Genomic DNA, 57,671 nt, shown 5'->3' with positions numbered 1-57,671 from the left:
TTACATCCGGTGGCTCGAGGCGCGGCTCGCTGGGGTGCGGCCATCGGAAGTTATTCGTGCATCTTGATCCCGGCGCGGCGGCGGTCGAATGTCAGCTTTGTGTGGCGGTCTCAATCAGGCAGCTCAAAGTCATGCGAATAGAGACGTGACCAAGATGAACCAAGTTAAGACGGCACACATCTTGAGCGCGAACATTGGCCATGCATCATCTGTTGCGCGCTTGCCGTTCATGTATCGGAAGTAATAGCCCTACATCGTCCAGTGCCTTTACCAAGGGTTGGCTGATCCTCGGCGAAGTTGCTGATTCAAACATCCAAACCCACCTTTCTCTCTGAGGTCGGATCATTTTCAGTCAGCGCCGAACAAATCCCGACTGAAGATTTTATCGGCCACGTCGCGCAGGTCGTCGGTCATGCGGTTGGCAATGATCACGTCCGCCTCTGCCTTGAAGGCTTCTAGGTCGGGGATCACGCGTGAATTGAAGAACAACTCTTCTTTCATGGCGGGTTCATAGACGATGACCTCGACGCCCTTTGCCTTGATCCGTTTCATGATGCCCTGCACCGAAGACTGCCGGAAGTTGTCAGAACCTGATTTCATCACCAGACGGTAGACACCGACCACCTTCGGTTTGCGGGCGATGATCTGTTCGGACAGAAAATCCTTGCGCGTGCGGTTGGCATCCACGATCGCGCGGATCAGGTTTTGCGGCACTTCGGAATAGTTGGCCAGCAGCTGTTTGGTGTCTTTGGGCAGGCAGTAGCCGCCATAGCCAAACGAGGGATTATTGTAGTGATCGCCAATGCGTGGATCGAGGCTGATGCCTTCGATAATCTGGCGGCTGTTCACACCGCGCGACATGGCATAGCTGTCGAGCTCGTTGAAAAAGGCCACCCGCATGGCAAGGTAGGTATTGGCAAAAAGCTTGATCGCTTCGGCCTCGGAGGGGCCGGTGAATTGCACCGCGATATCCGTGGCGCGGGCGCCCTGTACCAGCAGATCGGCAAAGGTATGCGCGGCATCCGTGGTGCCGCCCACAATGATACGGCTGGGGTGAAGGTTATCATAAAGGGCCCGCCCCTCGCGCAGGAACTCGGGGCTGAACAGAATGCGGTCGCTGTCGAAATCGTTCTGCAAACGCTCGGTAAACCCGACAGGGACCGTGGATTTGATCACGATATTGGCGGTTTTATTGATATCAAGCGCATTGGACACCACCGTTTCAACACTGGAGGTGTCGAAATAGTTTGTGTCGGTGTCATAGTTGGTCGGCGTGGCCACAATGATATAATCGGCATCGGCAAAGGCAGCAGCGCTGTCCGTTGTGGCGCTCAGATCCAGATCATGATTGGTAAGGAAGTCTGAAATATCAGTATCTACGATGGGGCTTTTTCGGCCATTGACCATGTCCACGCGGGTCTGGTCAATGTCTACGGCCATCACTGTATTATGCTGTGCCAGCAGCACAGCATTCGACAACCCGACATAGCCCAGACCGGCAACCGCGATTTTCATGATAGGCCTACCTTAGAATGTCTGGTCATAATCGCCCACACCTGGTTCGGTGCGGATCACATCATCGACGGCTTTGAAGATCGCGCGCAGCTCTTCTTCACTCTCCGAGCTTTCGCAGACCACCACCAGATTGGGGGTATTCGAGGATGCGCGCACCAGCCCCCAAGAGCCGTTATCAAGGATCACGCGGGCGCCGTTCACGGTGACCACTTGCGCCACCTTGCGACCTGCCAATTCGGTCATTTTCTCCAGTTTAGAGACGATACGCGCGAGGATGTCGTACTTTTCTTCGTCCGCCGCATAGGGCGACAGGGTCGGCATGGAGTAGGTCAGCGGCAGCGCGCGGCGCAGGTCTGACATGGACATGTCTGGATTGCGGTCCATCAGCTTGCAGATTTCCACCGCGACACGCATGCCGCAGTCATAGCCACGCCCGATCGGTTCTGCCAAAAAGTAGTGACCAGATTTCTCGAAACCCGCCAGCGCGCCCAATTCCTTGACGCGGCGCTTCATGTGGGAGTGGCCGGTCTTCCAGTAATCCGCTGTGACGCCATTGGCGATCAGCTCAGGATCAGAGGCATATAGGCCGGTGGATTTCACATCCGCCACAAACGTGCTGTTCGGGTAAATCTTGGACAGATCGCGCGCCATGATAACGCCGACCTTATCGGCGAAGATCTCTTCGCCCTCGTCATCCACCACACCGCAACGGTCGCCATCGCCATCAAAGCCAAGGGCAAAATCAGCACCCGAGGCTTTCACGGATGCGCTCATGTCGTGCAGCATTTCCATCGCTTCGGGGTTCGGGTTGTAGTGCGGGAAAGTGTAATCCAGCTCATTGTGGCTGTTGACCACTTCAACACCCAGACGCTTGAAAAGTTCGGGTGCAAAAGCAGAGGCCGTGCCGTTGCCGGTGGCGCAAACGACCTTGAGCTTGCGGGTCATTTTAAAGTCGCCGACCAGATCATCAAGGTAGGCTTCGCGCACGCCTTCGACGAATTCGTATTTGCCGCCCGCGCGCGCAACACCTTTGCCGTTCAGCACGATATCGCGCAACTCATCCATTTCGTCAGGGCCGTGGGTCAACGGGCGCTCAAAGCCCATTTTAACGCCGGTCCAGCCGTTGGGGTTGTGGGAGGCCGTGACCATCGCCACCGCAGGCGCATCCAGATGGAATTGTGCAAAATAGGCCATCGGCGACAGGGCCGGGCCGATGTCTTTGACGTGGATGCCCGCCTGCATCAGCCCCAGCATCAGTGCATTTTTGATCGACAACGAATAGTCGCGGTAATCATTGCCCACGGCGATGACTGGCTCAATCCCGCGCAGGTGCATCTGCGTGCCAAGGCCCAGACCCAGTGCCGTGATGCCGGGCAGGTTGATCGCCTCAGGGTACTGCCAGCGCGCGTCATATTCGCGAAAGCCTGTCGGTGCGATCATCGCGTCGCGCAGAAATTCCCATGTGTTGGGCGTGACGGTCGAAAGGGGCTTGGTCATAACGCTGCTATTTTCCGGTTGTTAATGTCTGCTTCCTAATAGTCGCAATACGCCTTAGCCACAATCGCGATACACGGTTTTGCCGTCTGGCGCGAAAATCCGGTCACAGCCTGCCCAAAAACACCGCGAGCCAGAGGGCCATCGTGCTGCTGCGACTTTGGCGGTAAAGTCCAAGCCGTTTCAACCCTTTCAATCGCCCGACCAACCCCTTGCCGCGCAGCGCGTCAAACGCCTCAAGCAGTTGCCGGTTCTGCGGCGTCAGCCGGTGCGCCGAGCGGCCGAGCACCGCGATGTTCACATCGTTCCAGTCCCTGAACGTGCCGCTCAACAGCATTGCCATGCGCAAAATTTTGGCACGGATGGTGTCGTTGGCCCCGATCTGGTTAACCTCGTGCTGGCGGTACAGCAGCGACGGCGTGTCGCCATGCACCAGCACACCGCCCGCCCCCGAGACCAGCTGATAGACCCACCAGTCATGCACCACAGGACAGGTTGCTTCGCTTGCCGCGTCCTGCACAAGACGGGCCGCCGCCGCGTTGAGCAGGATCGTGTTGCCGGACGCCACATTCTGCACCAGCGCATTGCGAAACCCCAAAGGCTTCGGGCGCGGGACGGACAACCGCCGCTCACCAAGGGTTTCATTCGTGATCCATGTGCGGCTGCAATAAAGTGCGGGCTGGTCTGGAGCCGTCTTTTGCAGGGCGGCGATGCCACGCTGCAACCGGTCGGGCAGCCAGACATCGTCCTGATCGCTGAACGCAAGCCAGCTGCCATCGGGCGCATGGGCGGGCATCGCGCGGATCAGCGACATAAAGTTTTCCGTCCCCCCCAGCGCGGGTCCATCCAAGCAAACGGTATGCCCCGCAGTGCCGGCAAACCGCTCGATCACTACACGGCTGCCATCACGTGAGGCATCATCGCTGGCAAGCAATTGCCAGTCGGTGTGTGTTTGTGCAGCAAAGCTCTCAAGCTGTTCGTCCAGATGGTCGGCACCGTTATAAACCGCCATCAAAATCACGATGTGCGGGGGTCCTGCAGTCGGTTCAGTAGGCATCGAAACCGGTCTGCTGTAGCAATCGGGTCAGGTAATCGCCGTAATCGTTCTTGCGGAACATCTCGGCCCGCGCCTTTAACTCATCACGGCTGATCCAGCCCTGACCAAAGGCGATTTCCTCAAGACATCCCGTTTGCTGGCCCTGCCGTTGTTCCAATGTGCGGACGAAATTGCCGGCATCCAGCAGGCTGCCATGGGTGCCGGTATCCAGCCACGCATAGCCGCGCCCCATGCGCTGCACATCCAGCAACCCGTCGTGCAAATACATCTCTAGCAAAGAAGTTATTTCAAGCTCGCCGCGCGCGGAGGGCGTCACTTTGCGCGCACGCTCGGGGGCGGAACTGTCGAGAAAATAAAGCCCGGTCACCGCATAGTTTGACGGGGGCACGGGCGGCTTTTCCACAATCGATATGGCTTTGCCATCCTTGTCGAAGTCAACCACGCCGTAGCGTTCCGGGTCCGCAACGCGGTAGCCGAAGACGGTGCCGCCAACGGTCTTTTCCTTTGCGCCAGCCAGCAATTCAGGCAAGCCATGCCCGTAGAAAATATTATCCCCGAGCACCAAAGCAGACGGCGCGCCTGCAAGGAAGTCCTCGGCCAGAATGAACGCCTGTGCCAGTCCGTCGGGGCTGGGTTGTACAATATAGCTGAGCGTGACGCCCCACTGGCTGCCGTCCCCAAGTGTGCGGCGGAACTGCTCTTGATCCTGCGGAGTGGTGATGATTGCGATCTCGCGGATGCCCGCCAGCATCAGCACACTAAGCGGATAGTAGATCATCGGTTTGTCATAGATCGGCAGCAGTTGTTTGCTGATGCCGAGAGTGACGGGATAAAGCCGCGTGCCAGACCCGCCTGCCAGAATAATGCCCTTACGCACCGTCATGTCCCAACTCCTTTAATACTGCCGCCAGTCCTGCCTGCCAGTTGGGCGGCTTAATCCCGAAATCTGCCGCCAATGAGGCACAATCGAGACGCGAGTTCAGCGGCCGTGCGGCAGGTGTGGGGTAGTCACTGGTGGGAATGTCGCTGACCGTCACCACCTTGCCTGCCAGTGCAAATGTTTCGCGTGCGAAATCCGCCCAGCTGGCGGCGGGGGTGCCTGCATAGTGATAGGTGCCACCGCCCTGCCCGTCTTGCATCCCTGCCGCCATGGTCAGAAGGGTCGCGGCAATATCGGCCGCTGGTGTCGGTCCGCCAATCTGGTCACCCACAACGCTCAGCGCGTCACGGGTTTCAGACAGGCGCAGCATGGTTTTCACAAAGTTCGCGCCATGGGCAGAGAACACCCAAGACGTCCGCAAAACGGCATGCATGCCACCCGCCGCACGCACCGCCTGCTCGCCTGCCAGTTTGGTGCGGCCATAGGCGTTTTGCGGGGCGGTTTGGTCCTGCGGAGTCCAGGCCTCCGTGCCAGTGCCATCAAATACATAATCGGTAGAGACATGCAGGAACGGAATGTCCAGTTTGGCGCAGGTCTGCGCCATAGCGCCGGGTGCCGCGGCGTTGACCAGATGCGCCAAAGCCTCTTCTTCTTCGGCGCGGTCCACGGCGGTGTAGGCGGCTGCATTGATCACTACTGCCGGCGCATGGGCGCGGATCGCAGCGGCACAGGCGGCAGGATCTGACAGGTCCGCCTGATCGCGGCCCAATGCTGTCACCTGCGCCTGACGTTGCAATTCAGTGGCGACCTGACCGGTCTTGCCAAAAACCAGAATGCTCATGCGGTCACGCCCAGCCGTTTGCCGACCCCGTCGCGATTTTGCAGAGCACGCCACCACGCCTCGTTCGCCAGATACCAATCAACCGTGCGCGCCAGCCCTTCATCCACGGTGACCGAGGGACGCCAGCCCAGCTCGGTGCGGATGCGCGAAGGGTCAATGGCATAGCGCGCATCATGGCCGGGGCGGTCGGTGACAAAGGTAATCAGATCGGCATAAGATCCCTGATCGCGGGGCCGCTTTTCATCGAGAATGGCGCAAAGCTTGCGCACCAGAGCAAGATTGCTCAGCTCGTTCTCGCCGCCGATGTTATAGCTGCGCCCCACCGCTCCACGTGTCAGCACCGTGAGCAGCGCATCGGCATGGTCCTCTACATAGAGCCAATCCCGCACGTTAGAGCCATCGCCGTAAATTGGCAGCGGCTTGCCCGCCAGCGCGTTGAGGATGATCACTGGCACCAGTTTTTCGGGGAAATGGTAGGGGCCATAATTGTTTGAGCAGTTGCTCAGCACCACGAGCAGGCCGTAGGTCTCGTGCCATGCACGCACCAGATGGTCACTTGCCGCCTTGGACGCCGAATAGGGGCTGCGCGGATCATATGCGGTCGTTTCAGTGAACTGCACCGCAGGGTCATCGGGCAGCGAGCCGAACACCTCGTCCGTGGAGATATGGTGGAACCGGAAAGCATCAGGCCGGCCCTGACCTTCCCAGAAGGCACGCGCGGCTTGCAGCATGTTGTAGGTGCCGGTGATGTTCGTCTCCATGAAGGCCCCCGGCCCGTCGATGGAGCGATCAACATGGGATTCAGCGGCCAGATGCATCACTGCATCGGGGCAATGAGTGGCAAAAACCGTCTCTAATGCGGCGAGATCACGGATATCGGCTTGTACAAAGCTGTAGTCGGGATGATCCGCAACAGATGCTACATTATCCAGACAAGCCGCATAGGTCAGTGCGTCGAGGTTGACCACCGCATGACCCTGCCCGATTGCCTGCCGGACCACGGCAGATCCGATAAACCCTGCTCCGCCCGTCACCAAAAGCTTCATGGTCTTATCCTTTCCACTCGAAGGGGCTGTCGAAACCGGCAAGCGGTGGCGCGGCGGCATCCTTGTCACTCAGCACTGGCTCCCCTGTCAGCTCCCAGTCGATGCCACAGCTGTCCCACTTTACCGCGCCATCGCACTCGGGGGCGTAGACGTCGGTGCATTTGTAGATGATCTCGGTATCGGGTTCGCGGGTGACAAAGCCGTGCAGGAAGCCTGCGGGGATCATCAGCTGCAATCCGTTCTCGAAGGTAAGCTCGATTCCGAACCAGCGGCCATAGGTCGGGCTGCCACGGCGGACGTCCACGGCCACATCATAAAGCCGCCCGCGCCCGCAGCGCACCAGCTTGGCCTGCGCGTGGGGCGGCGACTGGTAATGTAGCCCCCGCAAGGTTCCGGTGCTGCGTGACAGCGAATGATTGTCCTGCACAAAATCATAATTCAGTCCCTGTTCTGCCATACGCGCCTTGTTCCAGCTTTCGCTAAAAAAGCCGCGCGCGTCGCCGTGACGTTTAGGGGTCAGGACCAGAAGATCAGGAATATCGGTTGTGGTAATATCGAGCATATATGTGTCCGGATTTGTTTCCTGTTTGTGTCAAAATTTTCACCCAGTAGCCACCCCAAGGGCGCTCAAGGGGCGCATATAGCTCACATCTCCTGTTTGCCTGACACCTCCGCCAGTTCACGCTTTAGCGCAGCGCCAAGCCGGGCGTATTCACGCACCATGGCTGCAGGGGTGCCAAACAGTGTGCCCAGACGCATTTGGGCGGCGCGGTAGTTTTCGATAAAAGCGGCGTCAGGTTCGAATGCGTCAATGCGGGCGGCGGCTTCGTCCGGTGCAAGCCCGTAGAGATTAATAAACGATCCCGCCGGAACAAGATCATGCACGCGGTGGCCCGGCCCGGCGATATAAAGCGGCACGGCCCCCACCGCAAAGGCATCAAAAAACTTCTCTGACACATAATTGGCATGATGGGTGTTTTCGATCGCCGACAGAATCCGGCACTGGCCGTCCAGATCAAGAAACTTGTCTAGATGCCAGTCAGGTAGATCCTGTCGACGCGGTAGCGTGTTCCACCCTGCCCCGCTGCGCAAGACATCCGGCCCCTTACAGGCCAGCGCAATCTGCGTGCGTAATGTACCCATGCCGAAAATATCATGGCCGTCATACCGGACATCAAAGCGGGCTTCGTTGCGGTATTCGGCCAGAAACGCCACGCGGTGTCGGGTCCCCGCAAAATGCGTGCGCCACTGGTCAGCATCGCGCGCGGCATTGCGCCGGAACCAGCTGGCATAGCGGGTGAAAAAGCGCGTATCAGTCAACAGGAAGTAGGGGATTTCGGTAAAGTTGTATATGTCGCTTGTGAAGTGGTTGAGGCAGGCAAACGGTATGGGGCCGGTAGTACCGGAATGTTTCTGAAACCGGCGCAAGGGATCGCGGCCCCAAACACTGTCCCAGAACGGCTCCTCGGACAGCAGCACCAGCCGTCCGCCCGCCTTGATGTGCGGGGCACAGGCGTCCAGATCTTTGCTATGAGACACGATTATCGCATCAGCCCCCGATGGGTCGGACGTTAGGTGCAACCAGTCTGAGCAAGCGCTCTGTACCGGGGTATAGGCCAGCGGCTGGCGGTGAGCATAGTGACCCAGAGGGCATAATTTAATCATTCAATCAGATCGCACACAGTAGACATTCCTTGGTAAAGTTCGTTATGCCCCTATGTGCTGCGGAATTTTCTTTTGGCCGGTAGGGGTAAGCCTTTCCAGATGCTTATTTTGGCCTAAAGCGCAGACTAATAAAGGTAGGTTGTCATGTCATCCCAACATAATTCGGTTTCCAATGCACGTTTGGATGTTCCTGGGCAAGACAGGCTCATCGTTTGTCTTGCGGATGCTTTGCGCAAAACGGGAATTGCCGCCGCGCTGGAGCAAGAACAGGCCGTAGCCGAGATTGTGCCAACGCAGCGCCTTGTTGCGGCTTTGCAGGCGCAAGCCGCAAACCGCGCCCTGATCGTTTATGACCGCCCGGCCGCCTATCTGTGCCAGCGTATGATCGACGGAACCTCACCCGCTGATGCACTGACCGAGTGGAAAGCCACCGCGGCCACACTGGCAGATATATTGCAGACTTACCGTGACAGGGTCTGGCTGATCGACCTTGATATGCTGGCCCAGTATCCCTCCTTGCTGGGAGACCGTCTGGGGTTAAGTGCGGCAACATCTACCATGCTGAAAAACACGCCGCCACCTGCGCAGGATCCGGTGTTGCGCATGCTTGCCGGCGCCGTTGTCCGCCGCGAGATGTCTGCACAAATTCTGGCGGGAGAACTGGAGGCCAGCGCGCTCAACCTATCAAACCGCGATCGGTCGGATGCCGTGGACGGCATGCAGGCGTTCGAGCATTACGCGCAACAGCGCAAAGATTTCGAAGTCGCCAAGGCCGAGAGCGTGGCCCAGACCCTTTACGCAGAGGAAATGTTCACCCAGCTTGAAATAGCACAGGCCGAAACCGCAGCGCGGTTGGTCGAACTCGAAGCCGCACGGACAGAAACTGCCGCGCGGAAAGCAGAGCTGGAAACGGGCCGTCTTGCTCTTGAAAAAATGCAACAGCGTCAGGTCGAAATGGATAGCGAACTGGCGCGGATGGCGCGCGATGGTACTGCCCTCAAATCCGCGCAGACTGCTTTGATGCAGCAACTTGATCAGGCCCAGCGTGATCTGGAAGCCCGCTATGGTCAAATTCGCGCGAAAAGCGCCGAGCTGGAAACAGAACGTCACCGCTACAAGGTGCTAGCTCAGGAAAAGGCTGATGTTGATAACTGGATACACGGCATTCAGGCTTCAATCACCTACCGGATGATGAACCCGCTGCGGCGACTCCGGCTTTTGCTGAAGCGAAAAGGAGCTGACGGGTGAGCGGCATTTGGACCTCGTGGATCAACCAGATTGATCGCACTCAAGACCTTGATACAATCGTCTATCTCGGGGCGGGGTACGGGCGCGATCTGCCGGACTTGCTTGGAACTCGTGCCCGCCGGATTGTACTGGTTGAACCCAATCCGCTCCTGCGCAGCGCGCTGGAAGCCGTGGCCGCGAAAGAGAACAGGGTCACTGTCTTACCTGTGGCCATCGCCGCACAGGCAGGCAATGCATCGTTCAATATCTTCAACGCGGCGTCTTACGGTAGCCTGCGGGCGCCCGGCGGCTTGCTTGATGTGCTTCCCGGTCTCAAAGTGGAAGAGATGATAACCGTCAAATCCATCACCCCGCAGGAACTGTTTCAATCGCTGGAGCTGGCACCGGACGCTGTTCATGCGCTTATTCTGGACGTCCCCGGAGAAGACGCAACGGTGGTTGACGCCTTGGCGGGCATGGATGTGATCCCGTTTGACCATGTGATGATGTGCTGTACTGCCAAACCTTTGTATGAAGGCCTGCCTGCCTCGGTTGATCTGCCCCACACGCTGGATGCACGACACTACAAGGTGGTCGATCAGTATCTGGATGATCCGGTTCTTTTGAAGTTCTGGCTCCGTCATGATGACACGCAGCAGGCTCTGGCCCATGTGCAACAATCCTCCGCCGCGCAGGTCGAAGGCCTTCAGGCCGAGATCGCCACGCTCACCCAGCAGCTTGACGCGGCGCAGGAAAATGTAGGCCAACGCATCAAGAGCCTTGAGCAGGAGCGTGGGGGTTTGCAGGCCGAGATCGCCGCACTTACCGGACAGCTCAACGCGGCGCATGAAAATGCAGGTCAGCGCATTGAGAACCTTGAGCAGGAGCGCGGCAGCTTGCAGGCCGAGATTGCCACGCTCACCCAGCAGCTTGGCGCGGCGCAGGAAACTGCAGCTCAGCGCATTGAGAACCTTGAGCAGGAGCGCGGCAGCTTGCAGGCCGAGATTGCCACGCTCACCCAGCAGCTTGGCGCAGCGAAGGAGGCTGCAGGCCAGCACGCCCAAGAAAGGGACCAAACGCGCAACGAAATGCAGGCTGAAATCACCAGGCTTACCCAGCAGCTTGGCGCGGCGCAGGAAACTGCAGCTCAGCGCATTGAGAACCTTGAGCAGGAGCGCGGCAGCTTGCAGGCCGAGATTGCCACGCTCACCCAGCAGCTTGGCGCAGCGAAGGAGGCTGCAGGCCAGCACGCCCAAGAAAGGGACCAAACGCGCAACGAAATGCAGGCTGAAATCACCAGGCTTACCCAGCAGCTTGGCGCGGCGCAGGAAACTGCAGCTCAGCGCATCGAGCACCTTGAGCAGGAACGCAGCAGACAGCAAACGGAACTGGCCACGCTCACCCAGCAACTGGGCGCGGCACATGAAAAGGCAGCGCAGCGCAGCGATGCACTGGAGCACGAGCGCAGCAAACTCCACCACGAGCTTGCCACACTCACGCGGCAGATGCGCGATCTGCGCGATGCAGACATGGATGACCTGCGCCGACGCTATGCCGTCCTGAGCGAGCAGAAAAACGCTCTGGAAGCTCTGTTGCAGGACGTTACCGCGGGTTTGATCGCCACCTGTGAACCCCTTGAGGGCACCCCGCAACTATGAGCGCGCATGCCCCCTCTCCGCCTCCCACGCTGGGGGATATTCTGACGCGCTTGCGTGCACATTCGCACGCGGCCTCAGGTGAGCGCGTGTCCGAACCGCCATCGCTGCCGACCCTTCTGGCGCAGTGCCGCGCGGCGCAACAAACATTGGTGGCGCCTGCGCCCTCGATCAGGGCGATATACCACTTTGCCTGTACCGGCGGGACAATGATCAGCAAATGCATCGGCGCCCTGCCCAACAGCATCCTGCTCAATGAAATGGACCCGCTGAGTGTCGACCACCTCCAAAGCGATCCGATACGGTTTTTGCCGACAGACCTGATCGCCGGACTTAGCACCGGTGTGCGCAATATACCGCAGGAAACTATGATCCGCATCTTCCAGAGTGGGCTAGAGACCCTTCTGAAAGACCTCACCACACAGGGGCGGGATCTGGTCATCCGCTGCCACACACACACGCAGTTCTGCACGGCACCTTCCCCCGAAAGCCGGACCGGCATGCCCGAAATACTTGGCGCGGTTGCACCCGTGCGCGGGATCGTGACTGTCCGGCACCCGCTGGATTCCTTTCTCTCGCTGAAGTCGAATGACTGGACAAGCTTCGCCCCCTTCACGTTGGACGAATACGCCCGCCGCTACATGCTGTTTCTGGACGAGTATGAAGCTGTGCCACTCTACCGCTACGAGGACTTTCTCGAACAGCCTCACAAGTTGATGCAGCAGATGTGTGATGTGCTGGACCTGCCCTATTGGTCCGGTTTTGAAGCCGCACGGGCGTTGATCCAGCTGTCTGGTGACAGCGGACGGTCGGGCCAGTCCATCGCCCCGCGCCCGCGCCGGGAAGTCCCTGATGATATAGACAACAGCCGTGGCCACGCGCCGCAGTACGCCGCATTGTGCGCCCGTCTCGACTATCCTGTTTAAAAATTTGGTTCCATAAGGGTAAATATGACAATAGCAGACCCTCACAATCGGCGTTTGGGCTCCGTCTCCATTCCTTGTCTGGCTCGTGACCTGCCGGCAATCAAAGACGTCTTCACTCTTTGGAGTGACAGCCGGTTCTTTCCGCTGACATCTTCGGACTGCCCCAAGCCCAAGCTGGTTATTGTCTACAACAAGGCCGACAGCGCGCTGATCGCACAGACCCACGCGCTTTATGCCGAGTTCGCCGATCTGCACGCCTGTTTTGACGGGCTCGAAATTTTCAGCGCCGATCTGGAAGGGGATAGGGACCTTTATGCGCGCTACACTGAAGAAGCAAAAGGCGCGTTCGGGAACAAAGCCGGCCCCAACTTCCTGTTTCAGGAAACCATGCACATTACCTCGGAATTTGGTCTTTATACGCTGCAAATCGAGCTGGACTGCATCCCGCTGACCTCCAACTGGGTGGCTGACGTCAACAACATGCTGTTGTCTTCAGAAGCGTGGGTGATCGGGGCACCCTATCTGGGCGAGACGCCGCTGGATCCTTCGATCCAGTTTCACATCAACGGCAATGCGCTCTACCGTAGCGGATCGCGCGAGTTTTTGACGTTCCTCGACGAAGTCTGGATTCGCAACATTCTGATGCTGAGCAAGGTCCACCCGAACCTCGCCTATGACTGCTGGTGGGCGCTACAGATGGCGCGCAGCGATGCAGGGGTCGAGAACGCAGCTTGGCATCTGTGGCAGGAATACTGTTTTTTCTTCCAGTACAGTGCCTTTGTGGTCAATTTGAACGTCGCGGCCCATCAGGCAAGCCAATACACAGATGTCTCGGAAAACCTTGCCCGAAAAGGTCTGCGGTCCCTATTTTTCCACGGCGCGATTATGCCAAAGATCATTGCCCTGCTGAGCGGCGATCAAACCATGACGGTCCATCAGGCGCTCGCCACGCTTGAGGAAGGCAGTTGGAAAAGCCGCACGGACTCTCCAGAAAATGCGTCTGAAAGTTATCTCTTTCTGGCTGACCTGCTTCAGAAGCACCACAAGGTTCGCTCCCCACGGCTTTTGCTGGGCGAGGGGTTCAACCGCTTGGAGGGGCCGTCGGATATCTATTTCCCGACCCGATATGTCTGGAGCAACGCCTCGCGTTTGCAGATCACACTGACCGATGTCCGCGAAGATTTGACCTTGTTCTTCCGCGAGGGGCGCGGGCGTGATTTGCGCAGCATCGAGGATCTGGAATTCACCCTGAACAAGCAGGGAAGGGAGATCCCCTGCGATCTGGAGATTCTCGAAAACCCGAGCTTTGGCGCGCTGCGCCTACGCAGCAAGGACATCCAGACCCCCGGCCTTCTAGAGATCAACAGCTCGATGGATACGTTTGCCGAAAGAGAAGGCGGGCGCATGTTGGGCCTGCTGTTCTTTGAAGTCGGCTGCCGGTTGGGAAAAAACAACAACGTGATTTTATAATACGGCCGGTGCTGCCCCGCCCCCCCTGCCCTCCTGACACCACTAGCATTGCCATCCTCGCAAGCGGAGCCCGACCCTCATGAACCTCGACTTTGACCTGACCATGCGTCTGCGGCTGCCCCTCGCCCCGAACCCCGACCGGCAAAGCCTGTATTTTTTCAACCTCTACCGCTCTGGCAGCTCACTGACCGAAGCCATTGCCGAGAATTTCGCCCGTAGCGTCGGCTTGATGCCCTACAATCTAAGTCAGGCCCTGTACGACATGGGGGTCGAGTATTTCGACTCCCAGAATTACAATCACAGTTCCGTCCATCTGGCACACGCACTACAATTGCAAAAGCTGTCCCTGCTGGGCGGCTATCTGTTTTACGGATTTCGCGAAATACCCGCAGACTGGGCAGCAGGGTTCGGCCCCACAGACACCTCTGTTCTGGTTGTGCGCGATCTGCGCGACATCGGTATTTCGCAATACTATGCTGCTGCCGGTCACGCGACAGACAACAAGGTTTTGGCGAACCACATTACGGCGCTGCGCGCTTCAATCGCTGATGCCGCGCTTGAAGAGTTCGTTTTGCGACGTGACACTCTGCATTTCCTCAACCGGATTGGCGGCTGCTACCAACCGATGGTCCAATCGGGCATGCCGGTCATCCAGTATGAGGATATGTATGTGGATGGAGCGCTCAGCCTGCGCCGTATGTGCGAGCATATCACCACCCCGCTGGCACCCCATGTTCCCGATGACTGGTCCTTTGAGGATTTTCTAAGCAGAACCGAACGGGCGGTTGCCGCAAGCGGCCGTCTTAAGAACCACAAGACCGGCGGTACAATCCGCAACTACGAAAAACTGCCTGCGGATGTGCTGGAAGCCTATACAGACAAGCTGCGTCCGAACCTTGAGCTTCTGGGCTATGCCTAGGTAGCCACCTTGAGTGCTTCGGGCAACATCCCCGAAGACAGTGCGGCTGGCTGCCTGTCAATCAACAGATGCATGATCCGCCCACAACGTGGGCCGTCATCCGGTGTTCCCTTGCGCAAGGCGATATCGGGGCGCTGGCGTGGTTGATGGATAGTCATACGGTCAGCAGTCACCGCATCGAAGACTGTGCCGCCCAACCGTTCATAGTAGCAATAGGTATCATATGCCATGATCTGCTGCTGTGCCTCGTCCGGCAGCACCAGATTCAGATAACCCGATTGCGGCGCCATCAGATAGGTGATGCCACCGACCCAGACCTGTTTGCCAAATGAGAACTCCTGTGTTGTCCCTTCGGGGATTTCAACGCCTGTCACACTATAGCAGCGGGCATCGTGGAGGTAACCGGATTGCCCATGCCCCTGCGCAGCATCACCTGCCGACACCGCTTGAAAGAGGTCAGCAAACGAAGCTGCCAAATCGGCCCGACCACGCGCCATGTTGCCCCGCGCCAGAGCGGCTGCAACGAGATCGGCATAAAGAGCCGCACCAGCCTTGGTCGGGTGTACAACATCGCGCAGGTTCTGCTCGGCGAAATCCTGCTTGCCGGTCTTTTGCGGCACATCAACCCGCAGAATGCCGAAATAGGAAGCGATTGCTGCATGGGACCGTGACATCCAGTCATCCGCATAGTCGACATCTGCCCGCGGTAGATCCAGCAAAACCGGCACACGGCCGGACTGCAACACTTTGGCAACCATGGAAACAACCGACAGGACATGGTCATCACGGTTTTTATCGTTGAAGCGCCTCGCATCGCTGGTGGCAAGCTCCAGCACAACCAGATCACTATCGCCCATCATCTGTTCATCCAAAAGATAGCGCATCAACATAGGGGTGACCCCCCCGATGGCCGCCCGCGAGGTTTTAGCCAACCCCAACGAGGGTGCATGCCGGGTTTCAAAGCTTTCGGAATATGCGATCGGGTCATTGGTGACGCTGAACCCGATAAACCGGATGTGACATCCCGCAATAGGTTTTTCAGCTGCAGGCTTGGGCGCTGCAGTTGTACGGCTGACTGCCGGTATATTCTGCACTGCTCCGCGCGGTTGCAATACCGCTGTTCTGCCCTGTGTCGGTGTCGCGTCGGGGTTGGCGGTTTTCTGTACGACCTCGGTTGCAATATGCGACAACCCGAACCCCAGCCGGTCAAAGCTGTCGAATACTTTTGGCGTAGCGGCAGGACGGCTTTTAGCTTTGCTAACCAGATCAGCATAAAGCGTCTCGTAGCTATGGGCCTGTGTCATGAAAGACAGGGTGTCCTCGGCAAGGGCGCGGCAGTTGGCGCTTAGGTCCGGGCCGGTGAGCAGCTCTGTGATCCCTGCGGCCAATCCAGCCACGTCTCCGGGGGTGCTGGTGTGCCCCGTCTTGCCGTTGAGGGCCAGGTCGCCGATCGCTCCGGTCCGGAACCCTGCCACAGGCACCCCGCAGGAAATGGCTTCGGCGGTCGTATTTGAAAACGTCTCTTCGAGCGACGGCACCACGATCACGTCGGCACAGCTGTAGGCCATTGCCAGCTCATCGTTGTCGGCAATATATCCCAGCGCTTTTTTATCGTGCCCGATGCCGTCAATGGCTGGCGTATGGTTGCCCACCAGCATGACAAAAGGATCAAAGCCCATCGCACCGGCATCCAGCAGCTTCAGCGCTGACTGGAATTCGTGATAGCCTTTGACGTCACTTGAGAAGCTGGGCACGTAGCCGATGATCTTACGGTCCAGCGGCAGTCCGAATTTACGCCGCATTTCACGTTTGTCATAGGCCCGGAAGACATCCGTCTCGATCGAGTTCGGGATTGTCTCGATCCGGCAGTCGCGAAACCCGGGCGCGCGCTCAAGGATCTCGCGGGTGTGTCTGGACAGGGTGACCAGCGTCAGATTTTCGAAATTGTAGTTCGCGCGTTTGGCGGCCAGAACTTCGGCAGGAAATCCGGTTTCGGCGCTGGGGATCTGCGGGCAGTTCTCACAGCTTTGCTGCCACTTGTCGCAGCCATGGAAGAAATGGCAACCACCCGTGATCGGCATCATGTCGCGGATTGTCATCACCACGGGCTTGTCCGACCACGTCAGACTGGCGATGTTTTCCACCGACAAAAAGCGCGCGTGAAAGTGCAGGTTGACCACATCGTAAGGGGCCACCATGCGCAGCAGGTCGTGGGACTGGATGTGGGTCTGGTTGACCGTAAAGATCGTGTTGCCGGGTTTCGGCGCCGGCTGCAACGTGCGCCAACGGGCACCATCAGTGCTGGGGTGCATAACAAATTTCACACCCGGCTCATTCTGGTGATGCAGGATGGTTGTGAACATCGTGGACTTCACCTGCGGCTGTGCCATCAGCCCACGGTGCAAGCGGTACGCAGCATAGCCCGCCCCCTGCTGGGTCGAGGACGACAGCAACGCCACCTTGATCTCGCGCGGTTGTGCTTGCGGATCGGTGACCTTGTTGATCACCGTATTCAGGGCAGCAATCTGGTTTTCTGCCGAGAAGACCGCCAAGCGGTCGTTGGCATAGTCGATGTTGTCCGCAAAGGCCGTGCCCTCGTGCCACATCTGCTGTAATTCATTGGTCAGTGCAGAGCTGTCGTTATGGGGCACAATTCTGGCAAAGCGCCCTCCTTCCCCCAACACTTCCGGCAGGCCGCCTGCATCCGAAGATATTACAGGCAGGCCTGCAGCGATTGCTTCCAATACCGCAACGCCAAAGGTCTCAGATTTACGGGTAACATCAGAAGTGTAGGTTGAGGCATGTAAATAGAGATCGAAACCGGCAAAATAATCTGGTCTCTCGCTGAAATCGACAAAGGGCACAAAATTAATGTTCTCTTCGATTGCAAGCGACTTGGCCTGTTCCTGAAGGTTTGCAAGCTCTTCATCGCCGTTAGCATAGACAATAGTTAAGGTCACATCAGTGGTGCAGGCCTTGCAGAACCGTGCTAGCGCCTCCAGCATCACACGGTGCCCCTTCCATGCAATCAACCGCCCCACAGTCAAAAGACGCAAAGAGCGGGAGCGATCGTAGAAGTTCTCGGTCTTGCGATGCTCGAAAAACCGGGGATTGACCGTATTGTGTAGCAGGTTGATGCGGTCCTGCGGAATCCCTGCCTCAACCATCAAGCCCTGCAAATAGGTCGATACGGCTGTAAATGCCGTATTGGGCCGCGCGCAAAACGTCCCGATCAGATGATTGCGATACGTTGGTTGCGTCTTCATCACAAAAACATCAATGCCATGGCACATGCTGATGGTTGGCAATCCGAACGCCAGATCTCCGATGCGCTGGAACAGCCGATGTTCATTGATCGCAAAATGCGCGACCAGCACATCAATACGGAAATGCGCCAGAACGAATTTGAAGATTTGCTCGATCACCTCTGGCCGGTAATGGGGCCAGTCGATTGTGATCGTCCGCTCGAAAGGGCGCTCGTCCAAAAGCTGCCGCGTCTGGCACAGCATCACATTTGTATGTGGTGATCCGGTTTCAAGCCGCCCCAGCAAATCATAGATGAATGTCTCGGAGGGGGCGGAAAAGACGGTTGCGTAATGCAGGATCCGTTTGCCACCGGGGCCGCAGGCGGGCACCGGCATCGCTTCGATCTCGCCCAGTACATCCGACAGCAGGCCAAAGTTTGTCTCCAGCCGGATGGCAGAGATTGGCACCCCCAAAGCTTCGGCAATCCGTACAAAAACGACAAACAGCTTGTCCGTCTCGCTGCGGTCCAGCACAAAAGCGCCACGGTCCCGAAAGCAATGCTCGACGTAGGCTGCCAGCGCGCTGCGAAACAGCGGCTGGTCGGGATAGCGCTCTATGGTGGCCTCGACTGTCTGTAGCTTGTCGGTACGGAACCGCAGCAGATAAAGGTCTTCGGCTTCGTGTTGAGTGAGAAACGGGAAATCGACACGGTAACAATCGCCGTTCTCGCGGATAATCAACTCACGGCGCGCAAGATCACCCCCCGAAGACAACCCGCCGTGGGAAAAGTGAAATCCTGCAAAGTCGGATTTGTGGAAGGCGCAACCTTCACGGTAGGCTTTGCGGATCCAGACCATATCACTGAGAATGCGCAGGCCTTCATCGTAAGGGCCGATGCGGTCATAACATGTGGCATGGACCAGAAAGCTGCAATGGTTGACGTTGAGATTGCCCAAATAGATGCCGTCTGACAGCGGGCGTGCCGTGACACGGGTGCCTTCGTCGTAGAAATCCGAATAAACGATATCGGGCTGCGCGGCGGCCTGTGCTGCAGCAACCGATCTGGCCACAAACTCCGGGTCGTGCCAGTCATCCGAATTCAGCAGGCCGACATATTCGCCGCGCGCCAGACTGATCCCTTTGTTCATCGCGGAATAAATGCCCTGATCCGGCTCCGAAATATAGTAATCGATGAAATCATCGTTGGCCTTGATCACGTCCAGTGTGGCCTGCGGGCTACCGCCGTCCACGATGATATATTCGACATTCGCATAGGTCTGCGCGCGGATTGAATCGATACACCGCTGGAACGTAGTGTGATTGTCATAAACGGCGGTCACGATGGTAACCAACGGCTGGGCCTCGGTACCCGAGGGCAGCACCCCGCGCAGACGGCGTCCGCCTTCAGCGCGCCGCTTTTGGGTCAGATCTGGGTAGTGGTCATAGCGACCGACAACGCGCGTTAGCCCGTCGATATCCGCCAGACAGTCGCGCAGCCATCCGGCCTCTGGATTGAGTGCGACAGCCCGTTCATAGGCCCGTCGCGCTCTGTCCGTATCGCCCTGATCCCGGGCAAGCTCACCCAACCGCGCATGATAGAGATAGAAGTCAGGATCGCGTGTGATCGCCGCTTCCAGCAGGGTGCGGGCAGCCTCGACATCGTTGTGTGCGATATGTTCATCAACAGCCGCGAGGTCGGTGCTCATACGAATAGGGTCCTTTAGAGAAAGTTCGACACTCAGCTACGGGCGTAGACATCTTCGTAACGGATGATGTCATCCTCACCCAGATACGATCCGGTCTGTACCTCGATCAGAACCATGGGCACCTTGCCGGGGTTTTCCATCCGGTGCACAGCACCAAGCGGAATATAGACCGACTGGTTTTCGCTGATCAGACGCACGTCATCATCGACGGTTACCTTTGCAGTTCCCTCGACCACGATCCAGTGCTCGGACCGGTGGTGATGGCTTTGCAGGCTCAGCGCCGCACCGGGATGTACCACGATGCGTTTGACCTGAAACCGGCCCCCGACGACCAGGCTTTCATACCAGCCCCAAGGGCGGTAATCACGCGGCAACTGGACCGCTTGCGTGGCACCGCGCGCCTTGAGAGCCGAGACCGCATCCTTGACCCGTTGGGCCTGTGACATATGCGCGACCAGCACGGCATCCCCCATCGCAATGACAGCAATGTCCTTGAGACCGATGCCCACGACCTCAAGTCCTTCGGTCTCCGAGCGCAGCAAGGTGTTTTCACAGTCAATTGCCGTGGCTTGTTCAGAGCAGACATTTCCTTCGGCGTCCGGGCCGCTCTCGCGCCAGACCGCGTCCCAGCCTCCCAGATCCGACCAGCCCGCCCCATAAGGCATTACGGCAAGATTGTCGGCCTTTTCCATGATCGCATAGTCTATCGAGATATCCTTGATCTCGGACCAGGGACCGGAGGCAAGGCGGGTAAAGCCAAGATCGGTCTGGGCGTCCTGCACAGAGGCACGCACCTGTGCGGCCAGCTCGGGGGCATGGGTCTCGTATGCGGCACGGATTGCGGCGGCTGTGAACAGGAAGATACCCGCATTCCACAGGAAGTTCCCTTTGGCGATCATCGCAGCGGCGGTATCGGCGTCTGGTTTTTCAACGAAGCCTGCCAGCTTCTGGGGGCTGTTCGCACGGGCATCGGCGCCAGCGTCGAGTTCAAGGTAGCCATAGCCGGTTTCAGCACGGTCAGGCTGGATGCCGAAGGTGATCAGCTCGCCTGCTAGTGCACGCGGCGCAGCCGCCTCGACCGCTGCGCAGAACGCTGCTGTGTCGGGGATCACATGGTCGGACGGAGCCACCAGCATCACGGCATCCGGATCGCGCTTCTCAAGCCAGAGAGCGGCGGCCAATACGGCAGGCGCTGTGTTGCGCCCTTCGGGTTCGATCAGGATACCAGCGGGGGCCTGCTCGATTGCGGCTAGTTGTTCGGTCACGATGAAACGGAAAGGATCCCCTGTCAGGATCACGGGTGCTGCAAACTGCGGCCCCGACAAACGCAGGGCAGAGGCCTGAAACAGGCTCTCCGTTCCCATCAGTTTCGCAAATTGTTTCGGATAGGATTTGCGCGACAGAGGCCAAAGACGTGTTCCGGAACCGCCGCATAGAAGAATTGGATGAATCATGAAAAAATGCCCTGCCTGCAAAAGTTGATGAAACCGGACAACCCGATACTCGCCTTGGCTTAGACCCTACATTTGCATAAGAGCCACAACAAGGTTTCCCCACGAGTTCTGGTGTGCGTCCGGTTATTTTATTTGGCGCGAAGTGCTGCCGGATCCTGATCAAGGAACCACGCATAAGTGCTGCGGATGCCGTCCTGAAGCCCGATACCGGCCTGCCAGCCCATATCCGCCAGACGTGATACATCCATCAGCTTGCGCATGGTGCCATCGGGTTTGCTGGCGTCTTGTGTGATCTGCCCTGTAAATCCGGTCACTTCGGCCACCGTCTCGGCCAGTTCGCGGATCGACACATCACTGCCGGAACCTACGTTGATATGGCTCAGCATCGGTTCAGTGTGTGCCGCATAAACGTCGCGTGGCAGGTCCAGCACATGCAAGGACGCCTCGGCCATGTCATCGACATGCAAGAACTCGCGGCGCGGTTTACCCGATCCCCAGATTACCACCTCGGATGCACCGCTTTGTGCTGCTTCGTGAAAGCGGCGGATCAATGCGGGCAGCACATGGGAGTTTTCAGGGTGGAAATTGTCGCCCGGCCCGTAAAGGTTGGTGGGCATGACACTGCGGTAGTCCACGCCATGTTGGCGGTTATAGCTTTCGCACAGCTTGATGCCCGCAATCTTGGCAATCGCGTAGGGCTCGTTGGTGGGCTCCAGCACGCCGGTCAAAAGTGCGTCTTCGCGCATCGGCTGTGGCGCCTCGCGCGGATAGATGCACGATGATCCCAGCTGCAAAAGCCGCGTCACGCCGGCGGCAAAAGCCTGATGGATGACATTGCATTCAATCATCAGGTTTTCGTAGATAAAATCCGCCGGGTATGTGTTGTTGGCATGAATGCCACCAACCTTCGCCGCAGCCAAAATCACCACATCGGGCTTTTCAGCAGCCATGAAATCACGGACCGCGACCTGATCGGTCAGATCAAGCTCGGTGCTGGTGCGGGTGACCAGCTCGATCGCTTCTCCCGCTTCACGGCGCGCATTGAGCCTGCGCGTAATCGCGCCGCCCACCATACCGCGGTGACCTGCAATATAGACTTTCATGGATGTCTCCCGATGTTAGTGAAGTTCAGACCGAATAGCCAAAGTTGCGCATAGCGGGCGCCAGAACTTCGTTCATCTGTTCGATCGTCTCGGGCTTGAGCTTGCGGCGGTGATCGCCGGGGCTAACCTGACGCTTGTGCTTGGAGACATCTTCAGCGGAAACTGAGAAATCCAGATCCCCTGCAAGGATCCGCTCCAGTTTGGGCGTCATCGGCTGGTCAAAGAAGTTAAGAACCTTTTCAGCCCATGCCGGGGTATTTTCGACCATCTCTTCATAGGTCAGCAGCTGTACCTCGGGGTGGGTGTTGACCACTGCTTCCAGCTTTTCCATCCGCTTCAGATAGTTTTTGGATTCTTTGATAGCCCAAGTGTCGATATCAAGCGCCTGAAGTTTTGCGCGGCGTTCTTCAAAGGCTGCCAGCTTTGTAGGATCGCTTGGCGGCACGTGGCTTTTGGTGAATGAAAAGTACATCGAAGTGATACAATCGCGGGGATCACGGACCTGAACCAATACGCGCAGCTTTGGCAGGATTTCCAGATCGTGACAATCAGGGTGGCGCGCCATGCCGAAATAGACGCCTTCTGTCTTCATCTGCGATTGGTATTCGCGATAATACTCGGGCTCAGACAGCGGTGTATCCGACACCCGCCGTGAGATCAGGTCAAGCTCGTAGCCCCGCTCTCTCGCAATTTTGGTAAAGATTTGGTCAGCGATTGAGCTGCCTGCTTTGTGCATAGAAAGAGCGATCGTACTTTTCACATTATATCTCCGATGAAATGCGGTGTGTTCTGCATGATGTGATCAGGCAACGGATCACGATGTTTCAAGGCTGATTGGCACGTCCAGACCATGCTCTTTAAGCAGGGCGTGGCGCCGCGCTGTGCGCAAGTCTCCGGCCACCATCTCGGCGCACATTTCCTGCGCCGTGATTTCTGGTACCCAGCCCAGCTCGGCCTTGGCTTTGGCCGGCGAACCCAGCAAAGTTTCGACTTCGGCAGGGCGGAAATACTGCGGGTCAACACGCATGACGATATCACCCGGTTTCAGCGCAGGCGCGTTATCGCCTTCGATCTTGTCTACAATAGCTGTCTCGTCCACGCCGCTGCCCTCAAAGCGCAACGTGATGCCCAGCTCGGTCGCGGACCATGTGATGAACTCGCGCACAGAATACTGCACGCCCGTTGCGATAACGAAATCATCCGGCTCGTCCTGCTGCAGCATCATCCACTGCATGCGCACGTAATCCTTGGCATGACCCCAGTCGCGCAGCGCATCGATATTGCCCATATAGAGACATTCTTCGAGACCTTGTGCTATATTTGCCAGACCGCGTGTGATCTTGCGGGTCACAAAGGTTTCGCCGCGGCGCGGGCTCTCGTGGTTGAAGAGGATGCCGTTGCAAGCATACATGCCGTAGGCTTCGCGGTAGTTGACCGTGATCCAGTAGGCATACATCTTGGCAACCGCATAAGGGCTGCGCGGGTGGAACGGCGTGGTCTCGGTCTGCGGGATTTCCTGCACCAGACCATACAGCTCGGAGGTGGATGCCTGATAGAACCGCGTCGTTTTCTCAAGTCCCAGAAAGCGAATCGCCTCAAGCAAACGCAGGGTGCCAATAGCATCCACGTCGGCGGTATATTCGGGCGCCTCGAAGCTCACGGCAACATGGCTCTGCGCGCCAAGGTTATAGACTTCATCTGGCTGCACTTCGGACAGAATACGGGTGAGGTTGGAGCTGTCGGTTAGATCACCGTAATGCAGCTTCAGCTTAGGGTTGGGTTGGTGCGGATCCTGATAAATATGGTCAATACGCTGGGTGTTGAACAGCGATGCCCGACGCTTGATCCCGTGGACTTCATAGCCCTTCTCCAGCAGAAACTCAGCCAGATAAGAACCGTCTTGTCCGGTTACCCCGGTGATCAAGGCCTTTTTAGTCATATTTCGATCCATTTTATAACGTCAGGTGGTGGGCTGATTTCTGTGCGCGCCCGTGTGTGGGCGCCCCAAATATCCTGCGCCTTGCGCATAACAGAGCTGTTCTGTACCCACAAGATACCGGCCTGATAGTGCCAGCGCTTTGTCTCGGCTCTTGTCATACTTTGCAGCACAGGCCTAGATTACCCAGTTCTTGTTCCGGTCCTAGAAGGTAATATCCAGTGCAGAAAACCCCAAAAGCCGACGAAGGACTCGGCCATCTGATTGAAGCGCTGGAGCACGACAGGACCACAGGTGATTTTGTTGCCACATTGCAGCACGGTCTGCACGGGCTGGCCCGCGACAGCGCAGCGGGAACCGATCTGGAACGGCTGCTAAATCTGCTGATCGTCGGCGTGTGCCAGGACCGCCTGACGCACAGGATCAAAAGCCAGAAAGCCTATTTTATCAGCCAGCGGTTGCGCGAACAGATGGCGCTGGAGCGGCAGACAGGCCGTCTGAAGACCTCCGCCTTGCGCGCGCTAAGATCCGTCGTCCGGCGGATCCGCGGAAAATCGCCAGGCACCCCTGTGGTGACCCGTGCGCGATTGCCGTTCACCCTCGCGGCCCTGCGCCGCAGCACCAGCCCGTTTTTCTCCGAAGAACTCCCCTCTTGCGTCCGCGATGAGGCTTTGCGGCTGATGCACGCAACCCGTCCGCGTATCAGTGTTGTCATTCCCAGCTGGAACCGCGCCCATGTGCTGGCCGACGCGGTCACCTCTGCGCTGCTGCAATCGCTGGCGGCGCTGGAGGTGATCGTGGTGGATGATGGCAGTACCGATGGCACTGCCGATCTGATCGAGGCGCGGTTCGCGGAGGCCTGTGCCGCGGGCACTCTGCGCGTTCTGCGCTGTGCGCATGGCGGCGTGTCAGCGGCGCGCAATGCCGGACTGGAGGCCGCGCACGGTGACATCATCGCCTATCTGGACAGTGACAACAGCTGGGAATCCGATCACCTTCTTTATGCCTGCGCCGCACTCTTGTCTGTGCCGGGTGCGACCTGTGCCTATACGGCCCTGTGCCGTCACAACATCAGCGACGGCTGGAGCGACATCCTGTTCCACAGCTATGACAGGACAAAACTGGAGCAGGAGAATTTCATCGACCTCAACAGTTTCATCCATCACCGCAGCCTTTTCGAAACACACAGCGGGTTTGATACGGCCCTGTCGCGACTGGTCGATTGGGATTTGATCCTGCGCTACACAGCCAACAGGCCGCCTGCCGCACTGGCGGTCGTCACCGGACATTATGTGCTGGAGCGCGACCTGCTGCGCAACATCACCGCCACTCAGGCCCCTGAGCCGAATGTTGCACGCATCAAGGCAAAGCAGCGCGCCGCAAAGGAAATATCGTGACCGGTACGCCCGCACCCGAACTGGCACATCTGAACCGTCTTCTCATTGCCCGTCTCGAGGCGCTACGCGTCGAGCTTGCGGCGCGCGATGCCGAAATCGAGCGGCTCAGCCGGATGCTTCTGGCACAAGACATGCCCACGAATGCCCCGCCTGCCTCACGCGGCCTGTCGGCCCGCCTTGGTCTGCGCCGGTGACGCTTGCCTCACCGGCGCCTGCCGATCTGGAGCAGTTGCATGCCAGCGCGCTTTTCGACGCTGGTTGGTATCTGGAGCGCTACGCGGATGTGTCACATCTCGGACTGGCACCGCTTGCTCATTTCGAACGGTTGGGTCTGGCGCTGGGGCGCGATCCGGGGCCAGGCTTTTGCAGCCGATCCTATCTGGCAGACAACCCCGATGTGGCAGCAGCGGGAATACCAGCCCTACTACACTATCTGCGCAGCGGGCGTAGCGAAGGCCGCCTGCCCCATCCGCCCGCCCAGCCAACCCTGAGTGCCTGCATTCAGGGACGTGTCGGGCATCTGCGCAGCCTGCTGGAAACAGGCGGATTGACCGAAGCCCCCCTTGCCGCCCTGCACCACATCGCCCGCGACAGCCCCGACCTGCACGAAGCAACACAGGCGCGCGAGGCGCTCGCGCTGTGGGGCCTGCACACCGGTGATGCTGACAGCGCCGCCCATCTGCTTGCCGGTTTGGGCCCTGCCTATGCGCCCCTGCGCCTGATCGCGCAGACATCTCAGAACCAGACTGAAAACATTCTCTATCAAAGCGATTCAGATAATTCTGACCTGCACCTTGCCGCAACCCGCATGGCGCCGGATCCTGACGCAACACTGGCCTGCCTCAACCGTGCCTTTGCACTGTCAGACCTGACCGTGGCAACGCTAACCACAGGAGAGGGTCCGGCCTTCGACCGGCTGCAGGCGGACGCCCCCCCTGACCGGGACGCACTGGCCCCCGATGCCCCGTTGGTGAGCGTGCTGATGGCCGCCCATAATGCGGCGGATGTCATCGGCACGGCGATCCAATCTGTGCTTAGGCAAAGCTGGCGCGCGTTGGAACTGATCGTGGTCGATGACGCGAGCACCGATGACACAGCCGGTATCGTTGCCGCGGCCGCCACCCGCGATCCACGCGTCCGGCTGATCCGGCTGGCACACAACCGCGGCGCATACGGTGCGCGCAATGCGGCACTGGCAGAGGCACGCGGACACTATATTACCCTGCATGATGCCGATGACTGGTCCCACCCCGAGCGGTTGACCCGGCATGCGCATTTTCTGGCCAGCCACCCCGGCCATATCGGGTGCCTGAGCACGCAAGCGCGCTGCACAGAGGATCTGAGGATCAGCCGCTGGACCGGCACCGGTGCGATGGCCTTTGAAAACCTGACCTCGCTGATGCTGCCGCGTGAAATATTCGACACTGTTATTGGTGTTTGGGACGATGTTCGCGTTTCGGCAGACAGTGAATTGCTGCGCCGCGTGCGGCGGTTGTTCGGCGCTGGATCTGTGCCGCTGTTACCGCAGGGGCCGCTTGCCTTGCAGCGGGACAGCACAGGCAATGCAACGGGCGATAGTGCCACCGGCATGGGGTGGTTCTATTACGGCGCGCGGCAGGAATACCATGAGGCGCAGCGCCACCACCACGAAACAGCCCCCGCTTTGCGCTACGCCGCGCACACTCGCCCCTTTCCGGTGCCGCAAATTCTGACGTCCGGCCCCGACAGGCTGGCCTGTCAGACCTTTGACTGCATCTATGCGGGGGTTCTGTCGGTGCAGGACACATCGCTTGAGGTGCTATTGGACTGGCTGTCCGAGGACCACAAAGCCGGTCGCAGCGCCGCCTTGGTGCCTCTCTATTGTATGGATCAACCCGTGGGCGGAGGGCTTGCGATCCATCCTCTTTTACGTCGGCAGATCGACGGGGACAGGATTAGCGTATTGTGTTTCGGCGAAACCGCCCGCTGCACCACGTTCAGGATGCTGCCTGGGCAGAGCCCCGTCGCCCCCCATCGTTATCTGCCGCAGGTGCAGGAGGGCGAGACGCTGGTGCTCTCCTCTGCAGCACAGGGTTAACATCACCTGAACAGCGCGGCCGCATTCTTCAGCCAACCGCAATAGATTTATTCGGACACTCCGGGGGAATTCATCTGCCCCAGGAGGCCCCAATGCCCGACAGCTCCCCCCGCCTTTCGCTGCCCTATATCCAGCCCACGCAGGCGCAAAAGCACGTCACCCACAACGAAGCACTTCGGCTGCTGGACCTTCTGGTGCAGCTGCGCATTACCGAATTTGATGCCGTGTCCCCGCCTGAATTTCCGCAAGACGGCTCAGTCTATGCCCTTGGCGTCGGGGCCAATGGTGACTGGACCGGCCAGGACGGCCGCCTTGCCCGCTATTCGGACAACGCATGGCATTTTATAGATACGCCAGAGGGCGGGTTGACCACGGATGCAGAGAAGGCAGACCTTTACGTCCATCACAACGGCGCATGGCGCCGCCTGATGGAAAGCCTCGAGTCTCTGGGCGTTGGCACTGCCGCAGATGCGGTGAACCGTCTGGCTGTTGCGAGCGAGGCCACGTTGCTGACCCATGCAGGGGCAGGACACCAGCTCAAGATCAACAAGGCCGCTGCAGGCGACACGGCAAGCCTACTTTATCAGACCGGATTTTCAGGGCGCGCCGAAATGGGGCTGGCGGGCGATGATGGTTTCTCAATCAAGGTAAGCCCGGATGGGGCTGCATGGACCACGGCCTTGCAACTGGATCCCCTCACCGGCCATGCCAGCGGTAGCGCGATACAGACCAGCGCAAGCGACACAACACCCGGACAGCTGATGCGTACCGACTACGGCTATGGCCGCGGCAATGCTTTGGGGCCTGTCGGCCAGACTGCGGGCGTCCCCACCGGAGCGTTGGTCGAACGGGGCAGCAATGCCAACGGGTCCTACACAAAATACGCGGATGGCACGCTGCTGTGCTGGCAGTCCCTGGGCACCCAACTCGACACCACCCTTGTGATGGGCTCCCTGTTTTCCTCGGATAACGAGGTCTGGATATTCCCCGCCCCCTTCGCAAACGACAACATCTTCATGGGAGCTTCTAGCGATGTGGTCACCCGGTGGTGCAGCGCGCGTGTCGTCAATAACGAAAGAGGTATCTACCGCCAGTTCGGTTCAAGTGCCTCAAGCGCCTTGTCCAACACCCGCCTCTATGCTTCGGGGCGCTGGTTTTAAAGTGCAGCACCAATAGGTTAGGTCCGCGCAGCGACCCATCCCAGAAACGCCCTGTCGGGATTGCCAAGTCGCGGCCGTCCGGTATCAGCCCACCAGCTGCGCCACTGCGCCTCGAGCGCATAGACATCCTCGCCCGGGACCAGCGCCCGGGCGGCATCGAGTGTATCGGGGGAAAGGACAGGCCCCGTGCCCCCCACAATAACCGGATCGGCGCGGACAAATACCATCACATCACCGGGGTCTTCGTACATCTCGTAGTCGGGCAGATTGCCGTCGACAATCATCCGGCGCAAAGCCGCGCGGAACACCCGCACAGGAGAGGCGCTGCCGGATTTTTTGTGCAGGGTCGCTACGCTGATCCTCCATTCCGGTTGGCGCCCGCAATGTTTGCGCGCCAGTTCGTAGATGCGCCGCTCAAGCGGTTTGCGCAGACGGAAGTAATCGCGGCTAAGTGTCAGAACCGATTTTGACAGGACAGCATGGTAAAGCCATTCCGAGATGGTCACCATCACACTCACCATGCGCCCGCCCCGGGCACGGCGGACAATTTCCCAACTCTCGATAAGCCCGAAACCGGAGGTGATCTCGACCCCGCCCGCGGTCAGATTGGTCGTGATGCGCGTTCCCGCCAGCCGCTCGAAAGCTTCGCGCAGACGCGCATAGGAATCCCCAGACGTCTCACGATTGGTCGCCACTAGCAGATCATGGGCACGCAGGTGCAGAACACGGCTGATCGCGCGGCCCTGGTTCACGGCCGCCATCAACTGGCTGATACAGTAGATGATGATATCCTTGTCGTGGATCGTAGCCCGCCCCCGAACCGACGGCGTAATCTCGAGCGTGGTACCGTTGTGTTCATAAGACAGGATGCGCCGATCAGGTCGGGTAGACAGCGAGAAGATCGGATGCTCCATCGAGCCCAGATCATCCTTCAAGCTGGCGTCAAAAACGTCGCATACCAGAAAGTCGGCCGTTGGATGCCGGTCGGGCAACAGCCCTCGGTCGTGAGTCATCGATTGCGTCATGCGCCTGTTCCTGCCTGCCCGTTTGCGGCTGCCATGCCGCCCTGCCCCGCCGCATTTGTAAGATCATGCGATTCTGTTTTCGGGGTTTCAGTAACACCCACCCTAAAGTTATCCACAGGTTCCGTCCAGAAGCCGTGCAGCCGCAAACGTGGGATCAGAGTCACTCTGGCGTGGGATCAGAGTCACCCTATCGGGGTTTCAGAGTCGGAACCCCTGAAAAAGGCATCTCCAAGCAATTGTTCTTTAATCTTTTTCCTGAAATCAGCAGCCCTGTAACCTATAAATAACAAAAATAACTTGGCATTGTCTTCTCCAACAGAGAGATTTGCACCTGTATCACCCCCTGAATTGCTTAGAAAAAGGGGCTTTTGCTCGCATTGTTCTGGTTTCACTTCCATGTTCTGGTTTTTATGATACACTTGAATAAACCGCGCACATCATCTTTGGGCGGATCATAAAAATAAGCGAGCAACTTGATGAAACCGGATACTGGCGGGGCCTTGCCGCCCTATTTCAACATTGATCCCGATACGGCCCTTGCCCAGCTGGGGGCGCCCTCCAGCACCGACAGCTTGCGCAAGATCGCGCAAGCCTGTGATGCGGGCCGGACCGACCTTGCCGGTCGCGGACTGCAAGAGAACGGGCAGCGATCTTTGCGCTTGTTCTCAACCTGGGAAATCACCCGCTATCTGATCCCTGTAGCCACCGGTCACTTTCGCCGCGTACTTAAAGCGCATCCCGATCTGCCCCAGGGCCAGTCCGATACACCGGGCGGGGCCAAGTGGTTCACCCTCGACGAGGTGCTGCGCTTGCGGGCACACTTCGGGCAGGAGGGCTCCAAGGCCAAGGAATATCTGCCCTACCGTCCCGAAGGGCAGCCCGCCAAGATGGTGGCAGTAGCCAACTTCAAAGGCGGTGTTGGCAAGACTTCTACGGCTGCGCATCTGGCAATGTCAGCGGCACTGGATGGCTACAAAGTGCTAGTGATCGATCTTGACAGCCAAGGCTCCATGACATCGATCTTTGGCGGCAAAGTAGACGACGAATGGCAGACGGTCTTCCCGCTGCTGGCGCGGCACTACGCACAGTATCTGCGCAGCGACAACCAGCGCCGGATGGATCGTGGCGAAGCACCGCAACCGCTGGATGACACGTTGTCGGATGCGTTGGATATCTCGGCCGACAGCCTGATACAATCCACCCACTGGCCCAACATTGACCTGATCGGTGCACAGTTGAACCTTTACTGGGCAGAGTTCCAGATCCCTGTCTGGCGCATGCAGGCCCGCGGCTGGAAGCTGTGGGATGCGCTGTCAGATACACTGGCGGCGGACGGGGTGCTGGACCGCTATGATGTGGTTTTCATCGATACCCCTCCTGCTCTGGGCTATCTCACGATCAACGGTCTGGCTGCGGCGGATATCCTGCTGGTGCCGGTGGGTGCTTCGTTCTTGGAGTTCGATTCCACAGGCCGCTTCTTTGACATGCTGCATGCCACCTTCGGATCGATCGAAGAGGCCGAGAACATGGCTGCGCGGGCCTTGGGGCGCGCGGGAACCCACTTTGAATGGGATGCGGTGCGCGCGGTGGTCACGCGTTATGACGGCACCCAGCAAGCAGAGCTTGCAGCCTTGATGCAGGCCTATTTGGGTCCGGTTCTCAGCCCGCACAGGCAGGATTTCACGGCGCTGATCGGGCAGACGGGGGAGCAGGTGCAAGGCATCTATGAAGCCGACTACCGCGACTTCAACCGCGAGACCTATGTCCGCGGGCGCGAAACATTCGACGCCACCTATGCGGCCTTCAAGCAACTGCTGATCGGCAGCTGGCGGCGTGACGAACTGGCGGAGAAACAGGCCTCTTCACAGGTGGCAGAATGAGGCCCCTACCCTGCCCGCAAATGTTTCGCGTGCGAAACATTTGCGGTGAATGCACCGCGCGCAGCGGTTATGGATCGGTCACCTCTCTGCATCACGCTGCGGCAGTGACCCCTTCGCGCACAGGAGAAAAAAAATGGCAAAACGCAAACGTCTGACGCTGGCAGACCCTGCCCATCTGCACCAGCCCGCCTCTACCGGCGTTGGTGGTTTTTCGTTCGGGGCCGCAGCCCCTATCGCAGGGGTTGTCGGGGATGCGGCAGCCAGTGCTGCCTTTGACGAGATGAGCGAAACCCTCACGCGGGCACGCGAAGACGGGCGTATGGTGCTGTCACTGCCGCTTGGCGAGATCGCGCTGGATCATCTGGTCCGCGACCGTGTCGCCATGACCGAGCCGGAGCTTGATGCCCTGATGCAAAGCATCAAGGCGCGCGGCCAGCAAACCCCGATCGAGGTGATGGATCTCGGGGATGGGCGCTACGGGCTTATTTCGGGCTGGCGGCGCTGTCAGGCGCTGAAGCGTCTGGCGCAAGAGGCCGGCGAGGAGCGTTTCGGATCTGTGCTCGCGCTTTTGCGCAGGCCGGATCAGGCAACAGATGCCTATCTTGCCATGGTCGAGGAAAACGAGATCCGCGTCGGTCTGAGTTTTTATGAACGCGCCCGCATCGTTGCTAAATCGGTCGAGCAAGGGGTGTTCGATACCGAAAAAACCGCGCTTCAGGCTTTGTTTTCCACGGCGTCACGGTCCAAACGGTCCAAGATCGGTAGCTTCATCCGTATTGTTCACGCCCTTGACGGGGTGTTGCGATATCCCGAAGCGCTGAGCGAACGGACGGGCCTTGCGCTGGTCAAGGCGCTGGACGAGGGGTGGCTGGACCCTGCGGCAGTACAGGCGGCCCTGCGCGGTGTTGACGCGACAGATGTCGACGCCGAGCAGGCCGTCCTTGCCGCGGCGCTTTTGCGTAAGTCCAAGGCAGACAAAATCCTACAAAAGGTCTCTAATCAAAAATTAGAGACTGATAAATCCGAAGATTTGACTGCCGAAGGGGGGCGTGAACTGGCACCGGGTGTCTGGCTGCATAGCCATCCCAACGGATCGCTCGTTCTGCAAGGGGCCGGCCTGACGCCGGAGTTTCGCAGCGCCCTTCGGGTCTGGCTGACGTCGCAGAACTGATCTGCCCTATGGCGGATAGTTTCAACTAAATTGGCGAAAAGCGTCATACTGAAACCATATTCCACACCGGTAGCGAACACGCTGCCCACCCATCTTCTGCCCCGTACAGGGACTCATGGGGTGAGGTGCGGGTATGCCAGTGTTAAGACATGTCGGAACATGGTTCAGTGGAAGCTTTGATGCGGCTTCCTCCGCAATATCGATACGTCAGATTCAAACACCCAGTGGCGGGTTCTTTGAAATTGACGATTTTGTCCATCTGTCGACGCAACGCATGGCCGTGCAGGGCGATGCCGCGCCGGCAACTGTGTCAACGGTGCAGGATGTTCCAAGTGCGCGCTTGCATTTAGCCGTTGAGGGGCGGGCAGGGAGCCTGCCTGCCAATGCTCTTACCAATGCAGTGGCAACGCGCGATGCCGGTGATACATCCGGCCACCTGTCCAGTATGGGACTGGGCGGCTTTGTCGGCAGGGCGGTGAATGTGCTTGCTGCAGAAGTCGGCGGACAGGATATCCTCTATGTCGCGCGCCCGGATGGCGTTGGCGTCACCCGCTTGCGGGTAGACGACGGGCAGCTTTTCGGGGATCGGACGTTTGGCACCCAAGATAGTCTCTACACAAGCGGTATTTCCGACATGGCGCTGGTCGAGACCGCGTCCGCCAGCTTTCTTTTTCTGGGGTCGGCCCTGGATTGCGGGATTACGCAGTTCGAGATCGGTGCGCATGGGGGGCTGGACGACGCGCGGGTTCTTGGCAGAGAGCAGAGCTTGCCGGTCCAGACAGTGACTGCGCTGGAGGCCGTAGAGATTGCAGGACAGGATTACCTTATCGTGGCCGCTTCGGGTAGTTCCAGCCTGTCAGTGTTGTCGGTCTCATCCGGCGTTGTTCTGGGGGTTGCGGACCACCTGATCGACGGCCGTGAAACGCGGTTTCAGGGGGTGTCACAGCTGGAAAAAGTCACTGTTGCAGGGCATGTGTTTGTGTTGGCCTCGGGGATGGACAATGGCATCAGCCTGTTCCGCCTGACCGCAGAAGGGCATCTGGTGCATCAGGGCAGTTTTGCCGACACCATGGCAGCGGGCCTTCAGGGCGTGTCTGCGATCGGGGCGATGGCAGGACAAGGCGGCATTGATGTGCTTGTGACATCCGCCAACGAGGCGGGGCTGACCCGGATGCATATTGCGTTTGCGGAACCGGGCATTGTCGCTGCTCGCGAGACGGGCAGTGTATCGGGGAGTACGGGGGACGACGTGCTTTCGCTGCGCGACGGAAACGGTGATCTATCGGCTGGTGACGGTGATGACATTATCAGCGACGGTGCGGGGCGAAACCGGATGTATGGCGGTGCAGGTGCGGATGTTTTTGTGCTGATGGCGGACGGCCAGCGTGATGTGATCGAGGATCTGGAGATCGGGCAGGACACCATCGACCTTTCGGCGTGGGGTATGCTGTACAACCTCAACCAGATTGACATCCAGAGTACCAGTCGCGGTGCGGTGCTGCGGTATGGGGCAGAAGAACTTGAGCTAGTAAATCAGGCGGGAACATCCCTTGGGGCTGCTGATCTGGCTGGGGTTCTGCTGGAATTCCTGTCTCATATGTCAGTAACGCTGGGCCCCTTGAGGGTGACCGAAGTGCAACCCGTTGATCCGTCCACCCCGCTGCAGTTTAACATACAGTCGGTAAAATCCAACGTGCATACGGGGAAAGATCTGCCGCCTCCGCTGTCTGATCCTACGCCTTCGCCTGATCCGGTTCCGACCCCTGCTCCTACGCCGGCCCCGCGCCTTGCACCGGCTCCCGCCCTGCACGGCGTGAAGCTGCAGGGGCGTGCCGGAGATGACCTTCTTGAGGGGGGCGCGTGGGACGATGAGATTCAGGGATATGGGGGCGATGACACGCTGTTTGGTGGCGGCGGCGATGACAACCTCAAGGGGCAGGACGGACATGACTGGCTGTGGGGCGGCGCCGGCAACGACAAGCTGCCCGGTGAGAGCGGCAATGACCGGATTTTTGGCGAAGACGGCAATGACCGGTTGGGCGGAGGCTATGGGAATGACCGCCTGGAGGGCGGGAACGGCAAGGACCGGGGCGGCGGTGGACCTGGTAATGACACCATCCTTGGCGGCGATGGGGACGACGTGTTCAGCGGAGGACCCGGAGATGACTATCTGGATGGCGGTGCGGGCAATGACATGCTGGCGGGCAGCTATACCCATGACACGGTCATCGGGGGCACAGGCAACGATACGATGGGTGGCGGCGAAGGCAATGATTGGATGGATGCCGGCAGTGGTGACGACGTGATCGGTGCAGGCAATCACAATGACACGGTTCGGGGAGGAGCGGGCAATGACTTTCTGGGCGGCGGCGATGGCAATGACCTGATCTATGGCGATGCGGGTCAGGACACGATCAATCCGGGCTATGGAAGCGATACGCTCTACGGCGGCGGCGGCCGCGACACCTTTGTCTTCAACACCCTTTCAGCGGGCGGCACCGCAGTGATCCAGGATTTCGAGGACGGCGTGGATCGGTTGCGCGTTATCGGTATGGGGCGTGGGTCAGACCCGATGAGTTTGCTCGATATCAGCACAGGCAGTCTGGACGGAAAGCGCGGTGCGATTGTGGAATACGGGGCGCATACTATTCTTCTGGTTGATATCGATCCCGATGATCTGAGCAGCTCAGACTTTCTGTTTGTCTGAATTTCCACCCCGGTTTGGCCCGCGCAGGCTTGTGATCCGAAGCCGGCATTTCTAATATGCCGCTGGTCGGGCGCCGGGAAACCGGCAGGCCCGTTTTTGGCTTGCATTGTGCGTGTCATAAACCGGACTTCGCGAGTGGGCATATCATGAGTAAAACGCTTTATCTGCACATCGGGATGCCCAAATGTGCATCCACGACCATTCAGAATGTGCTGCAAACGCATGCTGATGAGTTCGCAGCGCACGGAAAATTCTACGGCAGACCTGCCAATGACAAAACCAAAGAGCAGCAGGGAAATGCAACGCGTCTGGCGGACGACTTCCGCAATGGAAAAACGGATCGGGTGGATGACACACTCGAGTTTTTTCTGGAGCGCGATACCGATGTGATTCTTAGCAGCGAAGTGCTTGTCGGGCTGGGAAACTCGGTGCATGCGGAAGCACTGGTCATGCGTGCTGCTGAAAAAGGCTTTGATACTCAAATTATTTGCTATGTGCGCCGCCAGGACCAGTGGATCGAATCCGACTACAAGCAGCATGTCAAAGGCATCTCGGATTGGTGTGAGGGAATCGAGGCGCTGATTGCGCGGCGGGCCAAAACCCATGTATTAGACTATCACTGGCTGCTGGAAAGATGGGCACGCAGTGTGAGCCGCGACAATATCACGGTTGTACCGCTCCGGCACGGGCAGGGGGATCTGTATGCGCTGGAGCGTTTTTTGGCTTTTCTAGGCATGGATCCGGTTCTTGCGGCCGGCCTCGCCGAGGATCGCAAGAACATCAGCCCACCGGTGGGTCTGATAGAGCCTATGCGGTTCTTCAAGGCCACTCTTTTGGCTCAAGGATTGCGTCCGTCGCAAGCATTGGCGCATTTAACCCGGTTTAGACAAGAGCTCGAAGGACGTGTACCGCTGCCAACGCGGCGGTTCTTGCAGTCTTTGGAACAGCGCCGCGCCCTGCTTGAGGCTTATTCCGCCTCAAACAAACGTTTGGCCGATGATTATCTGGGGGGAGAGCCGGTCTTTGATAGCCATTTGGAAGACGACCCTGCCTCAGCGGTGCCACTAGCCGAAGAAGCCGCTCGGCTCCTTGCGGAGTATATCGTCTCTGACAAAGGAAAAACGGACCTTTTCAAGGACCGTCTCCGGGCCAAGATCCGGCGCAGCCTGCGCTTTGGCAGGGCTGGTTGATCGGCGCCTTTGATTAGGCGTCGTTCATGATGTCGCGGTGATAGCGGCGCAGCAGCAGCAGGCCGGCCGCAAAGGTTACCAGCGCGATCGAAAAGACATACAGTGGCGAGACATAATTGGCGTCATAGGAGGTGTAGATGCCGTGACGCAACTGTCCGACGATATGGACCAACGGGTTCCACCACAGCCAATCCCGATAGGGCTGCGGAATGGTGTCGAAGAGAAAAAAGATACACGAGATGATGAACAGAGGCCTGTTCATGATCGCCCAGGTCCGCTCCCATACGGGGTAGACCGACAGCAGGTAACAGTTCAGCGTTCCAATCCCGAGCCCGAGCGAGAAAGTCATCGCCAGCGCCAGCATGACGGCGGGGATATCGACAATTACGTTCAGACCAAAAACCACAACAATTCCGGTCAGGACGATGGCTATGATCATAATCTGGGTAAGCACGTTCATGATGAATCGTGCGATCAGCGCATCCATGAAAGTGACGCCGGGGTAGAACAGCAAGTTCTTGGAGAAGCGCAGCGCCACAGAGACTTTTTGCTGTACGTCATTATAGGCTACAAAAGGCAGCATGCCCGAGGCAAAAAACAGCGGAAAATTGGTCCCGATCGAGGGATCTCGGAAGGCATACGAGAATATAAGGCTCAGAAGTGCAATGCCTGCCACGGGCTCCAGAATGGCCCATACATAGCCCAAAGCCGACCGCCCGTAGGTGGTCGACATTTCACGCAACAGCAGCGCCGTCACGGTCCGGATTGTGCTGGACCGGCGCGGGCGGCCGACAAGGTCTGGTTGTGGTGTTGATTGTGTCATCTTGCGCTATGGCGTACCATCGCCGTGTTTGTTAGGAAACCGTAATCTCGGAATACCGGGGGGCCAGTAGAAAAGAGTTTAGCGTGAACGATGTTTCCCAGAAACCTGCTGCTGCGGCGCAGGCACAGGCAAAGCAGAAACCGTTGCGTGGGCCTGCCGGCCCCGCGCGTATGCGCATGCGGCACAAACTGTTATTCGCAAGCTTTTTTGCCTGTGTGCTGGCACCGCTGATAGTGGCGGGTTTCTACCTGTACACGATTGCCGAAGACCAATACGCTAGCCATTTGGGCTTTTCTGTCCGCACCGAAGAAGTCGGATCAGCCATCGAACTGCTGGGCGGTATTACGGAGCTTTCGGGCTCCAGTTCGTCGGATACAGACATCCTGTACGAGTTCATTCAGAGCCAACGTATGGTCCGGTTGATGAATGATAGGCTCGATCTGGTCAAAATTTACCACAAAGAGAGTGACCCGGTTTTCGGTCTTGGCGACGACACGCGGATCGAGGCGTTGGCGAAATACTGGAACCGGATGGTCAAAGTTTTCTATGACAGCGCCAGCGGGTTGATCGAGGTTCGGGTTCTCAGCTTTGACCCCGAGGATTCCCGTGCCATCGCGATTGCGCTGTTTGAAGAAAGCAGCCGGATGATCAACGATCTGTCCGCAATTGCGCGGGCCGATGCCATGGGCTACGCGGACGAAGAGCTGATCCGCTCCGTTGAGCGGCTCAAGGAAGTGCGGCAGGCGCGGACGGCATTTCGCAACCGTACCCAGATCGTTGACCCTGCCATCGATATTCAGGGCAGGATGGTTTTGCTCAACTCGCTTCAGGCGCAATGGGCCGAAGCCAGTATCGCGCTGCAAGAGCTGTTGGTGCAGGACATCAGCAGGGAAGATTCTCGCATCGTGACCGCGCGCCGCCGGATCGATGCGATCAATACGTTGATGGAGCAGGAACGCAGCAAGATCGGCACCAGCACCCAAACGGTAGACGGAACCGAAGAGGCATATTCGGATCTGCTTGCGGAGTACGAAGTCTTGCAGGTCGAGCTTGAGTTTGCTGAGAAAAGCTATTTGTCCTCGCAGGCCGCGCGGGACGTGTCGTTTGCCGAGGCGCAACGCAAGTCGCGCTATTTGGCCATGCATGTAGAGCCTGAACTGGCTGAAACGGCAGAATACCCGCGTCGCGGAATCCTTATGGGTTTATTGGCGGTCCTGGCGTTCATCTCGTGGTCGATTTTGGCGATGATTTATTATTCGCTGCGCGACCGACGCTGAACAGCACCAACCGGACAAGGGCAGGCGATGATCGAACTCCGAAACGTGTGTAAGACATTTGTGCTCAAGGGGCGCAGGCAGGTCGTTGCCGATAACATCAATGCAATTTTTCCCGACCGCCGTGCCGTGGCCATTCTGGGGCGCAACGGGGCCGGGAAAACCAGCCTGCTAAAAATGTTGGCAGGCACCATGGACCCCGATAGTGGCGAGATCCTGTCGACTGGGCATATCTCGTGGCCGGTGGGCTTTGCGGGCAGCTTTCACCCCGAACTCAGCGGGCTTCAGAACACGCGGTTCATTGCGCGGGTGTACGGTGTGGACACGGACGAGCTGGCGGATTTTGTTGCTGACTTCGCCGAGCTGGGCCAGCATTTCAAAATGCCTCTGCGGACCTATTCATCGGGTATGAAATCACGTCTGGCCTTCGGCGTGTCCATGGGGATCAAGTTTGATACCTACTTGGTGGATGAGGTGACGGCGGTTGGCGATGCGACGTTCAAAAGAAAAAGCGAAGCCCTCTTTGCCAAACGGATGAGCGAAAGCGGAGCCGTTATGGTGACCCACACAATGGGGCAGGTGCGACGCTTGTGTGATTATGTCGGCGTGCTGCACGAAGGCCAGTTGCACTTCTTCGATGATATCGAGGAAGGCATATCGTTTCACGAGGAAATGATGGAAAAAGGTCGCCCCTAGGGCGTGCGGTAATCCGGGTGCCGATTGTCGAAGAAGAATAGCTTCATAAGCTCGGCATTTTGGCTGGTAAACTGGCTTTCCAGCCAGGCGGTGCGCTCGGGGGTCCGGCCTGCGTCGGGGTCGCTAACGTGGTGAAACGCCTTGATGAACATGTCGCGGATCAGTTTGTCCGGCACCGCGCTGTTGCGCATGGCAGCAGCGATCCTGTCACAATCCTGCATACGCAATGACTGGTTGCTCAAGGTTTTGTCGACAGTCCAGTCGAGCTGTTCGCACACAAGGGTGCCGAACAGGCGATTCATGACCGGCCGGATGCCGCGATGTCCGCTGAGGATCAGGGGGCAATCGGGAAAAAGCGTCTGCCAGTTGCACAGATAGTTGGCGGGCTTCAGGGTTGTGATGCGCCGCTGCGCAAAGGCTTCGAAGTCGCGCCCGCCGTAGGGGGCACGTTCGGCCAGAAAGGTATCGAAGTACTGTTTCATGAACTGTGAAAAATCACCGTAAATGAACTCGCTGAAGGGGCGCAGGAAGGCGATGACCTGTACAACGATTCCTTCTTCGCGCGTCAGTACCGCCAGCGCTTCGCCGCGTTTGGTCATGGAGTAGAGGTCTTCATGGCTCAACACGACCGTGTGTATGCCGCCGCTGAAATACTCTGCCAGCGTTTCGCGATCTATGTTGGTGAGGTGCGCGGCATTGCCGGGATGCCCGCCACCGTCATGCGGATAGCGGATGCCCCTGCGGGCAAGCGCGTCACGATTTTGCAGCATCACTTGCTGCAAATAGGTCGAGCCGCATTTCGGCGAGCCGATATGGAGGATAATCCGCCGTTTCATGAAGAGCTATTTGTGCGGGGCAGGGAGGTTTCGAGTGTGTCGGCAAGACGGTCCAGCATGCTGTGCTGGTCAAGTCCCAGTTGCCCCAGATCAATCTGGCGGTCTGCATCCGCGACAGGCCCGGCGGTCCAGGCTGTGTGCAGCGCCCCGACCAGCGCAGGCACATGTGCGGGCACCGACGTGATGGCAGCGCTGAGCGTGGACAGATTTTTGGGACCGAACCCGTTTGTAACCACACGAACACCCGAGGCCGCCATTTCGATTGGCGGGTGGCTGGGGTGGGGTGAGTACATCAACGACAGACCCACATCGACGCTGAGCAGATAGGCCGGATAATCTTCCCACGGGAGCTTGCCCAGACTGGCCAGCTTCAGGCCGTTTGGCAGATCCACGGGCGCATGTACCAGGCCGATCGAGACGATCTCGACGTCATCCGGGCCCAGCCCTTCGGCGCTAATAAACCCGGCCAGTGCCTCGATCGCCATCTCATACATATTGCGGGCCACTTCCGGCCGCCCGTAAAGCGCCAGTCGTCGCGGTTTCCCTTGCGCACGCGCCGGACGCGCGCCCTTGGTATAGTGTGCGATGTCGATGGATGGATGGAAGGCCAGCGCATCCGGTGTGGCAAAGTCAAATTCCTGTGCCGCGAAATAGTCGCGCAGCAGGGTGGTGTTGAAAACAGGGACGAAATCAAAGCCGTAGCTGGCAATGGCATCGGCAAATTCCGACCCCCAAGGGTAGAAGTTAGGCTCGAAATCTTGAATCAGATAAAAGAATTTGCCCTGCTTCAATTGGTGGGTCTCGATCAGCGTCTGCGCCACATGCGCGGACCACCATGCGGTCGCAAGATATACATCGCCGCGATGGGCGGGCAGGGTAGGGGTTTTTACACCGCAATGCAGCGAAACCCGTGCCGCAGCACCGCTTTCCGCAGCCTCCCGCGAGAGACGTCGAAGGACGAAGCTGCGTGACGCCGCAGGCGAGGAAACCGGCAGATCGGTCGCGACAAAGCGGACCCGAAAGCCGCGTGCGGCAAGCCCCAGACCAATGTCGAACGCAGTGACAACGCCGGCAAAAATTTCGGACGGGTTGAGCGTGGGCACCAGAATGGTCAGCGCCGCTTCATCCTCGGTGAACGCTGGCGTCCAACGGGGCATCTTGCGGGCATCGGCCAGTGTGGCAAAGCTTTGTGGTTTTTCGGGACGTTCGTCGTCCAGCAAAGCGGGGGTAGGCTTGACCCCGGGAGACAGGGAATAAAGCTTTGTGTCAAAGCGCACGCGAGCGTCGTGCCAGCCGTCGCCAAGCGCCATCCGCAAGCTCCAGACTGTGCGTCCCATACTGACGACACCAAACCCCAGCGCAATGCGTGCCAGCCCGAGATGTCCCGTGATGGCCAGTTTGACGGTGTCCAGAAAATGTCGACCAGTGCCGCCCAGCGATTTCAGGTAGGGGGCCAGTGATTTGAGAGAGGGCGCAGGACCTGACAGGCGTCCGTCGATGGAGGCATCCTTCAGGCGCTCACGCAGGAAGCGTGCCAGATACCGCGCCAGACCATAGCCTGCGGCCTCACGGCGCAACCACATGGCATCCGGCCGCCGCAATTTGCGGATCTTGCGGGATGTTCGGTCGACGGCCCCCATGACGTTGCTCTCGTGCTGACGGTAATCCACAAGCGGGGCGTCGATGAAGGCGACCCCGCCCGTTGCTGACGCAATCAGGCCCAGCCAGAGGTCATGGTAGAAGTGTACGCCGCTTTGTGCCGGAAACGGCAGGGCGATGCGCGCCACTTGCGGCCGCATTAACAAGGTCATTCCGGTGATGTTGTTGCGGTAAAGCAGACCGCGTAGGCCCGGGTGCTTATGGCGCTTCTCGAATGCGAACATGGATTTTTGCAGCACCGTGATGCCATCCGCCGCCACCAGCCTTGCGTCCGAGTGCACCATTTGCGCACCCGAGCGTTCAAGTTCGGCACAGCCCTGCATTAGTTTCTCGGGGTGCCAGATGTCGTCCTGATCACACAGGGCAATCAACGGCTCGTCCTCTGTGTCGGCAAGCGACATGGTTTCGATCTGGAGCAGCGCCTCGGCGAGGCCGGCTTCGAAGGCCCTTACGGCATCCATTTCCTGATCCGTATCTACCCGGATCAGATCAAGCTCAAGCGCGTCCGCGATCTCGTCGACCAGTGGGCCGGAAACGGCATCCGCGATGACGGCAATGATACGGATTTTGCACCCGGTTTGCGCAGCAAGCGACTGCAACTGTGCCTTCAGGTGTGCTGGATTTGGACGGAAGACCGCAAGTGCAATTAGAATGTGTGGTGACATGAGGTACCTGTGTGGTGCCGACTGCGTTTAACGGCCCTTTGGTTCAAGTACAAGCTGACACCAGAGCCCTTCGGGCCACCGGATCGCATCAGGAAGGATTGCAAAGTTGCACGGACCAGTCTGGTATGATCTAGCAAACGCAAAGCAGTGCTGGACGGTTTTGTCAGGCCTCCCGGGCGGGGATGCCTCAAGCAAGGGGGCGCTGTCGGAAATCTGCAAGGAGCAATCTGATGGGCGACGATCTCGTGTACGCTATTTTCAAGGAAATCGCTATTCTGGAGGGGAAGCGTACCCCGGATGGGAAGTGGACCATTGATGACGCGCAGGAAATCCCCAAACTTCTGACGCGTGCTTTTGCTGTGGTCCGTCGCGCGTCCAACCCCCGTACCGACTGAAGGCGCCGGGGCATCTCCGAACCTGTGGAGCGACGTTATGAAGGTAGCGTCTGACTGACCACAACCGGGTGTATTCGTTTTTCATAAAGAAGGCGGTTTCTCAGGGCGTGCGCTGTGCCAATGGCGTATGATATCCTGCTGACGCCGCCAGACTTATGACCGTTCTGTCGGGCGCCTATTAACAGGTGCGGCAGGCGCGGGCTGTATTAGGGCCGCGTAAGACATACCATATTAGGTATCACAAATCTGGTGTTTCTGACGGGTTTTCCGGTGGGCGTCCGAGCGATTGGGCTTGCCTGCCCGCATTTACTGTCAGGTTTAATTTTCGTGAGGTGGGTTGATTTACTATTAATTCAAATAAAACATATATTTAGGGACTATTTGTCAGCCGTTAATATTAATTAATTTTGCGTTTCCAAAATATTAACAATGAGTTAACGTAATTTTAACGAGGCGGTTTTTTTGGGGAGTTCTTCGCTAGTCTAATTGAAAAATTTTGGTCTTTAGCCCTAATTTACTTCCATCAGCAGGTCTAATTGCCAAAGCAAGATTCGTGCCTAATTTTTTTTTGTGTTTTTTTCGGTAAATGGGCAGCGTCCGTAATTCAATTATAGCGAGAAGTATATTCAAATAACCTCCGGTTGCATTTACCTTCTGGAGTACACTTAAATGGCTAATTTCAATCTGATATCAGGCACGGATATTTTTGCGGGTATTGAAGGCGAAACAAATCAGTTTTTCAGCCTCTCCGCGGACCTGACATCAGCGGATATTATTACAGGCTCTTCTGTTGTGGGGCTGCGCGACCGGCTGATCTTTACGGACGCGGGCACTATTGTGGCCTCCAGCTTCGACAATGTATCGCACATAGAATTCCTCACATTTTACGAATCCATCACCGTCACTTTGACGGAAAACCTGATTGCGGCCTCCGATGAGGGCGTCTTCACGATCAACGCCAGCGGCGGCGATGACTACATCGACGCCAGTGCGGTTACCGCCGTGGGCAAGACCCTGCGAATTGATCTGGGTCTGGGCGATGATACCTACATCGGTGGCGCCGCAGACGAGCGTTTCAGTATCACTGCGGGCAGCCTGACGTCCGGCGATGTTATCTCGGCAGGGGCCGGTTATGACGCTCTGGCTTTTGCTGCTGGCGTCGGGGTTTTTGCTGCAGATATGGCAAACGTCAGCGGCATTGATTTGATCCAACTGACCGGCAACAACAGCATTAGCTTGGTCGACGGTGTGGCTCAGGATGGTACCCTGATCGTCCAGTCGGTTTCTGGCAATGGGAACGTTGTCGACGCAAGCGGTCTGACGACTGACGCTGTGCGCTTCCTTGCGGGCGTTGGGGCCGAAACCCTGCGCGGCGGCGGCGGTGATGACACTTTCATGGTGAATATTGCGGCGGGCCAGCTTGAAAGCGGCGACGTATTCGAGGGTAACGGCGGCCAGGACTCCATGCGGTTCAGCACGGGCGGGTCTATTCTGGCGGGTGATCTTGTTGGCGTTTCCGGGATCGAGACGTTTGTTGCCGGCAGTGCAGCCATCAACATGCAGCTTATCGACAGTCTGGCAGTAGATGGATCAATCCGTTTTAACTCCACGGTAGGGGATCACGTCATTGACGGGTCCGCACTGTCAACGGCGCGGGTCATCGCCAGCTTCAACAATGGCGATGTTACCTTCACCGGAGGTCAAGGCAGAGACGCCGTGCGCATGCGGGGCGACCAGCTGACTGGCGCCGATACGCTGGACGGCGGCGCAGGCGATGACCGTTTGCGCATTGTTCAGGGCGGTACGGTTACCGAGGCTGACCTTGCAAACACAACCGGATTTGAACGCATTGACCTGATCTCGGCCACTAATTTTACGCTCAATGACGGGGTTGCGTCGGGGGCCAGCCTGACTGTCGATCTGTCTAACGGGGCAGATACCTTTGACGGTAGTGCGGAAACCTCGGCTTCGCTCAATTTCCTGGACATCGGGAATCGTGATTATGTCATCGGCGGTGCTGCCGATGATACGTTTGTGGTGGATACAGACGGTTTTGCGTCGGTTGCAGGGGGCGGGGGGCTGCTCAATGTAATGGAGTTGGGCAAGGGGCTGGCAGCGCTGGATCTAACCAACGCCGCCCTAAGTTCTAAAATTACCGACATTCAGGTCATTGATCTGGTCTCAAGCAACGGATCGGCCAAAACCCTGACCATTGATGCTGCGGCCATCGCTGCCATAAGCGGTGCGGGCAAAGCTCTGTATGTGACAGGTGCATCTAACGACAATGTGGTCATGCAGGGCCAGTGGACGGACGCTGGGTTGTTCTATGACCCTGCAATATCCTCGGTTCCATTCAACACCTATGTTGGGGCCAATGGTGAAATCCTGCGCGTGCATTTCGGCATGACGGTAACGGCTGAATTGTCTTCCGCCCCGACCGATCTGGATCTGTCGGCAGTCACCGTGGCTGAAAATGATCCTGGCGCCCTGATCGGTGCGTTTACTGTCACCGATTCGAACGCTGGGGACAGCTTTAGCTTCACGGTCAACGACAGCCGGTTCGAGGTTGACGGTTCCGGCCAGCTGAAGCTGACGACGGGCACCACACTGGACTTCGAAGCGGAGCCAACCGTGAACGTCATTGTCACCGCCACAGACGCGGGCGGCCTGACCTACAACGAGACCTTCACGATCACCGTAACCGACGAGAACGAAGCGCCTGCCGTTGCGCTGGCGAACACAGTGACCAGCGTTGCCGAGAACACCGCCGTGGGCGGCGGGCTGCTGGTTGCGGACATCGCGGTGATGGATGATGCGCTTGGCACCAATGTGCTGGACCTGACGGGCACGGATGCGGCCAGCTTCGAGATCCGCGGCACGCAGCTGTACTTCATCGGCGCGTCCCCCGACTTTGAAACGCTGAGCAGCTATGACGTGGAAGTGCGCGTGAACGACGGGGTGAATCCGTCTGCAACGGCGCCGCTGACACTTGCGGTGACGGACGTGAACGAAGCGCCTGCGGTTGCGCTGGCGCCTACGTTTGCGGTGGGGAACACAGTGGCCAACGTTGTTGCCGAGAACACCGCCGTGGGCGGCGGGCTGCTGGTTGCGCGCATCGTGGTGATGGATGATGCGCTTGGCACCAATGTGCTGGACCTGACGGGCACGGATGCGGCCAGCTTCGAGATCCGCGGCACGCAGCTGTACTTCATCGGCGCGTCCCCCGACTTTGAAACGCTGAGCAGCTATGACGTGGAAGTGCGCGTGAACGACGGGGTGAATCCGTCTGCAACGGCGCTGCTGACACTTGCGGTGACGGACGTGAACGAAGCGCCGACAGACATCACACTTTCTGCGGCATCGGTTGCGGAGAACGCGGATGGCGCGGTGATCGGCACGCTGGCGGGCGTAGACCCTGACGCTGGGGACAGCTTTAGCTTCACGGTCAACGACAGCCGGTTCGAGGTTGATGGTTCTGGCCAGCTGAAGCTGACGACGGGCAGCACGCTGGACTTCGAAGCGGAGCCAACCGTGGACGTCATTGTCACCGCCACAGACGCGGGCGGCCTGACCTACAACGAGACCTTCACGATCACCGTAACCGACGAGAACGAAGCGCCTGCCGTTGCGCTGGCGAACACAGTGACCAGCGTTGCCGAGAACACCGCCGTGGGCGGCGGGCTGCTGGTTGCGGACATCGCGGTGATGGATGATGCGCTTGGCACCAATGTGCTGGACCTGACGGGCACGGATGCGGCCAGCTTCGAGATCCGCGGCACGCAGCTGTACTTCATCGGCGCGTCCCCCGACTTTGAAACGCTGAGCAGCTATGACGTGGAAGTGCGCGTGAACGACGGGGTGAATCCGTCTGCAACGGCGCCGCTGACACTTGCGGTGACGGACGTGAACGAAGCGCCTGCGGTTGCGCTGGCGCCTACGTTTGCGGTGGGGAACACAGTGGCCAACGTTGTTGCCGAGAACACCGCCGTGGGCGGCGGGCTGCTGGTTGCGCGCATCGTGGTGATGGATGATGCGCTTGGCACCAATGTGCTGGACCTGACGGGCACGGATGCGGCCAGCTTCGAGATCCGCGGCACGCAGCTGTACTTCATCGGCGCGTCCCCCGACTTTGAAACGCTGAGCAGCTATGACGTGGAAGTGCGCGTGAACGACGGGGTGAATCCGTCTGCAACGGCGCTGCTGACACTTGCGGTGACGGACGTGAACGAAGCGCCGACAGACATCACACTTTCTGCGGCATCGGTTGCGGAGAACGCGGATGGCGCGGTGATCGGCACGCTGGCGGGCGTAGACCCTGACGCTGGGGACAGCTTTAGCTTCACGGTCAACGACAGCCGGTTCGAGGTTGATGGTTCTGGCCAGCTGAAGCTGACGACGGGCAGCACGCTGGACTTCGAAGCGGAGCCAACCGTGGACGTCATTGTCACCGCCACAGACGCGGGCGGCCTGACCTACAACGAGACCTTCACGATCACCGTAACCGACGAGAACGAAGCCCCTGTGGCAGTGGCCGACGCGGCAACGGCCATCGAAGCGGTTGTTGTTACGGCCACTGGTAACGTGCTGACCAATGACAGCGATGTGGATTTCGGTCAGATGCTTGCCGTAACCGAAGTAAACGGCACGGCGCCGGTAACCGGAACGATCACAGTGATCGGCACGTATGGCACACTGACGCTGGATGCGGCGACAGGTGGTTATACCTATGCGCTTGGCGCGAACGATGCCCTGTTCGATGGGCAGATTGTCACCGAAACCTTCAACTACACGGTCACCGATGATGGGTCCGGCCCGCTGACCGCGTCTGCGGCGCTGACGGTGACGATCACCGGTACCAATGATGTGCCAGTGGCTGTGGCCGATACGGCGTCTGTGACCGAGGACACGCAGGTCACGGCCGTCGGCAACGTGATTTCTGCCGCCTCTGGCAGCAACACGCCCGGTGCAGGCGATGCCGCAGACACCGATGTGGACGCAGGTGCAGTGCTGAGTGTGACAGCAGTGAACAACATGGCCGCTTTGGTCGGCACAGCGATCCAGGGTGAATTCGGTAGTCTGACGCTCGATGCGGATGGCGATTATACTTACAGCCTCGGAGTGACACCCAAGGTGGATGCCCTGAAGGCCGGAGATGTCCGGACCGAAACCTTCAGCTATACCATCACCGACGATAAAGGGGCTACGTCGACAACGAGCCTGACCGTCACGGTCAATGGCACGAACGACACGCCAACGCTGGCGATCACACCGGCCACCGGCACACAGACATCTGGTGAAACCCTGATCGTGGCAACGGCTGCCGACATCGTTGATCCCGAGCTGCAAATCGCCAGCCTCTCGTTTGATCTTGCGGCGGTTTCCGGAGTTCTCGACGCGGCAGATGCGCTGGTTCTGGATGCGGGCTTTATGAGCACGCTGCAACTTCTCGGCTTCAACGTTACGGGTGACGGCAATACCTCGAGCTTTGTGATCTCGGCGCCGCTGGGTGATCCGATTTCGCCTTCGCTGGCGGAAACCATCCTCGAGAATGTGAAATACGCGGCGGGTGATACCAGCTTTGGCTTTAACGCCGAAGACCGCACGGTTTCAGTGACTGTGACAGACGGCAATGCCGCAACGTCCCTTGCGGCAGTTGTAACGATCGACATGGCGGCAGACGTGTCGGACACAGGCGGAACTAACGTGTTTGTTGGCGCCAATCTGGCGGATAACATTCTGGGTCTGACGGGGAATGACACCATCACGGGCAATGGCGGCGATGACACCATTGATGGCGGTGACGGTGTGGATACGGCGGTCTATTCAGGTGATCGGGCAGATTATACGGTTGGCGCGGTATCAGATCTGCTCACCGGATTTGTCGGGAGCTTTTCGAGTGTTGCCGATGATGCTCCAGCTGTCGGTTTTCCGGTGGATGAGGGCACCGATACGCTTGTCAGCATCGAGGTCGTCAAGTTTGACGATACTGAGCTCCGCCTTGACCATGCGGTGCAGCTGTTCAGTCGCGGTGAGCTGGTGGCGACCTACAGCCTGATCCAGGACGCGATTGATGCAGGGGTGGACGGCGACACCATTCTGGTCAACGGCGTCGGCGGGCCCGGTGTGACGGCCTATACAGGAAACGAGGCGCTGGACATCGACAAAGGTGTCACGATCCGCGGCCTTGGCAGTGTGACAGTCCAGTCTGTCGTCGTCAGTGATGGTGGTGCGGGTCAGGTTGTGGACGTTGACAACATTGATGTCGCGGCCGGCAGCAGCGCAAGCAGCGCGATCCAGATCGATGATACAGCGACCTATGCCTCCGTTACCTTCCAGAACGGCGATGTGAGCGGCGGCACGCAACACGGGCTTTTGGTCGGAACGGGTAACAGCACTGTGCTGGCATCCAACACGGCCAGCAACGTCTCAGAGATTGCAATCATCAACGCCGCGTTCAGCGGTAACGGAACATCACCGTCCTATGGATCGGGCGGGCTGACGTTCTTTGGTTTCAACAACGACATCACTCTGACTGACGTGAGCGTCATGGGCGGTATGTCGACGCACAACGGGATCCAACTGCGTGGTCTTGATGCCATCGCGGCTTCGGGGAACATCGCTCTGTCCGGAGTGAGCGTTAACGGTGCCTTCGTTAACACGGGCGTGGCGATCTATAATTTTGCCAACCTCGACGGGTTGTCCTTTGACGGAAGCGGCGCGGCAGGGTCGCTGGATATCGACGTGACAGCGGCCTTTGCCGGTCTGAACATCGACGGTATCGGAGGAGATCTGGACCTTGCAGCAGTGACCGGTCTTTCGGTTGCCAACGGTGCGTCGCTGGACATCTCGATCGGTGCTTTGACTGGATCGGGCGGCAATGCCTTTACCGGAAATGACAGAAATGTTGCGCTGAACGGGCGTGACGGCGACGACGTGCTGACGGGTGGCACAGGCGTTGATGTCGTTCTGGGCGGCGCGGGTGCGGATACCATCGCTACCGGTGCGGGCACCGACGCGATCATTCAGGTCAGTGGTGAAGGCACCGGTGACATGATCGACGGTGGCGCGGATACGGACTCTGTCTTGCTGATTGATGCCGCGGCTGCGGATGACACTGTTGGTGTGGTCTATGATGGTACGGCCATCACATCTCTGGGTGGTGCAACCCTGACCGGGGTCGAAGCGGTAACAGCTCATGCGGACACGACCCTTGTGTCGGGCGGCTTTGGCGCTCTGGCAGGTGATGCCGGATCCGATACGCTGGACTACACCGGCACCACGGTGGGCGTGTCTGTTGATCTGGCGGCGGGGACCGCGACTGGGTTTGTCGCGAACCTTCTGGCGGTAGGAGCGCCGGCAACGGCGATTTCCGGCTTTGAGAACGTCACGGGTGGATCGGGTGACGACGTGCTGAATGGCGATGCGTCGGCCAATATCATCGACGGTGGTGTGGGCGCCGATACCACCACGTTCAGCGCCACGCTTGAGGCCTTTGATGCTTCCGGCAAGGCGTCTGCGGTGACCCTGACAGCGACAGGCTGGCAGGTGAATGCGGGAGGCGCAAACGTCGACACGCTGGCGAACATGGAGATCGTCGAACACGGCGGCGGGTCCATCCTGCTGGTGGGCAACGGCGGGTATGCCACTGTGCAGGCCGCTGTGGACGCGGCGGCAGACGGAGATACCATCCTGATCGCAAACGGTAGCTATGCCGAAGACGTGGTACTGGATGTTGCCGTTGATCTGATCGGTGCCAGCGGCACGCTGGCGGATGTCACGCTGGGATCAATCCGTCTGGATGCCGCCATCTCGGCGGCTGCCGAAGAGATCACCATTGCCAACCTGACCCTTGACGGGTCGCTGTCTGCGGCCAGCAGGGGCATCGTTTATGACGGCAGCTATGATGGCACGGATGCCGCACTTGCGGGTCTGACATTCTCTAACCTTGATATCTCGGGCTATGGTCAGGGCGCTGTTCTGGTCAATGGCGGCGGTGTGACCCTTGATGTTGCACTTACCGATGTGACCGTAAGCGATGCAGGCGACAACGGTGCCGCGAGCGGTACAAGCGGTATCACCCTGTTTGAATTCCGCGGCGACGCCGACTTCACGCGGGTTTCTGTGGCGGGGAATGGAACAGGTGTGGCCGCCGATGTGGATCACGGCATCCAAATCGCGGGCTTCCGTCAGAGCGATTATGCGATCGAGGGCGCCATCGGCGATGTGACCTTCACCGATGTTAGCGTGACTGGCACCGTCGAGAAAACCCTTGTCTATGTTCAGGGCTACAACGACTTTGCGGGCCTCGACTTTACCGGTGGTCTTGAGCTGAACGGTACTGCCACCTGGACCGGGCTTTATATCGAGCCACGGTCGACCGTCGGCAGCTATGCCATTGCAGCGGCACCGACACAGATTGACCTGACAGGTGTGGACGTGACTGGCGGTACCTACGGCAGCAACCCGTTTTTTGCGACCACGGGCGGCTCGGGTACTGTCGTGTTCGGCACCGGCTTTGATGGCTTGATCACCGGATCCGGTAGCGATCCGGCCTTTGTCAGCGATGTGCTGGTGGGCATGGCGGCCAATGAAACTATTAGTGGTGGCGCAGGGGATGACCTGATCATCGGCGGTGGCGGCAATGACAGCATCCTTGGCGGCGACGGCAACGATAGCATCCTTGCGGCGGCGAATGATGGTGCGGATGTCATTGATGGCGGTGCAGGCGATGACACGTTGCTCATCGCTCCAGCAGCAGCCGAGACCTTCACCGTAGCCCAGAACGTAGGCAACGGGGTAGATATCACGGTAGGCACGCTCAGCAGGGCCACGGGCATCGAAACGCTGGACATCAACGTCAGCAACGGCGCAAACACGGTCATCCTGACCGGCGATCTAGCGGCAGAGGGGATGACCGATGTGACCGTCTCCGGTGATGGTACATCCACGGTTGGCGTGCAAGACGATGCAGTCGATGCCTCCGGCCTGACGTCCGGCGCGGGTACCACTGTCTCGTTTGATGGCGGTGGCGGCGACGATGTGTTCAAGGTCAATGACGGTGCGACATCCAACGTGTTCACCGCAGGTGAGGATGCAGGCGACACTGATACCGATACGCTTGACTATTCGGCGTTCACCAGTGGCGTGACCGTTGATCTGGACGACAGTGGCGCAGTCACAGGCCAGTCGGCGACAGGGTTCGCCAGCGTCTCGGGCGTTGAAGACGTTGTTGGCAGTGCGCAGGCAGACGTGATCAGCGGTGACGGTGATGACAACCTGATCACCACGGGCGGCGGTTCCGACACCGTCTCTGGCGGTGCAGGTGACGATACCGTGGTTGTGGCAGCAGGCACTTATGTCTTCACATCCAACGCGGATGGCAGCGTCACCGTCGACAACGGTTCCGATGAGGTCGAGATCGCAGCAGATGTCGAAACTCTGACGATCGGGGCGACCAGCTTTGATCTGACCAACGATGTGCGTGTGATTGATGCGGGCGGCGCGTTGGTGGCCACCTATGCCACCATTCAGGGTGCGGTCGACGATGCTGCGACGCTGGACGGCATGACGGTGCAGCTTCTGGGCTCGGCGAATGCTGTCGACTTTGATGAAAGTGTCAGTGTAGACAAGGCACTGTCCTTTGTCGGTGTCGATATCGGAAACGGCTTGCCTGTTGTGACCTCCACGTCTGGGGATGCCTTCCAGCTTGTGGGCAGCATTGACGGCGGCACGGGCAACATCTCGTTCTCGAACCTAACAATTGACGGGGCGGCAAACGGCATCATGGCGGCCGCCAGCCTCCAGATGGGCGCGCTCAGCCTCAAGGACGTCTCGATCCTGAACTCCGGATCTTATGGCGTTCGTGTCGATCTGCCGGCCGATGATGCAATCGTGAGCCTGTCGGTCACAGGTGTCGGGACATTCAGCGGCAGCGGGGTCAATGCGATCCGCGTGGACGATGCGGTAACAACCACCACGATTGCGGGGGATGATGCGACCAATCGCCTGATCTTTGCGGATAATGGCGCGGGCACGTCCGGCGGTGACGGCGACATCAGCTTCTTCCAGTTCACCAACGATGCATCGCTGTCTTTCCTGACCCTCACCGGCGACGGTGTAGGAACAAACGGCGTAACGGCAGCGGGAAGCCAGACCGGCATCCAGTTCCGGGGTGACGCGGGCTCTCTCGGGACAGTTTCGATCAATGACGTCATTCTGAACGGCAGCTATTCACGTCAACCTGTAGCCGTCTTCAACTATGATGAGATCGACGGGCTGAGCGTTGATGGTCTAACCATCAACGCCGATAGCACATGGTTCGGTACAGCCATCAACATCGACGGTGTTGGCGGCAATGTCGACCTGACCAACACCGTGGCGGCCAACGGGGCGACCTTTGTCAATCTGACGGGGCCAAATCTAGTGACCAACAGTGATGTATTTGCCGTGCAGGGCGATACAACTGGTGCCCAGATCCTTGAGGGCGGCGCTGATAATGACTTTGTCCGCTCGAACGGTGGTGCAGATGTCCTGATCGGCAACGGTGGTAACGACAGCCTGATCGACAGCGGAAGTGCGGGCGAGAATTCGACCTTCGATGGCGGCGCGGGCGACGACTACACCTTCGGCGGCACCGAAACCGATACAGGTGCTACAGTGGGCGAGGGCGATACAGCGCTCTACACCTCGACGCTGAGTGCTGCCAATATTACCGCAGGCAACTTCATGACGCCGACAGGCACCAGCTTTGACGGCTGGCAGGTGAATGCCACAGCAGGCGGCGAAGGTACGGACCTTCTGGATGATATCGAGATCGTGCAAGCGGTCGGTGGACGGTTCCTGCTGGTTGGCAACGGTGGGTTCACCACAATTCAGGACGCGGTGGACGAAGCGCAAGCCGGCGACACCATCCTGATTGCGTCGGGTACCTATGCAGCGGATGTGACAGTGGACAAGGCCGTGACCATTCTGGGTCTTGCCAATGGCACAGACGGTACCTTGCATACGCAGGGTAACGGCTCGATTGTGAACGGCACCATGACCGTAACGGCGGCAGCGGGTGCAGTGATCATCGATGGTCTTGAATTCCTGAACGGGACTGACGAAAACACTACGTTCAACGGGCTTGTTTTGTCCGGCGCGGCGGACATCACCGTGTCCAACAACCTGTTCTATGCCAGCAATGCAGTAGGGAACGGGCTTAACCCCAATCAGGATCGTGCTCTGTATGTTAATACAGCCGCGACAGGTGATATCGACATCACTGGCAACCTGATCACGGGGGCGTCGGTCGGAAAGTACAGTACCGCAGCCTGGCACAGGGCTATCTGGTCCGATGGCGCAGCAGCAACGCTGGATATCACCGAGAATACCATCAACAGTGCCCGCACGGCGATGAATCTGGACAGCTTTGACAATGCCACCAGCACCATCAGCAACAACGAGATCCAGAATGTAGGGTCCGGTATTGCTGTGGGTGTGGGCAGTGACAGCACCCTCACTAGCATCACCGACAACGTCTTCACCGATGTTGATACGGACTTCAATCTGGGCAACCTGAACACCTCGGTTGTGTTTGATGCGGGTACAACCGGCAACACGGCAGGGGCCAGCGCAACAGATAGCTTTGATGTGAATGGCACGATGGTTATTCTGGGCGGTAGCGTCGGGGATGATCTGGACGGTACCGACGGGGCCGATATTATTCTTGGCAATCTCGGCGATGACACGATCGATGGCGATGCAGGCAGCGATTGGCTTCAGGGTGGCGGCGGTGCCGATGTTCTGAGCGGCGGGATCGGTGCCGATGCGATTGATGGCGGTACCGAAAATGATCAACTCAACGGTGATGCGGGCGATGACTACCTAAGGGGTGGTACGGGCGCGGATACCATCGATAGCGGTGCCGGTTCGGACACTGTCTATGGCACCGACGGTGCAGGTGACGAAGCCAACACCGCGATCGACACTGCCACTTATGCGGCAGGGGCGGGCGTGACCTGGAACGACACAACCGGAAACTGGGAAGTGACCGAAGGCGGCGACACCGACATCCTTTACGGGATCGAGACAGTCACCATCGCCGGTCAGACCTATCAACTGGTTGATGACGATGCGACCCAGGGTGGCTTTAGCTCTGTCAGCGAAGCACAGGCTGCGGCGGTGGATGGTGATATCATCCTTGTTGCAGGCGGCTCCTATGCCGGTGCCACAATCACCAAGGCTGTCACGGTCATGGGGATGGGCGAGGGCAGCACCGCTGCGGACACGGTGTTCACCAGCGGCTTCTCTCTGGCGCTTGATGGCGACAAAGCCGCGGGCACCGTCGGGTTCGAGAACCTTGCGATCACAGCGGCAAGCGGAGTGGGCATCAACGCCGATGCAGCGAATAAGGCGATCCTCGGTACGCTGAATATCGAAGATGCCCGGATCGAGGGCGGCAACTCTCACGGTCTGCTGGTATCGGGCCGCAAGGCCAGCGCCTTCTATGACCAGGCGGGTGTGCAGAATGTGATCGTCACCGACAGTGCCTTTGTCGACAACGCGCAGGTGAACCAGAACGTTGCAAGCCTGTTCCTGTATGAGTTCGACGGCAATGCGACGATCACCGATGTGACTGTCTCTAACGCTGTTACGGGCGCAAACAGCGCCGCCTATCTGGTGCAGATGGCAGGCTTTGACGGCCCGCGGTATGACCAGAAGGCACCGGCATCGGGTTATGTCGGGGGGTCTTATGACGTCCTGACGGCGATGGGTGCGGTGGTGATTGACGGACTGGATGTGACCGGTGAAAGCCGCAAGGTCAGCTTCTATGTTCAGGGCTATACCGACATGACCGGTCTTACGATCACAGGCTCCACTGTCGATACGGTCTCGGGTTGGGGCAAGCCGGTCATCATCGATCCGATGGCCGACCAACTGCCATCCGGTACGCCCAATGATGCGGGCAATGGCGGTTCGTTCTTCAATGAAACCGGTGCCAACGGCTCCTACGATCTGAGCGGCCTGACGGTCACGCAGACCGGCATTCAGTTCAACGAGGTGCAGGGCACGACCCAGAACGACACCATCACCAGCAGCAACGCCAATGATGAAATCGTAGGTTTTGCCGGCAACGATGTCCTGAACGGGGGAGGGGGTGCGGATACCTTCATCTTCGATACGGATGACGGTACGAACACGGTTGATGGCGGCGCCGGAGACGACACTGTTAGGGCAACCGCGACGGATGAGGCGCTCTCGGGCTTCAACGTTTCGGAGACATCGTTCACCGAATATACGGCGAGTGGCTATACCGTGAACCATTCCAATGTTGAAACCATCGAATTGGTCGGGTCCGGTTCAAACAACAGCTTCTCCTTCCTGGAGAAATCGCTGGATGCTGTTCCACTTTATGATGTGGATGGCTACACTGGCACGGACACTCTGAACTTCCTCAACTACACCGACAATGCCACTGCGGCGGCAGTCACGGTATCCTTGATTGGCGGTACATTCTCGCAGACGGGGGCCACACCGGTTCACAGCGTCACCAACGTAGAAAACGTCAATGGCAGTGGCGCCAGCGACTTCATCATCGGTGATAACCTGACCAACCAGCTTGTCGGTTCCGGTGGCAACGACACCATCAACGGTCTTGGCGGTAACGACACGATCGTGGGCGGTAGCGGCAATGACGAACTGTTCGGCGGCGACGGTCAGGATCTTATGGTTGGTGGCGCTGGAGCGGATCTACTGAACGGGGGCACTGGTCCGGACCAATTCCGGTACGATCACCTGAGCGAGGGCACCAGCGATGGTCTATATGACCTGATCCTGTCCTTCAGCACCGCCGAGAATGACGAGATCGTCATCTCGCGTATCGGTAGCGGGTTCGAGGGGCTGTCGGGTGGTGCCAGTGGCTATCTCGACTCCGATAACTTCGTGAACTCCGGCGTGGCGGCGGCCACGGGCCAGTACTTTGGCGGAAACCCGGGCCTCTCGACCTTTGTTCTGGACGATAGTGGTTCCAACGGCCTGCGCGCCTTGTGGTATGACGATGACGGTGACGGCTTTGCGGTGAAGATGGTTGAGTTCAACACGGCCTCCAACCTGTCTGCCTTTGACGAAGATAGCATCTTCCTCGATGGCACCTTCCTTTTCTGAGGCTGACACGCGTCACAAGACAAGCCGGCGGCATCCCTTGCGGTGCCGCCGGTTCTGTCGCAAACTTTTCTGCTTTCGGAACGCCCGTCGATGTTGCAGAGCTCGTTTGAAGAAATGACGGGGCGAGTTTGACGGAATGGCGATTGATTTCAAAGGCGTGGACTATCCGAAAGCTGTGGCCTTGCACGCGGTGTTTTTCTACGTTCATTAAGCCGTGTCCTACCGAGACCTTGAAGAGATCATGGCTGAGCAGTGCGTCATTGTTGATCACGCGACGCTGAACAGCTGGGTGGTTAAATTTTCACATTTGATCGCCGCAAACGCTCAAGCCCGGAAGCGGGCTACGGCGAATTCGTGGCGGATGGACAAAACTTACATTGTCAACGCCGGACTAAAACTGCACCAATCGCCGGAGAGAAAGTGCGCCACTT

At 58.6% G+C, this 57,671-nt stretch carries 35 protein-coding genes and 1 pseudogene; 18 read left to right on the top strand and 18 right to left on the bottom strand.

Annotated elements, in window-relative coordinates:
• Nucleotides 1–348: 348 nt before the first annotated feature.
• The 8 genes from V7730_RS09585 to V7730_RS09550 form a co-directional block, all read right to left on the bottom strand.
• Complete coding sequence (locus V7730_RS09585) at nt 349–1,515, bottom strand: nucleotide sugar dehydrogenase (protein WP_335747377.1); 1,167 nt, start codon at nt 1,513–1,515, stop codon at nt 349–351.
• Nucleotides 1,516–1,527: 12 nt separating this feature from the next.
• Nucleotides 1,528–3,012 carry a phosphomannomutase/phosphoglucomutase gene (locus tag V7730_RS09580; protein WP_335747376.1) on the bottom strand — a complete coding sequence of 495 codons (1,485 nt, stop codon included), beginning with the start codon at nt 3,010–3,012 and terminating at the stop codon, nt 1,528–1,530.
• 103 nt (nt 3,013–3,115) lie between these two features.
• Nucleotides 3,116–4,021: a glycosyltransferase gene (locus V7730_RS09575; protein ID WP_335747375.1), complete on the bottom strand. Its 906-nt coding sequence runs from the start codon at nt 4,019–4,021 to the stop codon at nt 3,116–3,118.
• A 34-nt stretch (nt 4,022–4,055) separates the two neighbouring features.
• A complete protein-coding gene (rfbA, locus tag V7730_RS09570; protein ID WP_335747374.1) occupies nt 4,056–4,949 on the bottom strand; it encodes a glucose-1-phosphate thymidylyltransferase RfbA in 894 nt (297 codons plus the stop codon).
• A complete protein-coding gene (rfbD, locus tag V7730_RS09565; RefSeq protein WP_335747373.1) occupies nt 4,936–5,787 on the bottom strand; it encodes a dTDP-4-dehydrorhamnose reductase in 852 nt (283 codons plus the stop codon). The genes rfbA and rfbD overlap by 14 nt, the downstream gene beginning before the upstream one ends.
• The gene (gene rfbB, locus V7730_RS09560; protein WP_335747372.1) at nt 5,784–6,833 is read right to left on the bottom strand and encodes a dTDP-glucose 4,6-dehydratase; all 1,050 of its coding nucleotides are present in this window, start codon (nt 6,831–6,833) and stop codon (nt 5,784–5,786) included. The genes rfbD and rfbB overlap by 4 nt, the downstream gene beginning before the upstream one ends.
• 4 nt (nt 6,834–6,837) lie before the next feature.
• On the bottom strand, nt 6,838–7,395 hold the full coding sequence (gene rfbC, locus V7730_RS09555; RefSeq protein WP_335747371.1) for a dTDP-4-dehydrorhamnose 3,5-epimerase: 558 nt from the start codon (nt 7,393–7,395) through the stop codon (nt 6,838–6,840).
• Nucleotides 7,396–7,478: 83 nt separating this feature from the next.
• Nucleotides 7,479–8,372 carry a glycosyltransferase family 10 domain-containing protein gene (locus V7730_RS09550; RefSeq protein WP_335747370.1) on the bottom strand — a complete coding sequence of 298 codons (894 nt, stop codon included), beginning with the start codon at nt 8,370–8,372 and terminating at the stop codon, nt 7,479–7,481.
• A gap of 270 nt (nt 8,373–8,642) precedes the next feature.
• On the opposite strand from V7730_RS09550, the gene V7730_RS09545 reads away from it, so the two are divergent.
• The 5 genes from V7730_RS09545 (at nt 8,643) to V7730_RS09525 (ending at nt 14,695) form a co-directional block, all read left to right on the top strand.
• On the top strand, nt 8,643–9,746 hold the full coding sequence (locus V7730_RS09545; RefSeq protein ID WP_335747369.1) for a hypothetical protein: 1,104 nt from the start codon (nt 8,643–8,645) through the stop codon (nt 9,744–9,746).
• A complete protein-coding gene (locus V7730_RS09540; RefSeq protein ID WP_335747368.1) occupies nt 9,743–11,383 on the top strand; it encodes a hypothetical protein in 1,641 nt (546 codons plus the stop codon). Before V7730_RS09545 ends, V7730_RS09540 begins: the two co-directional genes overlap by 4 nt.
• A complete protein-coding gene (locus V7730_RS09535) occupies nt 11,380–12,306 on the top strand; it encodes a hypothetical protein (protein WP_335747367.1) in 927 nt (308 codons plus the stop codon). Before V7730_RS09540 ends, V7730_RS09535 begins: the two co-directional genes overlap by 4 nt.
• A 24-nt stretch (nt 12,307–12,330) precedes the next feature.
• Nucleotides 12,331–13,776 carry a hypothetical protein gene (locus V7730_RS09530; RefSeq protein ID WP_335747366.1) on the top strand — a complete coding sequence of 482 codons (1,446 nt, stop codon included), beginning with the start codon at nt 12,331–12,333 and terminating at the stop codon, nt 13,774–13,776.
• A gap of 79 nt (nt 13,777–13,855) precedes the next feature.
• Nucleotides 13,856–14,695 (top strand): hypothetical protein, encoded by an 840-nt coding sequence (locus tag V7730_RS09525; RefSeq protein ID WP_335747365.1) that lies wholly within the window; start codon nt 13,856–13,858, stop codon nt 14,693–14,695.
• Here the strand turns inward: V7730_RS09525 and V7730_RS09520 are convergent.
• The 5 genes from V7730_RS09520 to gmd form a co-directional block, all read right to left on the bottom strand.
• Entirely contained in the window at nt 14,692–19,647 is a 4,956-nt protein-coding gene (locus V7730_RS09520) for a glycosyltransferase (RefSeq protein WP_335747364.1), read from the bottom strand. The two genes, V7730_RS09525 and V7730_RS09520, sit on opposite strands and share 4 nt — an antisense overlap.
• A gap of 32 nt (nt 19,648–19,679) precedes the next feature.
• Nucleotides 19,680–21,101, bottom strand: a complete 1,422-nt coding sequence (locus V7730_RS09515; RefSeq protein ID WP_335747363.1) for a mannose-1-phosphate guanylyltransferase/mannose-6-phosphate isomerase — start codon at nt 21,099–21,101, stop codon at nt 19,680–19,682.
• Between the two features lie 128 nt (nt 21,102–21,229).
• Nucleotides 21,230–22,204: a GDP-L-fucose synthase gene (fcl, locus tag V7730_RS09510; RefSeq protein WP_335747362.1), complete on the bottom strand. Its 975-nt coding sequence runs from the start codon at nt 22,202–22,204 to the stop codon at nt 21,230–21,232.
• Between the two features lie 25 nt (nt 22,205–22,229).
• Nucleotides 22,230–22,964, bottom strand: coding sequence for a sulfotransferase domain-containing protein (locus tag V7730_RS09505; protein WP_335747361.1), 735 nt, complete (start codon nt 22,962–22,964; stop codon nt 22,230–22,232).
• Nucleotides 22,965–23,018: 54 nt separating this feature from the next.
• Nucleotides 23,019–24,143 carry a GDP-mannose 4,6-dehydratase gene (gene gmd, locus V7730_RS09500; protein ID WP_335747360.1) on the bottom strand — a complete coding sequence of 375 codons (1,125 nt, stop codon included), beginning with the start codon at nt 24,141–24,143 and terminating at the stop codon, nt 23,019–23,021.
• A gap of 218 nt (nt 24,144–24,361) precedes the next feature.
• Between gmd and V7730_RS09495 the strand changes: the two genes are divergently transcribed.
• The 4 genes from V7730_RS09495 (at nt 24,362) to V7730_RS09480 (ending at nt 28,774) form a co-directional block, all read left to right on the top strand.
• Nucleotides 24,362–25,537, top strand: a complete 1,176-nt coding sequence (locus tag V7730_RS09495; protein WP_335747359.1) for a glycosyltransferase family 2 protein — start codon at nt 24,362–24,364, stop codon at nt 25,535–25,537.
• Entirely contained in the window at nt 25,534–25,731 is a 198-nt protein-coding gene (locus V7730_RS09490) for a hypothetical protein (protein WP_335747358.1), read from the top strand. Before V7730_RS09495 ends, V7730_RS09490 begins: the two co-directional genes overlap by 4 nt.
• Nucleotides 25,728–27,614, top strand: a complete 1,887-nt coding sequence (locus V7730_RS09485; RefSeq protein WP_335747357.1) for a glycosyltransferase family 2 protein — start codon at nt 25,728–25,730, stop codon at nt 27,612–27,614. The genes V7730_RS09490 and V7730_RS09485 overlap by 4 nt, the downstream gene beginning before the upstream one ends.
• A 92-nt stretch (nt 27,615–27,706) precedes the next feature.
• Nucleotides 27,707–28,774, top strand: coding sequence for a DUF2793 domain-containing protein (locus V7730_RS09480; protein WP_335747356.1), 1,068 nt, complete (start codon nt 27,707–27,709; stop codon nt 28,772–28,774).
• 17 nt (nt 28,775–28,791) lie between these two features.
• Here V7730_RS09480 and V7730_RS09475 read toward each other — a convergent pair whose 3' ends face one another.
• Both V7730_RS09475 and V7730_RS09470 read right to left on the bottom strand, forming a co-directional pair.
• Nucleotides 28,792–29,799, bottom strand: a complete 1,008-nt coding sequence (locus V7730_RS09475) for a replication initiator protein A (protein ID WP_335747355.1) — start codon at nt 29,797–29,799, stop codon at nt 28,792–28,794.
• Nucleotides 29,800–29,981: 182 nt separating this feature from the next.
• Nucleotides 29,982–30,197, bottom strand: coding sequence for a hypothetical protein (locus V7730_RS09470; RefSeq protein ID WP_335747354.1), 216 nt, complete (start codon nt 30,195–30,197; stop codon nt 29,982–29,984).
• Nucleotides 30,198–30,275: 78 nt separating this feature from the next.
• Here V7730_RS09470 and V7730_RS09465 point away from each other — a divergent pair, with 78 nt between their 5' ends.
• From V7730_RS09465 to V7730_RS09450, 4 genes are all read left to right on the top strand, one after another.
• Nucleotides 30,276–31,679, top strand: coding sequence for an AAA family ATPase (locus V7730_RS09465; protein WP_335747353.1), 1,404 nt, complete (start codon nt 30,276–30,278; stop codon nt 31,677–31,679).
• Nucleotides 31,680–31,812: 133 nt separating this feature from the next.
• Nucleotides 31,813–32,850, top strand: a complete 1,038-nt coding sequence (locus V7730_RS09460; protein ID WP_335747352.1) for a ParB/RepB/Spo0J family partition protein — start codon at nt 31,813–31,815, stop codon at nt 32,848–32,850.
• 133 nt (nt 32,851–32,983) lie between these two features.
• Entirely contained in the window at nt 32,984–35,557 is a 2,574-nt protein-coding gene (locus V7730_RS09455) for a calcium-binding protein (protein WP_335747351.1), read from the top strand.
• Nucleotides 35,558–35,703: 146 nt separating this feature from the next.
• Nucleotides 35,704–36,747, top strand: coding sequence for a hypothetical protein (locus V7730_RS09450; RefSeq protein ID WP_335747350.1), 1,044 nt, complete (start codon nt 35,704–35,706; stop codon nt 36,745–36,747).
• A gap of 13 nt (nt 36,748–36,760) precedes the next feature.
• Here V7730_RS09450 and V7730_RS09445 read toward each other — a convergent pair whose 3' ends face one another.
• Nucleotides 36,761–37,570: an ABC transporter permease gene (locus tag V7730_RS09445; protein ID WP_335747349.1), complete on the bottom strand. Its 810-nt coding sequence runs from the start codon at nt 37,568–37,570 to the stop codon at nt 36,761–36,763.
• Nucleotides 37,571–37,653: 83 nt separating this feature from the next.
• On the opposite strand from V7730_RS09445, the gene V7730_RS09440 reads away from it, so the two are divergent.
• Together V7730_RS09440 and V7730_RS09435 are read left to right on the top strand one after the other, a co-directional pair.
• Nucleotides 37,654–38,847: a sugar transporter gene (locus tag V7730_RS09440; protein WP_335747348.1), complete on the top strand. Its 1,194-nt coding sequence runs from the start codon at nt 37,654–37,656 to the stop codon at nt 38,845–38,847.
• A 27-nt stretch (nt 38,848–38,874) separates the two neighbouring features.
• Nucleotides 38,875–39,540, top strand: coding sequence for an ABC transporter ATP-binding protein (locus V7730_RS09435; RefSeq protein ID WP_335747347.1), 666 nt, complete (start codon nt 38,875–38,877; stop codon nt 39,538–39,540).
• Here V7730_RS09435 and V7730_RS09430 read toward each other — a convergent pair.
• The gene (locus tag V7730_RS09430) at nt 39,537–40,376 is read right to left on the bottom strand and encodes a hypothetical protein (RefSeq protein ID WP_335747346.1); all 840 of its coding nucleotides are present in this window, start codon (nt 40,374–40,376) and stop codon (nt 39,537–39,539) included. The genes V7730_RS09435 and V7730_RS09430 overlap by 4 nt on opposite strands.
• Nucleotides 40,373–42,700, bottom strand: coding sequence for a rhamnosyltransferase WsaF family glycosyltransferase (locus tag V7730_RS09425; protein WP_335747345.1), 2,328 nt, complete (start codon nt 42,698–42,700; stop codon nt 40,373–40,375). The genes V7730_RS09430 and V7730_RS09425 overlap by 4 nt, the downstream gene beginning before the upstream one ends.
• A 230-nt stretch (nt 42,701–42,930) precedes the next feature.
• Here V7730_RS09425 and V7730_RS09420 point away from each other — a divergent pair, with 230 nt between their 5' ends.
• The 3 genes and pseudogenes from V7730_RS09420 to V7730_RS09410 all read left to right on the top strand — a co-directional run.
• Nucleotides 42,931–43,095: a hypothetical protein gene (locus V7730_RS09420; protein WP_335747344.1), complete on the top strand. Its 165-nt coding sequence runs from the start codon at nt 42,931–42,933 to the stop codon at nt 43,093–43,095.
• A 669-nt stretch (nt 43,096–43,764) separates the two neighbouring features.
• The gene (locus tag V7730_RS09415; RefSeq protein WP_335747343.1) at nt 43,765–57,240 is read left to right on the top strand and encodes an Ig-like domain-containing protein; all 13,476 of its coding nucleotides are present in this window, start codon (nt 43,765–43,767) and stop codon (nt 57,238–57,240) included.
• Nucleotides 57,241–57,376: 136 nt separating this feature from the next.
• Nucleotides 57,377–57,671 (top strand): annotated as a pseudogene (locus tag V7730_RS09410) (hypothetical protein); the annotation flags it as partial.

The organism is Sulfitobacter sp. (assembly GCF_036961165.1).
Classification (GTDB): Bacteria; Pseudomonadota; Alphaproteobacteria; order Rhodobacterales; family Rhodobacteraceae; genus Sulfitobacter.
This window is presented reverse-complemented; position numbering and strand designations above follow the sequence as displayed.

Bases quoted from the DNA above. Each gene is read 5' to 3' on its own strand.
- V7730_RS09480 (WP_335747356.1), top strand. From the start codon at position 27,707: ATGCCCGACAGCTCCCCCCGCCTTTCGCTGCCCTATATCCAGCCCACG.
- V7730_RS09445 (WP_335747349.1), bottom strand. From the start codon at position 37,570: ATGACACAATCAACACCACAACCAGACCTTGTCGGCCGCCCGCGCCGG.
- V7730_RS09465 (WP_335747353.1), top strand. From the start codon at position 30,276: ATGAAACCGGATACTGGCGGGGCCTTGCCGCCCTATTTCAACATTGAT.
- rfbC (WP_335747371.1), bottom strand. From the start codon at position 7,395: ATGCTCGATATTACCACAACCGATATTCCTGATCTTCTGGTCCTGACC.
- V7730_RS09475 (WP_335747355.1), bottom strand. From the start codon at position 29,799: ATGACGCAATCGATGACTCACGACCGAGGGCTGTTGCCCGACCGGCAT.
- V7730_RS09545 (WP_335747369.1), top strand. From the start codon at position 8,643: ATGTCATCCCAACATAATTCGGTTTCCAATGCACGTTTGGATGTTCCT.
- V7730_RS09520 (WP_335747364.1), bottom strand. From the start codon at position 19,647: ATGAGCACCGACCTCGCGGCTGTTGATGAACATATCGCACACAACGAT.
- V7730_RS09450 (WP_335747350.1), top strand. From the start codon at position 35,704: ATGAGTAAAACGCTTTATCTGCACATCGGGATGCCCAAATGTGCATCC.
- V7730_RS09420 (WP_335747344.1), top strand. From the start codon at position 42,931: ATGGGCGACGATCTCGTGTACGCTATTTTCAAGGAAATCGCTATTCTG.
- gmd (WP_335747360.1), bottom strand. From the start codon at position 24,143: ATGACTAAAAAGGCCTTGATCACCGGGGTAACCGGACAAGACGGTTCT.
- V7730_RS09535 (WP_335747367.1), top strand. From the start codon at position 11,380: ATGAGCGCGCATGCCCCCTCTCCGCCTCCCACGCTGGGGGATATTCTG.
- V7730_RS09470 (WP_335747354.1), bottom strand. From the start codon at position 30,197: ATGGAAGTGAAACCAGAACAATGCGAGCAAAAGCCCCTTTTTCTAAGC.
- fcl (WP_335747362.1), bottom strand. From the start codon at position 22,204: ATGAAAGTCTATATTGCAGGTCACCGCGGTATGGTGGGCGGCGCGATT.
- V7730_RS09415 (WP_335747343.1), top strand. From the start codon at position 43,765: ATGGCTAATTTCAATCTGATATCAGGCACGGATATTTTTGCGGGTATT.
- V7730_RS09460 (WP_335747352.1), top strand. From the start codon at position 31,813: ATGGCAAAACGCAAACGTCTGACGCTGGCAGACCCTGCCCATCTGCAC.
- V7730_RS09425 (WP_335747345.1), bottom strand. From the start codon at position 42,700: ATGTCACCACACATTCTAATTGCACTTGCGGTCTTCCGTCCAAATCCA.
- rfbB (WP_335747372.1), bottom strand. From the start codon at position 6,833: ATGAAGCTTTTGGTGACGGGCGGAGCAGGGTTTATCGGATCTGCCGTG.
- V7730_RS09455 (WP_335747351.1), top strand. From the start codon at position 32,984: ATGCCAGTGTTAAGACATGTCGGAACATGGTTCAGTGGAAGCTTTGAT.
- V7730_RS09585 (WP_335747377.1), bottom strand. From the start codon at position 1,515: ATGAAAATCGCGGTTGCCGGTCTGGGCTATGTCGGGTTGTCGAATGCT.
- V7730_RS09435 (WP_335747347.1), top strand. From the start codon at position 38,875: ATGATCGAACTCCGAAACGTGTGTAAGACATTTGTGCTCAAGGGGCGC.
- V7730_RS09430 (WP_335747346.1), bottom strand. From the start codon at position 40,376: ATGAAACGGCGGATTATCCTCCATATCGGCTCGCCGAAATGCGGCTCG.
- rfbA (WP_335747374.1), bottom strand. From the start codon at position 4,949: ATGACGGTGCGTAAGGGCATTATTCTGGCAGGCGGGTCTGGCACGCGG.
- V7730_RS09580 (WP_335747376.1), bottom strand. From the start codon at position 3,012: ATGACCAAGCCCCTTTCGACCGTCACGCCCAACACATGGGAATTTCTG.
- V7730_RS09525 (WP_335747365.1), top strand. From the start codon at position 13,856: ATGAACCTCGACTTTGACCTGACCATGCGTCTGCGGCTGCCCCTCGCC.
- V7730_RS09515 (WP_335747363.1), bottom strand. From the start codon at position 21,101: ATGATTCATCCAATTCTTCTATGCGGCGGTTCCGGAACACGTCTTTGG.
- V7730_RS09575 (WP_335747375.1), bottom strand. From the start codon at position 4,021: ATGGCGGTTTATAACGGTGCCGACCATCTGGACGAACAGCTTGAGAGC.
- V7730_RS09530 (WP_335747366.1), top strand. From the start codon at position 12,331: ATGACAATAGCAGACCCTCACAATCGGCGTTTGGGCTCCGTCTCCATT.
- rfbD (WP_335747373.1), bottom strand. From the start codon at position 5,787: ATGAGCATTCTGGTTTTTGGCAAGACCGGTCAGGTCGCCACTGAATTG.